We start from the raw sequence: 54,531 nt of genomic DNA on the forward strand, positions 1-54,531 counted from the left end.
CCAAGCGCTTGCGTCAGCTACCGCGGCCCGTGCTGGGCCGCATTGCCGATGACGCGCTATGGCTGGACCTGCGCTGCCTGGAACCGGCCGACGAAGCCGACTTCCTCGCCCAATGGAGCGCGCTGCAGGCATGATCGTCGGCACCGCCGGGCATATCGACCATGGCAAAACCAGCCTGGTGCGCGCGCTGACCGGCATCGAAACCGATCGCCTGCAGGAAGAGCGAACGCGCGGTATATCGATCGAACTGGGCTACGCCTATGTCCCGGTGGAACGCAGGGACGTCGAAGGCCCCGCCGCGACGCTGGGCTTCGTCGACGTGCCAGGCCATGAGCGCTTCGTGCACACGATGGTGGCCGGCGCCACGGGTATCGATGTCGCCCTGCTGGTGATCGCTGCCGACGACGGCGTGATGCCACAGACCCGCGAGCATCTGGCCATCCTGCAGCTGCTGGGCGTGGATCGCGGCGCGGTGGCGCTGACCAAGATCGACCGTGTGGATGCGGCACGCCTCGCCCGGGTCGAGATCGAGATTGCCGCGCTACTGGCCGCGACACCGCTGCAGGATTCTCCTCTGTTCGCCTGCAACAGCACCGCACCCGACGATGCCGGCATCAGCGCACTGCGTACCCAGCTGCACGCATGGGCGGCGGACGATGCCAGCACACGCCAGGCCGAACTGCGCAGCGAACTGTTCCGCATGCCGGTGGATCGCGTGTTCTCGCTGGCCGGCCACGGCACACTGGTAACCGGCGCGGTGCATGGCGGCATCGCCGCGGTGGGTGAGCATCTGCAGCTGATGCCAGCCGCCACCGACGTGCGCGTACGCAGCATCCATGCGCAGAACCAGGCCAGCGAGCACGCGATGGCTGGGCAACGCTGCGCACTGAACCTGGCCGCCATCGCCCGCGACGACATCCGCCGTGGCGACTGGATTGCCGATCCACGCGCGCTGCTGGCCACTACCCGCGTCGACGTGCGCCTGCGACTTTCCGCACTGGCGCCGCCACTGCGCGACTGGTCACCGCTGCACATCCACTGGGGCACGATGCACCGGCAGGCCCATGTAGTGCTGCTGGAAGACCACGACCACGGCGATGGTCAGTTGGTGCAGCTGGTGTTCGATGCAGAGGTCTGCGCGATGTGTGGCGATCGCTTCATCGCCCGCGATTCCGCCGCGACCCACACGCTGGGCGGTGGCGTCGTGCTCGATCCGGATCCTCCGCAGCGGCGTCGGCGCAGTCCTGCGCGGCTGGCCTGGCTGGGGGCACTGGAGCAGCTGGCGGCCGGTGCCGGTGTTGTCCCGCTGCTGCAGCAGGCACCTGCCGGCATTCCCCTCACCGCGTTGCAACGCTATTGCCGACGCGCCGCCGACCGCATCGACCTGCCCGAGGACGCGCGACGCATCGCTACCCGCGATGACACGGTGATCATCCTCGCACCGCACTGGCAGGCGCTGCGCGAGCAGGTAATCACCTCACTGCGTGGATGGCATGAGCGACGCCCCGACGAACCCGGCGTCGACAGCGGGCGCCTGCAGCGCAGTACCCTGCCCTCGCTTGCAGCGAGCCTCTGGAATGCGCTGCTGCAGGATCTGCTGGCCGATGGCACGCTGCAGCGCGTGGGCGCGTGGTGGCGCCTGCCCGGCCATGACCATGCGCCGCCGGAACGCGAACGCCTTCTGCTGGAACGCGTGCTGCCGCAACTGCATGCCGGTGGCTTCGATCCACCGTGGGTGCGCACCCTGGCCGCCGACGCCGGACTGGCCGAAGACGAGGTCCGCGCCGTCCTGCGCCGCGCCGCCGCACGTGGTGAACTGTTCCAGGTGGTACCGGACTTGTTCTATTCACCCGCGCGCATTGCGGAACTCGCTGCTATCGTCGCGCAGCTGTCACAGGCCAGCGGCACGGTGGATGCGGCAGCGTTCCGCGATGCCATCGGCCTGGGCCGCAAACGCAGCATCCAGATCTTGGAGTTCTTCAATCGCGTTGGCTACACTCGACGCGTCGGTGACCAGCATCGGCCGCGCGGCGACCTGCAGTGGAACGCGGCCCGCGACTGAGCCCACCGGTACCGCCGTACTTTCGGAAGGCATGCGCATCCGGGCATGCGGCTGGGCTTCAAACCCAGTAGGGGGCGTCGATCGTTCCCTGGTAGGTTCGACTCCTGCTGCCTTCCGCCATTCGTGTTTCCGCAGGAGATGTCGGCATGGCCACGCACGCGCAGTCCCCCGCTCCTTCAACGGCCGATGCCCCGCAACGACTGACGTCTCTCGCGCATGGCGGTGGCTGCGGCTGCAAGATCGCGCCCGGCGTGCTGACCGAACTGCTGCGTGGCGTTCCAGCGCTTCCGGCACCGGCCGAGCTGCTGGTCGGCCGCGAGACCAGCGACGACGCGGCGGTGTACCGCCTCGATGACCATCAGGCGATCGTCGCCACCACCGACTTCTTCATGCCGATTGTCGACGACCCGTTCGACTTCGGCCGCATCGCCGCCACCAATGCGCTGTCGGACCTGTACGCGATGGGCGCGCGGCCACTGTTCGCGCTGGCCATCGTCGGCATGCCGATCAACAGCCTGCCGCAGGACACCATCCGTGGCATCCTGCAGGGTGGCGAACGCGCCTGCGCTGATGCCGGCATCGTGGTGGCTGGTGGCCACAGCATCGATTCGGTGGAACCCATCTACGGCCTGGCCGCGATCGGCGTGCTCGATCCGCAACGGCTCAAGCGCAATGCCGATGCACGCGCCGGTGACGTACTGGTGCTGGGCAAACCATTGGGGGTGGGCGTGTATTCGTCGGCACTGAAGAAAGAAGTGCTGGATGTCGAGGGCTACCGTCAGATGATCGAGTCGACCACCCGCCTGAACGCCGTGGGCGTACCGCTGGCCGCGCTGGACGGTGTGCATGCCATGACCGACGTCACCGGCTTCGGCCTGCTCGGCCACCTGCTGGAAGTGTGCCGCGCCAGTGGCGTGGCCGCCGAGGTGGATAGTGCACAGGTGCCGCTGCTGCCGCAGACCCTGGACCTGCTGCAACGTGGCTGCGTAACCGGCGCCTCCAACCGCAACTGGGCCTCGTACGGCGCCGAGGTGCGCTTCGCCGAGGGCTTGGCCGCCCACTGGCAGCCACTGCTGACCGACCCGCAGACCAGCGGCGGTCTGCTGGTGTCCTGCGCCCCGGAGGCAGTGGATGCGGTGCTGGCCAGCTTCCACGACGCGGGATTCGGCCAGGCGTCCGTGGTGGGGCGTTTGAGCGAGGGAGCGCCGGGCGTCAGGGTGGTTTGAGATGTTCTTGCCTCGGGCGCGCATCCCCCGTCGTTGAGATCCGCAGCCATGGCGGCGGCACCACTTCATCGGTTTGCTCGGATAACGTGCCACTGGGAGCAACCTCAGCACTATTAAAGAATGCTTTAATAGCGGCCGGGATTCTTAAAGATCCCTTTAACAACGCCTCGCCAGGAGCGCAAATGCCCAGGACCACCGGCACTTACACCACCACCGATTCGGGCGGCGAGCTTGTCAAGGCCTTCGTGCCCCATCCATTGCCGCCCACGATGCCGCCCCTTGATCCTGCTTGCTACATGGCCAATGCGGCAGCCGAGGCGGCGCTGGGACGGCTCTCCGCCATGTCGGGTTTGGTCGCTTCTGCTGAATGGCTGATCTACAGCTCCATCCGCAAGGAGGCCTTGTTGACCTCCCAGATGGAGGGCACTCAGGCGACACTGACGGATCTGCTGGATCAAGAATCCGGAATCGACGTGGCCAGTACCACGGACGTCAGCGACGTGACGAATTACCTGCAAGCGTTCGCGTATGTGCGAGACCAGCTGAAACACGATTGGGGCCTGCCGATCTCAACGCGCCTGTTGTGCGAAGCACATAGCATCCTTTTGAACAGTGCGCGCGGCGAGCAGAAGTTACCTGGTGAAGTGCGCCGCTCCCAGAACTGGATCGCAGGTACCCGGCCAGGCAATGCTCTTTACGTCCCCCCTCCTCACATGGAAGTCGGACGGTTGCTGGGTGAGATGGAGCGCTATATCCACGAGCCTACGACAGACCTTCCTCCTCTGGTCCGCATTGCCTTGATCCATGCACAGTTCGAAACGATCCACCCGTTCCTTGATGGCAATGGGCGCATAGGCCGCTTGCTGATTGCAGCATTGCTGGAAGACTGGAAGCTGCTGCCGGAGCCACTGCTCTATGTCTCTGGCGAACTCAAGAAACATCAAGACGAGTACTACCGGCTTCTGTCGGCCATCCGCGCCGATGGCGACTGGGAGAGTTGGATCCGCTTCTTCCTCGACTGCACGACCGAAGCCGCCGAGAACGCCCAAAGAAACATCATCGACATCGCCTCACTCATCGCAGCCGACCGGAGAAAGGTCATGGCTGCGAAAGACGGCACGGTGCAGGCGATCCGCTTGTTCGAAATGCTGCCTACGATGCCGCGCTTCACCATTACATTTGCAGCTGAAAGGCTGGGGGTGACATTTCCCACCGCCAGCGCGGCTGTCAAAGTCCTGCAAAGCGTTGACGTCCTTGTCGGTACCGGGAATCAGAAACGGAACCAGCAGTTCAGCTACAAGCAATACACCGAACTGCTGCAGCGCTAGGGAGGTAGGCGCAGCCCGCGCATTGAAGGGGAGACGTTGAATATCCCCCAAATGCGTACCCAGGCGGATCAATGATCACCCATCACACGCTCGTCCCAACCGCCAGGGCACGCATCTTCGATGACCTGACGGCACGCCCGGCCACGCCCTATCACTCGATGTTCTGCACCTGTTCGCGGATCTGGTCGATCAGCACCTTCAGCTCCACCGCGGCATTGGACGTGCGGCTGTCCACCGACTTCGAGCCCAGCGTGTTGGCTTCGCGGTTGAACTCCTGCAGCAGGAAGTCCAGGCGGCGGCCGACCGGCTCGCGCTGCTTGAGCACGCGGCGGATCTCGACGATGTGGCTGCCGAGGCGGTCCAGCTCTTCATCCACGTCCAGCTTCTGCAGCCACAGCACCAGTTCCTGCTCGGCGCGACCGGGGTCGACCGGGTGCGGCAGGTCAGCCAGGCGGGCGGCCAGCTTGGCGCGCTGGCCGTCGCGAATGGCCGGAATCAAGGTGCGCACTTCGGTAGCGATGCGTTCGATGCCGTCCACGCGCTCGCTGATGGCCGCGGACAACTTGCCGCCTTCGCGCTCACGGGCCTCGACGAAGCCATCCAGCACCTGGTCCAGCAGGGCCAGTGCCTCGACCTGCAGGGCGGCGGCATCGGTGGCCTCGCCACGGGTGACGCCCGGCAGCTGCAGCAGATCGGTGAAGCTGACCTGCAGATTGGGGAAATCGGAGGTCAGGCGGTGCGCCAGGCGGCCCAGCTGGCCCAGCAGGGCCTCGTCCACCTGCAGGTTGGCGGCCGCTTCCGGCGCGCGCAGGCGCATCACCAGATCCAGCTTGCTGCGGCTCAGGCGCGCGGCGATACGCTCGCGCAGCTGCGGCTCGAGCGCCCGCAGTTCCTCGGGCAGGCGGGTGCCGACCTCCAGGAAGCGGTGGTTGACCGAGCGCAGCTCGCAGCCCAGCGTGCCCCACGGGGTGACCCGCTCGCCGCCGGCGTAGGCGGTCATGCTTCGAATCATGGATTGTGTCCGGTGCGTGCAAAGGGGGAATGGTACCCTAGCGCCCTCACCAGAGCCCCCTTGCCCGCCCCGTGAAGGCCGCGGGCGTGGCGGCGTACTCCCTCGCCATTACGGAACCCGCACCATGTCCGATTCCCGCCCCAGCGGCCGCCAGCCCGACCAGCTCCGCCCGGTCGTCATCCAACGCGGCTTCACCCGCCACGCCGAAGGTTCGGTGCTGGTGTGCTTCGGTGAAACCCGTGTGCTGTGCACCGCCAGCGTCGAGAACCGCGTGCCGGGCTTCCTGCGCGGCAAGGGCGAAGGCTGGGTGACCGCCGAATACGGCATGCTGCCGCGCGCTACCCACACCCGCAGCGACCGCGAAGCGGCCCGTGGCAAGCAGGGCGGCCGCACCCTGGAGATCCAGCGCCTGATCGGCCGCAGCCTGCGCGCGTGCGTGGACCGCAACGCGCTGGGCGAGCGCACCATCACCCTCGACTGCGACGTGCTGCAGGCCGACGGCGGCACCCGCACCGCTGCCATCACCGGCGCCTACGTGGCCCTGGTCGATGCGGTGAACGTGCTGATGAAGCGTGGCGACATCAAGCGCAACCCGATCCTGGGCGCAGTGGCCGCGGTGTCGGTGGGCGTGTACCGCGGCACCCCGGTGCTGGACCTGGACTACGCCGAAGACAGCGACTGCGACACCGACATGAACGTGGTGATGAACGACGGTGGCGGCTTCATCGAGCTGCAGGGCACCGCCGAAGGGCATGCCTTCCGTCGCGACGAGCTGGACGCGCTGCTGGGCCTGGCCGAGAAGGGCGTGCGCGAGCTGCTGGACGCACAGCAGGCGGCGCTGTCGGCATGAACCGGCGCATCGCCCTGACCACCCTGGTGGTGGCCGACTATGACGAAGCCATTGCCTGGTACACCGGCAAGCTCGGCTTCGCACTGCTGGAGGACATCGACCAGGGCCACAAGCGCTGGGTGGTGGTGGGGCCGACCGACGGCAGCGCTGCCGCCCTGCTGCTGGCCCGTGCCAGCGACGAGGAACAGCGCAGCCGCATCGGCAACCAGACCGGTGGCCGCGTCGCCTTCTTCCTCAACACCAACGACTTCCACCGCGACCACACGGCGATGCTGGCCGCCGGGGTCGAATTCCTGGAAGCGCCGCGCGAAGAACCCTATGCAACGGTCGCGGTGTTCCGCGATCTGTATGGCAACACCTGGGACCTGCTGGAGCCCCGTCAATGAAGAAACTGGTACTGGCCAGCCACAACGCCGGCAAGCTGGTGGAGATGCAGGAGATCCTCGCCGACCTGCCGCTGCAGATCACCTCGGCCGCCGAGCTGGGCCTGGGCGACGTGGAAGAAACCGGCCTGACCTTCGTCGAGAACGCGCTACTGAAGGCGCGCGCGGCCTGCGAAGCGACCGGCCTGCCCGCGCTGGCCGATGATTCCGGCCTGATCGTCGATGCCCTCGGCGGTGCGCCGGGCCTGTACAGCGCGCGCTATGCCGGCCACCCGACCAATGCCGCGGCCAACAACGCCAAGCTGCTGGAGGCGATGGCCGACGTTCCCGATGGCCAGCGCGGCGCCCGCTTCTATGCGGTGATCGTGCTGCTGCGCCACGCCACCGATCCGCAGCCGCTGATCTGCGAAGGTCGCTGGGAGGGCCAGATCATCCGTGAACTGCGCGGCACGAATGGTTTCGGCTACAACCCGGTGTTCCTGGACACCACCCACGGCCTGACCGCCGCGGAGATGGAGCCGGCCCTGAAGAACGCCATCAGCCACCGTGCCATTGCCCTGCAGCAGCTCAAGCAGCAGCTGGCGACGCTGTACTGACGCCACCCGATCGAACCAGGGAAGCCGGCCAGCGGCCGGCACTACCGAAGATGCCCATGCCGCACGCCCACGACCACTGCAACCACCTGCCCGGCGAAGCCTGTTCGGCGGACCACGACACTTCGGTACGACTGGTGCCGCCGCCGCTGTCGCTGTACGTGCACCTGCCGTGGTGCGTGCGCAAATGCCCGTACTGCGATTTCAATTCGCACCAGGCCAAGGGCGAGCTGCCGTTCGATGCCTACATCGATGCGCTGCTGCGCGACCTCGACCAGGACCTGCCGCTGGTCTGGGGCCGGGTGGTGCACAGCGTGTTCTTCGGTGGCGGCACGCCCAGCCTGTTCCCGCCGGAAGCCATCGACCGTTTCCTGCAACAGGCCAGCGCACGCCTGCGTTTCGCGCCCAATGCCGAAATCACCCTGGAAACCAACCCGGGCACCGCCGAGCATGGCCGCTTCGACCGCTACCGCGCAGCCGGCGTGAACCGCCTCAGCTTCGGCATCCAGAGTTTCGACGACGCCATGCTCAAGCGCCTGGGCCGCATCCACGACAGTGGCGAAGCCGAGCGCGCGGTGAAGATGGCGCAGGACGCGGGTTACGACAACTTCAACATCGACCTGATGTACGCGCTGCCGGAACAGACCCTGGCCGGTGCCGAGGCTGATCTGGAACGCGCGTTCGCGCTGCAGCCGGCACACATCTCGCACTACCAGCTGACCCTGGAACCGAACACGGTGTTCTTCGCGCGGCCGCCGCAGGGCATTCCCGATGAAGACAACGCCTGGGACATGCAGGAACACTGCCAGGCGCTGCTGGCGCAGGCCGGTTTCGGCCAGTACGAGGTGAGCGCCTACGCACGCCCTGGCCGGCAGAGCGCGCACAACCTGAACTACTGGCGCTTCGGCGATTACCTGGGCATCGGTGCCGGCGCGCACGGCAAGATCAGCTCGGGCGCCGAGGAACACGTGCTGCGACGCTGGAAGCTGAAGCATCCGCAGGCTTATCTGGACAGCGCGGGCACCCCGGCCTCGTTCGGGGGTGACGATGTGATCGCGCCTGAGCGCCTGCCCTTCGAGTACATGCTGAATCTGCTGCGCCTGCACGAAGGCTTCGGCCTGCGCGATTTCGAGTCGCGTACCGGGCTGTCGCGCAGCGTGCTGGATGCACCGCTGGCCGAGGCCGTGCAGCGTGGCTGGCTGGACGTGACCGATGGCCATGTGCAGCCGACCGAACTGGGCCGCCGTTTCACCAACGATGTGGTGAGCCTGTTCCTGGAGGAGTGATCCTCGCCTGACAGGGGGTAGTGCCGGCCGCTGGCCGGCAGCTCGATCGGCGGGGATTGCCGGCCAGCGGCCGGCACTACCGTTCATCGGTCGGGCCATGCCTGGCGAATGGGATGCACATTCGCCCTAAAGTAGCGCCGACAGCGGCCGACACGGTAGATTCACCAGATCGATCCGCGGGAATCCGGATACCGCCTGCCGATGTCAGCTGTCTTTTCCATCACTCCTGCCGACAAGAACCGCCTGGCCGCCAGCGACCTGCCACCGCGGGTACGTGAGCTGCTGGGCGCGCTGATCGGCCTGTGCCGGCAGACGCTGGCCGCGCCCCTGATCCTGACTGTCGAAGCGCTGGAGCAGACCCTGCTGCACGACGCCGATCGCGCACGCAATCCGCAGCAGCAGGCCGAACTGATGGCCCAGCGTGGACAGCTGCACGCCTTCGCTGGCCACTTCGCCGACCGCATGCTCGATGCCGTTGCCGACGCCCTCGCACGGTTGCGCGAACCGGCCAACGGTGTCAGCACCAGTGCTACGCCGCCAGCGCTGCCGGGCATGCTCGGGCTGTCGCTGGTTGATGAGCACGAAGTGGATCGCGACCTGCTGCTGACCGAGATGGTGCGGCGCGAAACCCTGCGTTCAACCAACACACTGAACCTGCTCGGCCAACGCCTGGGGGTACTGGCGGCGGCGCCGGCCTTCGAGGCCGACACCCTGCCGCTGGCGCCGCAGGCACTGTGCGCGATGGTGCGCCGGATTGCCGAACAGGACGCGCTGAGCGTCGACGTACAGCTGGCGCTGTATCGCAGTTTCGAACGACAGGTACTGGAACGGCTGGGCGATATCCTTGACCGTGCCAATGCGCTGCTGGCCCAGTCCGGCGTACTGCCGGGGCTGGTCTACACCCCCTACCTGGCACGCTCGTCGAGCACGCGTCGGATCATCACCCAGTCGGTGGGTGGCGGCCGCACCACGCAGCCGGCCAAGCGCAGCGCGGCCCCCCTGACCGGCTGGAACGGTTCGGCACCGGCCGGCTCCTGGTCCAGCCTGGTACAGGACGCCTTCCACGAGGGTGGTGCAGCCGGCCCCGCCACGCCGGGCGTGACCACATCCACCGGCAGTGCTTTGCATGAGCTGCTGCAGCAGGCCCGGCACGCCAGCCCTGCCCCGGCGGACAGCGGCGCAGTGCCCAGTGCGGCAGTCGACGCGGTACTCGCGCGTCTGCAGGCTCAGTCCAGCGCGGCAACCAGCGTGGCCGACCTGCAGGCGGCCGTGGTCGCGCAGCTGCGCAGCGAGCATGGTGCGCAGGCCCAGCTGGGCAGTCACGACCGGGACAACCTGGACCTGCTGCGCATGCTGATGCAGCAGGTGCAACAGCAGCAGCGTCCCGATCCGGTGCCGGCCGCCCTGCTGGCCCGCCTGCAGGTGCCCCTGGCACGTGCGGCCATGGCCGACCCGGGCTTCTTCGTACGCGACGAACATCCCGCGCGCGAGCTGCTCAACCAGATTGCCGAAGTCGGCGCCAACTGGCTGGGCGACGATGACGTCGACCCACAGCTGCTGCAGCGCATGGCGCAGAGCGTGCAGGGCCTGCTCGGCCAGGATGCACGCGCGCCGGAAGCCTTCGCCGCTGCCAACGAAGACGTGCAGCAGCACCAGCGCGCGGCGGCCCATCGTGCCGAACTGGCCGAGCGCCGCCACGTGGAAGCCGCGCGCGGCAAGGAACGATTGGAACTGGCCCGTCGCCAGGCCACCGCACAGATCGACCAGTGCTGCGACACGCAGTCGCCACCGCGCTTCGTGCAGACCCTGTTGCGCCAGGCCTGGGCCGATGCACTGACCCTCACCCGCCTGCGCCATGGCGATGATTCGCCACAGTGGCAGGAACGCCTGCAACAGACCGAGCGCATCGCTGCCATCACCGCACAGGCCATCGACGCCCCCGGCGGCACCGATACCGCGTTGGCAGCGGACGTGGAGGCCGCACTGCTGCAGGTCGGCTACCACGCCGAGGAAGCCGCCGCCGTCGCGCGCAGGCTGGCCACGCCCGGTGGCGAGGATGAAAGCACCTCGCGTACCGAACTCAGTGCCCGCCTGAAGGCACGTGCGCGCCTGGGCGAACACGCCGGCGCGCCCACCGGCACGGCGCCTGCAACGCCCCGCAGCAGTGCCGAAGAAGCCGCCTACCAGCAGCTGTCCACGCTGCCGTTCGGCAGCTGGTTCGACATCGATACCGGTGATGGCACGCTGCGCCGCCAGCGCCTGTCCTGGTACAGCCTGCTGACCGGCCACGCCCTGTTCGTCAATCCACGCGGGCAGAAGATCACCGATACCGACCTGGATACGCTGGCACGGCAGATCAGTGCCGGGCGCGCGCAACTGGTCACCGAAGACAAGGGCCGGCTGGTCGACCGTGCCTGGGAAGCCAGCCTCGGTGCGCTGCGCGCACTGGCCACGGGCCGCGCACAGGAGACCCCCGCATGAAAGCCGTACCGCCGCAGGACACCCGCCGCGCGCCGCGCCGCCAGGTCTCGGACCTGGTGCCGGTCACCGACCAGATGCGCGAGTGCGTGGTCGGACGCCTCGGCAATGTCTCCGAAACCGGCATGCTGATGCTGGCCAGCGTGCCGCTGCGCGAGGATGCGTTGTACCAGCTGCGCTTCCCGTTGCCACTGGGTGATGGCCGCCAGCAGGCCATCGACGTGGGCGTGCACCTGCTGTGGAGCGAGCCCGCACACGTTCCCGGCCAGAGCTGGACCGGCTTCCGCTTCCTGACCCTGTCACGCGAACATCGGCAGCTGCTGCGCCAGTGGGTGGGCGAGGACAGCGACGAGGGACCGGTTTCGACGGTCTGAGTGCCGGTTCCGGCACAGCGGTTTTTCGCGGTATGCGGCAGAATCTAGGGCCGTTTTCCGTGTCGAGCCACCGCAATGATCCAGCAAGACCCCGGCGCCCTGTATCCCGACCACCTGGCCGTGCTGTGCCGACGCGCCGAACAGGCGCTGGCCCGCGGCGGCTTCGATCACCTGGTGGTGCCCAGCGGCACCCTGCACTACCAGGTGTTCGACGACCGCGACTACCCGTATGCGGTGAATCCGCAGTTCAAGGCCTGGCTGCCGCTGACCCGCGTGCCCAACAGCTGGATCGTGTTCACCCCCGGCAAGCGTCCGGCGGTGATCTTCCACCAGCCGTTCGATTACTGGCACGTGGTACCGGACGCCCCCAGCGGCTGGTGGGTGGAGCACTTCGACATCCACATCATCCGCAAGCCCGAAGAGGCGCTGGCCCTGCTGCCGGCCGACCCGTCGCGCTGCGCGATCCTCGGCGAGCCGCAGAGCACGCTGGGCAACTACGTGCCGAACAACCCGGCGCCGGTGGTGAACTACCTGGAATGGCACCGCGGCAGCAAGACGCCGTATGAAATCGCGCTGATGCGCCAGGCGCAGGTGCTGGGCGTGCGCGGCCACCGTGCCGCCGAAGCCGCGTTCCGCAACGGCGCCGACGAGTTCAGCATCCACATGGCGTACTGCCAGGCCGTCGGCCAGGACGCCAACGAGCTGCCCTACGGCAACATCGTGGCGTTGAACGAACATGCCGCCGTGCTGCATTACACCGAGCTGGGCCGCAAGGCGCCGCAGCCGCTGCGCAGCTTCCTGATCGATGCTGGTGCCAGCGCGCACGGCTACGCCAGCGACATCACCCGCACCTACGCCGCGCAGGGCCACGACGAGTTCGCCGCGATGATCGCCGCCGTCGACGGTGCCCAGCAGCAGATGTGCGCAGCGGTGCGCCCGGGCTTCGACTACAAGCAGCTGCACGTGGACGCACATCTTTCGCTGATGGGCGTGCTGAAGGACTTCGGCGTGATCAAGGTCTCGCCGCAGACCGCAGTGGAAACCGGCGTCAGCGCCGCGTTCTTCCCGCATGGCATCGGTCACCTGATCGGCCTGCAGGTGCACGACGTGGCCGGTTTCGCGGCCAGCGACGAGGGTGGCCGCATCGAGCGCCCGGCCGGCCACCCGTACCTGCGCCTGACCCGCGTGCTGGAACCGGGCATGGTGGTGACCATCGAACCGGGCCTGTACTTCATCGACATGCTGTTGAATGAAGTGAAGGATGCCGGCCATGGCGATGCGATCAACTGGGACCGCGTGGATTTCTTCCGTCCGTATGGCGGCATCCGCATTGAAGACGAAGTGCTGTGCACTGAAGGCGAGGCGGACAACCTGACGCGGCCGGAGTTTGCGGCGGCCAACGGCTGAGCCCCTCGTGGTTGGTCGCAGAAGTCAAAAGCCCTGCCTCTGACAGTTTCCTGCCGCGTTCAACCACGGAAAAGAGAAAAGAAAAGCAGAAGCGGGTCGCTCGCTGCACTCGCTCTGTGTCGACCAAGGTCGACACCTACCAACAGCCGCGCGTTCCAACGGCCGCAGTGGCCAGTAGATCCACGCCATGCGTGGATGATTCATTCGATATCTGACAGATGTGCCGACCAACGGTCGGCACCCACCAACAGCCGCGTGAACCTGTCGAAGGCGGGGCACGGTGGGTTTGCGGGGTGTGAGCCGCATGGATGCGGCGACCAAGCCTCCAGGGATGGATTCACGGCGTCCCCGCAAACCCACCGTGCCCCGCCATCCCACGGATAGCCCGCTTTGGCCTTGGCTTTGGCTGTTGCCTCTGCAGGTGCAGGGCTGCAAGCCCTGCCGAAACCCCTTACCCCGCCATCACCGCTTCAATCTCGTCGGCGCTGCGCGCCAGGCCTTCGGTCAGCACGCGATGCCCGTCATCGGTGATCAGCACGTCATCCTCGGTACGGATCCCGATACCGCGCCAGCGCGGTTCCACCGTCGTATCGTCCACGCCGATATACAGCCCCGGCTCGATGGTGAATGCCATGCCCGGCTCCAGCAGGCGCGAATCGCCGGCCAGGCGATAGTCACCCACGTCGTGCACGTCCATGCCGATCCAGTGCCCGGTCTTGTGCCGGTAGAAACGCTGGTACAGGCCCTCGGACAGGTTCTTTTCCAGCGTGCCCTTCAGCAGGCCCAGCCGCAGCAGGCCTTCGGTCAGGGTCTGCACCGCCGCCAGGTGACCCATCTCGTAGGCCACGCCCGGCTTGGCCTGGGCCAGTGCCGCGGCCTGCGCGTCACCGACCAGGTCGTGCAGCGCGCGCTGCTCGGCGCTGAAGCGGCCGTTCACCGGGAACGTGCGGGTGATGTCGCTGGCATAGCCGCGGTATTCGGCACCGGCGTCGATCAGCACCAGCTCACCATCGCGCGAACGTGCGTTGTTGTCGCGGTAGTGCAGGATGCAGCCGTTGCGACCTGCACCGACGATGCTGCAATAGGCCGGCACCGCGTCGTTGGCGCGGAACACGCGTTCCAGTTCGGCCTGCAGTTCGTATTCGTGGATGCCGGCCTTCGCCGCTTTCATCGCCGCCAGATGTGCACGCACGCTGATCTGCGCGGCGTGGTGCATCAGCGCCACTTCAGCACCGGACTTGAACAGGCGCTGCTCATGCAGCAGGTGGCCCAGCTCCAGGAACTCATGCGGCGGCTGCGCGCCGTGGCGCACCTGCGAACGCACGCGGTTGACCCAGCCGATCAGCTTCAGGTCGAAATCGGCGTCGCGGCCGAAGTGGTAATAGACGCGCGAACGCCCTTCCAGCAGGCCCGGCAGGATGTCGTCCAGATCGTCGATCGGGTACGCATCGTCCATGCCGTACTGCGCCACCGCGCCTTCCTGGCCGGCGCGGCTGCCGTCCCAGGCCTCGCGCTCGGCGTCGCGCTCACGGCAGAACAGGATGGCCTCGCCGTGGCGGCGGCCCGGGATCAACACCAGCACCGCTTCCGGCTCCGGGAAGCCGCTCAGGTACTGGAAGTCCGAATCCTGCCGGAACGGGTAATGGGTATCGAGGCTGCGCACCTTCTCGGCCGCGGCGGGAAGCACCAGGATCGCATCCTCGCCGGCCATGTCCATCAGCTGGCGGCGGCGACGCTTGTATTCGCCGGCCGCGATGCCGGTGCGCTGCTTGATGTCCATCAGTTCAGGCGCTGCCGATGGCGCGAGGCCAGCACCACGTCACCGTGCAGCAGCAGTACCGCCACGCGGATGAATTCCTCGATCTCGGACAGGGCTTCGTCATCGTCATCGCCACCGGCCTCGAAATCCTCGCTGGAGGCACGGGCCAGGCTGGCCATGTCGGTCAGCGCTTCTTCGCCCTCTTCGGACAGGGTCGGGCGGCGGCCGCCGCTGCCCAGGCCGAAGCCGCCCAGGAAGGAACGGGTCCAGCTGAACATGGCATCAGCCTGCGCGGACACGTCGTCGCCATCGGTCAGCAGCAGTTCGAAGGCGAAATCGCGGTCTTCCAGTTGCTTGATGGTGACCTGCAGCAGCTGCCCCAGCACGCTGTCGGCGGCCACCGGCGGCAGGTTGTCGTCGGCCAGCACACGCGCCGGCCAATCATTGCCGGGGGCACCACCGGCGGCCAGCCAGCCGCACAGTGCGCCGTGCAGCTCGGCAGCGGTGGCGCCCAGGCCCAGTTCCTGGCTGGCGCGGGTAACGTCGTCGACGGAGGGAAGTTCGGTCATCGTGCGGCTCGTTCGGAAAGGAAACCCGGGGCGCGCACGCGCGCGCCCGTGAGACCCCGTAGTGTAGCAACCCGACGGCATCCTCTCTGCGACCGTCAGGCCTTGCTGCGACAACGCTTGACCGCCCTTACCCGGCTTGCCTATCGTGCCCGTATGGAACCCGCCGATCCCCTTGCCCAGCTGCAGGACTTCGCTGCCCGCGTGGAAGCGTTGCTTGAACGCAACCAGCGCCTGGCCGAGGAGAACCGCAGCCTGCGCCACCAGCAGGAACAGCTGGTGGCCGAGCGTTCCACGCTGCTGGCCAAGAACGAGCAGGCACGCTCGCGGGTGGAAGCAATGATCAGCCGGCTCAAATCCCTGGAGCAGCACACATGAGCGCCGAACCGGTCAGTGTCCGCATCCTCGATCGTGAATACACCGTGGGTGTCGGCGGCGATGAACGCGACAGCCTGATGGCGGCCGCGCGCCTGCTCGATGCGCGCATGCGCGAAATCCGCGGCAGCAACCGCATGGCCGCGGTCGACCGCGTCGCCGTGCTGGCGGCGTTGAACCTGGCCCATGAACTGCAACTGCTGCGCGACGAGAACGCCCGCCAGGCAGTCGCCCTGCAGCAGACGCTGGCCGACCTGAACCGGCGCCTGGACCGCGCGATCGACGGCACCCCGTAGAAGAGGGGACGGAGGGAATCAAGGCGCATTCGCCCCTTCCGTGCCGGAAACGTCTTAATCCCCTCCGTCCCCTTTTCTCATATCTGAATTGGCACGGACTGTTGCCGACGAACGGCCTATCCAGATCCTGCGTGCTGGCTATAATGGCCACGCGTTCTCTGCGGTACTCGACGGCATGTGCAAACATTCGCCTTGTCCCTTAAGAACGACACCGGGAGCGCGACAGCGCCGGGAGTGCAGGTCCGCCTTGTAGCGGGAAGCCCGATGGTTCTCCAGCGTTCCCACTTGAGCCCCCGGGTTCAAGGTCGTTTCGCATGCATCGACATTGCGGAGAATGCAATATTCCAGCAAGGGCGGCGTCTTCGGGCGTCGCCCTTGTTCTTTCCGGCACAATGACGGCTGATCCTTGCCGCACGCTGCCATGACCGACCCGCGCCAGGCCCTGCGCCACGACCTGCGGCAACGCCGCCGCGACCTTTCCGCCGCTGAGCGCATTGCCGCCGCCGAATCCCTCGCCGATGCCCTGCTGGCCCTGCCGTTCGCCCCGCGCGAAGGCGCCGTGGCCGGCTACTGGGCGCTGGATGGCGAAATCGCCTTGCACCGGTGGCAGGTGCAGTTACCCGACACACTGACCTACTGCCTGCCGGTACTGGCGGGTGACGTGCTGCGCTTCGCACCGTGGCGCCCCGGGCAAGCATTGACCAGCAACCGTTACGGCATCCCCGAGCCGGACGTGGCGGTGGAAGACACCCTGGAACCGGCGCAGATGGCGCTGGTAGTGACCCCGCTGGTGGGCTTCGACACACAGTGCCGGCGGCTGGGCATGGGGGGCGGCTGGTATGATCGCAGCTTCGCCTTCCGCCACGACCGGCCGGCGCCGCCCTGGCTGGTCGGCGCTGCATTCGCGGTGCAGCAGGTCGAGTCCTTGCCGGTGGCGTCGTGGGACGTGCCGGTGGATGCGATCTGCACCGAAGACGGCCCCCTGTTCCCCTCCGCTGCCCCCGTGAACGCATGACCGCCCGCAAGCGCTACTGGCTGATGAAATCCGAACCGGACGCCTTCTCCATCGATGACCTGGCCAAGGTCAAGGTCGAACCCTGGAACGGGGTGCGCAACTACCAGGCGCGCAATTTCATGCGCGATGGCATGCAGGTGGGTGACGGCATCCTGTTCTACCACTCCAATACCAAGGTGCCGGGCATCGTTGGCCTGGCCACCGTGGCCAGCCCGGCCTACCCGGACGACACCCAGTTCGACCCGACATCCGACTACCACGATCCCAAGAGCACGCGCGAGAACCCGCGCTGGATGCTGGTGGACGTTGCCTTCGACCGCAAGCTCAAGCAGGTGATCGCGCTGGACGAGATCAAGCTGCACGCCGAAGAACTCGGCGAGGGCTTCCCGCTGGTTGCCAAGGGCAACCGCCTGTCGGTGTTCCCGGTGACCGCCGCGCAGTGGAAGCTGCTGCTGTCGCTGGAAAAGAAATCCTGATTCCCTGCCTGAGAGTTCTCCCATGTCCGAAGCCAAGCGCCTGGCCGCCGAGAAAGCCATCGAGTACGTTGAAGACGGCATGATCGTCGGTGTCGGCACCGGTTCCACCGTGGCCTATTTCATCGATGCCCTGGCCCGCATCCAGCACCGCATCAAGGGTGCCGTGTCCAGCTCCGAACAGAGCACCGCGCGCCTGAAGCAGCACGGCATCGAGGTGATCGAGCTGAACCACAGCGGCAACCTGTCGCTGTACGTGGACGGCGCCGATGAGTGCGATGCCAACAAGTGCCTGATCAAGGGCGGCGGCGCCGCGCTGACCCGCGAGAAGATCATCGCCGAGGCCAGCGAGCGCTTCATCTGCATCGTCGACCCGAGCAAGCAGGTGCCGGTGCTGGGCAAGTTCCCGCTGCCGGTGGAAGTGATCCCGATGGCGCGCAGCCTGGTCGCCCGCCAGATCCGCGACATGACCGGCGGCCAGCCGACCTGGCGCGAAGGCGTGGTCACCGACAACGGCAACCAGATCCTGGACATCCACAACCTGCAGATCACCGATCCGGAAAAGCTGGAGCGCGAGCTCAACCAGCTGCCCGGCGTGGTCTGCGTGGGCCTGTTCGCGCGCCGTCGCGCCGATGTGGTGATCGTCGGTGGTGAGCCGCCGGTCGTGCTCTGACCCTTTCGAAGGATCCTGACGATGTCGCTGTTGCGTTCGCTGCTGATGCTTCCGCTGCTGGCCCTGGCCGGCTGTGCTACCGACGCGGCCCGCCATTGGGTCGAGCTGGATGGCGCCCGCTACCAGGTGGAGCTGGCCACCAACGATGAAACCCGCGCGCGCGGGTTGATGTTCCGCGACCAGATGGCCGCCGATCACGGCATGCTGTTCATCCACGACCGCGAGGAAATGCAGGCGTACTGGATGAAGAACACCAAGCTTGCGCTGGACATCCTGTACTTCGACAGCCAGCGCAAGCTGGTCAGCCAGCAGCGCGACGTGCCGCCGTGCTCGGCCGGCGACATGTGCCCGCCCTACCCCAGCGGTGGCCCGGCGCGCTATGTGCTGGAGCTCAACGCCGGTCAGGCCGAGAAGCTCAAGCTGAAGGACGGCACCCAGCTGACCTTCGGCCCGGGCATCGAAAAGTAAACGATGCGGCCGGCCAGCGGCCGGCACCCGCCGAATCAACATCAAAGGCAAAAGCTGGGTTACCGAGGGATGGCGGGGCGGTGTGGACTTGCAGGACACGCCGTAAACCCGTCCCTGGGGGCTCGTAGGCGCCATCCATGGCGCCTGCGGTCCTGCAAGGCCACACCGCCCCACCTCTGACAGTTGGCCGGCGGCTGTTGGCAGGTGTCGACCTTGGTCGACACGACATTTCCAAGGCGATGTTCTTTTCACGCGGCACCGCTTGAAACCGCCTGCGAATGACGCCAGTCTGTGGTCATGCAGGACCGGATCTCACTCCCCGACTGGGATGCACTGGCCGACCTCGAAGACGAGGCGCTGCCACTGTTGCCGACCGCGCTGCTGATCGCGCGCGATGAATACCCCGATCTGCAGCCGTCCACCTACGACGCGCTGATCCAGAGCCATGTCGACCACCTCCGTTCGGAAGTGGACAGCATCGACAACAGCCCATTGAAGATGGCAGCGATCAATCGCCATCTGTTCGACGAGCTGGGCTACAGCGGCGACCACGACGAGTACTACGACCCGCGCAACAGCTACCTCAACCAGGTATTCGAGCGCCGCCTGGGAAACCCGATCTCGCTGGCGCTGGTGCAGATGGAAGTCGCGCGCCGACTGGGAATCCCGCTCGACGGCGTGTCCTTCCCCGGCCACTTCCTGGTGCGCCTGCCGGTGGGCGACGGCGTGCTGGTGATGGACCCGTTCAATGGCGGCCGCCCGCTGGACGTGGACGAACTGCGCGAGCGGGCCAAGTCACACCTGGGCGGGCAGATGCCCGACGACCAGGTGCTGGCGCAGATCCTCGACCCGGCGCCGGCGCGCGCGATCCTGATGCGCATGCTGCGTAACCTGCACGGCGTGTATGCCGAAGCCGGCGAATGGGACCGCGCCGCGCGCAGTGCCGACCGCCTGCTGAAGCTGGCCCCGGAGCAGGACGACGCGCTGCGTGATCGCGGCCTGGCCTACCTGCAGCTGGAGTACCTGGCCGGTGCCCGGCATGACCTGGGGCAGTATCTGAAGCGCAACCCGGAAGCCAGCGATGCGCAGTGGCTGCGCGAGAAGCTGATCGACCTCGGTGGGCCGGTGCCACGGCTGCATTGAGGGTGTCCGGTGTGCGGACCAACGGTCCGCACCCACAGAAGGGCCTGCAGGCCCCGCCATCAATCGACCTCGACCATCTCGAAATCGGCCTTGGTCACGCCGCAATCCGGGCAGGTCCAGGTCTCGGGAATGTCTTCCCAGCGCGTCCCCGGCGCGATGCCTTCTTCCGGCAAGCCTTCCGCTTCGCTGTAAAGAAAGCCGCAGACCACGCACATCCAGGTACGCAAGGTGGTGGGGGTGGCATCGCTCATCGGATAATCAGGGCTGGATTCACGGGCCGCCATTGTCCCATCGCGGTCCACTCACCGGTAGCCATCGATGACTTCTGCTTCCCCGGCGCCCCGCGGCGTCTACCTGATCACCCCGGACGAGCCCGATACCGCACGCCTGCTGGCCCGCACCGCGCCGCTGCTGGCCGCCGGCGCCACCTGGCTGCAGTACCGCAACAAGACCGCCAGCGACGCGCTGCGGCGGGAGCAGGCCACCGCCCTGCAGGCGCTGTGCGCGGAACACGGCGTGCCGCTGATCGTCAACGACGACCCGGCGCTGGCCAAGGCGGTCGGCGCCGCCGGCGTGCACCTGGGCGGCACCGATGGCGATATCCCCAGCGCGCGTGCCCTGCTCGGCGCGGACGCCATCATCGGCGCCTCCTGCTACGACCAGCTCGCCAACGCCGAGCAGGCCGTGGCGGCCGGCGCCAGCTACGTGGCCTTCGGCGCGTTCTTCCCGACCACCACCAAGATCACCAGCAGCCGCGCCCATACCGACCTGCTGCGGCAAAGCGCCGCACTGGGCGTGCCGCGGGTGGCGATCGGCGGCCTGACGCCGGACAATGTCGGTCCCATCATCGACGCCGGCGCCGATCTGGTCGCCGTGGTCAGCAGCGTGTTCGCCGCCGAAGACCCGGTTGTGGTCCAGCGCGCCTACCTCGCCCAGTTCGCGTAATGCCCAGGAAATCCGCATGAACCACGACCAGTCCCACGCCCTGTTCTCCCGCGCCCAGCAGCTGCTGCCGGGCGGCGTCAATTCGCCGGTGCGCGCGTTCAAATCGGTCGGCGGCGAACCGTTCTTCGTCGAGCGCGCCGATGGCGCCTACCTGTACGACGTCGACGGCAACCGCTACATCGACTATGTCGGTTCCTGGGGCCCGATGATCGTCGGCCACAACCATCCGGCCGTCCGCCAGGCGGTGAAGAAGGCGATCGACAATGGCCTGTCCTTCGGCGCGCCCTGCGCGGCCGAAGTGACCATGGCCGAGACCATCACCCGACTGGTGCCGTCGTGCGAGATGGTGCGCATGGTCAACTCCGGCACTGAAGCCACGCTGTCGGCGATCCGGCTGGCGCGCGGCGCCACCGGCCGCAACCGCATCGTCAAGTTCGAAGGCTGCTACCACGGCCATGGCGACTCGTTCCTGGTGAAGGCCGGCAGCGGCATGCTGACGCTGGGCGTGCCGACCTCGCCGGGCGTGCCGGCCGGCCTGAGCGAACTGACCCTGACCCTGCCCTACAACGACTTCGAAGCGGCCACTGCCCTGTTCGAACAGCAGGGTGACGACATCGCCGGCCTGATCATCGAACCGGTGGTCGGCAACGCCAACTGCATTCCGCCACGCGAAGGCTACCTGCAGCACCTGCGCGACCTGTGCACGAAGCATGGCGCGCTGCTGATCTTCGACGAAGTGATGACCGGTTTCCGCGTTGCCCTTGGCGGTGCACAGGCGCACTACGGCATCACCCCGGACCTGACCACCTTCGGCAAGATCATCGGCGGCGGCATGCCGGTGGGTGCCTACGGCGGCCGCCGCGAACTGATGCAGCAGATCGCCCCGGCCGGCCCGATCTACCAGGCCGGCACGCTGAGCGGCAATCCGGTGGCGATGGCCGCCGGCCTGGCGATGCTGGAACTGATCCAGCAGCCGGGTTTCCACGCCGACCTGGCCGAGCGCACCGCGCGCCTGTGTGCCGGCCTGGAAGCGGCCGCCGCCGACGCCGGCGTGGTCGTGACCACCACCTGCGTGGGCGCGATGTTCGGGCTGTTCTTCACCAGCGAGAAGGTGGAGACCTATGCGCAGGCCACCGCCTGTGACATCCCGGCGTTCAACCGCTTCTTCCACGCGATGCTGGACCAGGGCGTGTTCCTGGCACCGTCGGCGTACGAGGCCGGCTTCCTGTCCAGCGCCCACGACGATGCGGTGATCGAGGCCACCCTCGCCGCCGCACGCGTGGCGTTCAAGGCCGCCAAGGGCTGAGCCCGCTCTGCACGAAAAAGGGGACGGAGGGGATTAAGTCGTTTGTGCACAAACGACTTAATCCCCTCCGTCCCCTTTTTTTCCTGGTAGAGCCACGCCATGCGTGGCTGCTCAACCGAAGACGAACTTGCCCTTCATCATCGCGAAGTGGCCGGGGAACGAGCAGAAGAAGGTGTAGTCACCGCCCTTCTGCAGGCCCTGGGTAGAGAAGCGCACGCGCGCGGTTTCACCACCGCCGATCACCTTGGTGTGCGCCAGCACGCGCTTGTCGGCCTTCGGCAGGTAGCTGTCGGCCAGGGTCATACGCATGCCAGCCATCGCCACCGGCTGGTAATCCGCGCTGCGGGTCAGCACCCAGTTGTGGCCCATCGCGGTAGCGGCCAGCTTGCCGGTGTGGCGCAGGGTCAGGTCCACGGCGGTGCAATCAGCGGCCACCTTGATCTCGCGGCTGCTGAAGCTCATCTGGTCGGTGCTGTCGATGCTCACCGCACACACCCGCGCCATCGCCGACGGCGCCAGCATCAGCGCGCCCAGTCCCACTGCCACCATCCAAGCCTTCATCGTTGCATCTCCTGCGGATTCAAGCGCCATTCTAGGCAGGCCCCTGCGGCCGCGTCTGCGACCGTCTGTCGCATGGCTGCTCCAGGGTTTCCCGCGTGTTCACTGCAATGGCATGCTCGACCAATGCGGATCGACCTGTTGCTGCTGGATGTGGATGGCGTGCTGGTGCACTACCAGCGCGCGCAGCGCGTGCTGTACCTTGCGCAGGCGCTGGATGTCGTGCCGGAAACCGTGCAGGCCGCGCTGTACGACAGCGGGCTGGAAGCGGCACATGACAATGGCACGCTGGATGGCCCGGCCTATCTGGCGCAGCTGGGAGAGCTTCTAGGCACGACGGTCGATGTGACTGCTTGGACCGCGGCGCGGCGGGCCGCCAGCCATCCGCAGGCTGCCGTGTTGCAGCGGCTGCAGGCCCTGCAGTTGCCGATGGCAGTGCTGACCAACAACGGCGCGCTGATGCAACAGGCCTTGCCCACCCTGCTACCGGAACTGTTCCCTGCCCTGCAGGACCGCGTGTTCTGCAGCGCCGATTTCGGCCTGCGCAAACCGGCGCCGGAAGTCTTCCTGCGCACGCTTGAGGTACTCGGCGTGGCGCCTGCGCGCACGCTGTTCGTCGATGACCTGTTCGCCAACGTGCGCGGCGCACGCGCCGCCGGCCTGCACGCGGAAACCGTGCGCGATGGCCGGGGATTGGGCAAGGTGTTGAAGCGTTACGCGGTGAGCTGATCGGGGTCAGAGCCCTCTCCGCAGGAGAGGGATCCGACCCCAGCGCCGCGGCGTCAGCGCGCGGCGATGAAAGCAGCAATCGCTGCGCGCAGGCGCTTCAGGCCTTCGGCCACTTCTTCGTCGGTGATGTTCAGCGACGGCACGAAGCGCAGCACGTCCGGGCCGGCCTGCAGGGTCAGCAGGCCCTGCTCGGCGGCGTGGTCGAGGATCGCACCGGCCTGGCCGGCGAAGTCCTTGCTCAGCACCGCGCCCAGCATCAGGCCACGGCCACGCACGTCGCTGAACACACCGAACTCGTCGTTGATGCGGGCGAAGCCATCGCGCAGCGCCTTCGACTGGCGGCTGACGTTGGCGGCGATCTCCGCCGAGGCCAGCTTGCGCAGCGCCACGCGCGCGACTGCGGCCGCCAGCGGGTTGCCGCCGAAGGTAGTGCCGTGTGCGCCGAACTGCATGGTTTCGGCCACCTTCGGGCCGGCCAGCATCGCACCGATCGGGAAGCCACCACCCAGCGCTTTGGCCAGGGTGACCATGTCCGGTACCACATCGTCCTGCCAGTGCGCGAACAGCGTGCCGGTGCGGCCCATGCCGGCCTGGATTTCATCCAGCACCAGCAGTGCGTTGTGCTGGTCGCACAGTTCGCGCACGCGCTTGAGGAAACCGGACTTGGCCGGCATCACGCCGCCCTCGCCCTGGATCGGCTCCAGCATCACTGCGGCCACGTCGCCGGCGGCCATCGCGGTTTCCAGCTGCACCTCATCGTTGAAATCGATGTAGCGGAAGCCACCGGGCAGCGGCTCGTAGCCTTCCTGGTACTTCGGCTGAGCGGTGGCGGTCACCGCGCCCATGGTGCGGCCGTGGAAGCTGCCGCGGAAGGTGATGATGACGCGCTTGTCGGCCGGGCGGCCCTGGCTGGAGGCCCACTTGCGGACCATCTTGATCGCCACTTCGTTGGCTTCGGCGCCGGAATTGCACAGGAACACGCGCTCGGCGAAGCGGCTGGCCTTCACCAGCTCCTCGGCCAGGTGCAACGGCGGCGCGCTGTAGAACACGTTGCTGGTGTGCCAGAGCTTGCCGGCCTGCTCGACCAGCGCGGCGACCAGGTCCGGGTCGTTGTGGCCCAGGCCACACACGGCGATGCCGGCGGCCAGGTCGATGAACTCACGGCCCTGGCTGTCCCACACGCGGGCGCCCTGGCCGCGCTCCAGTACCACCTGGCGGGGCTTGTAGACCGGCAGGTAATAGTGCGAAAGGGAGATCAGCGGATCGGTAGCGGCGGTCATGGCAGTCGGCAGGGTTCAGGAATCCCCATTCTCGCGCCGGAACCCCTGCGGCACAATGCGCCCATGCGACCGTTTTCCGCCCCCCAGCTGAACCCCGCCACCGAGACCGGCTGGCGCCGTCGGTGGTTCGACATCATCTACCGCCACGACACCCGGCCTTCGCGCAATTTCGACCTGATCCTGGTGGTGGCGATCATCGCCAGCATCCTGGTAGTGATGATCGACAGCGTGCAGCACCTGCATGCCGAATGGTCCACCGGCCTGTACATCCTGGAATGGGGCTTCACGATCATCTTCACCGCCGAGTACCTGCTGCGGCTGGCGGTGGTCAAGCGCCCGCTGCGCTACGCGGTGAGTATCTGGGGCATCATCGACCTGCTGTCGATCCTGCCCGCCTACCTGTCGATGTTCATCCCCGGCGCGCAGAGCCTGCTGGTGGTGCGTGCGCTGCGCATCCTGCGCGTGTTCCGCATCCTCAAGCTGACCCGCTACATCGAGGAAAGCGGCGTATTGATGACGTCACTGTGGCGCAGCCGGCGCAAGGTGTTGGTGTTCCTGTTCACGGTGATCACCATCACCATCATCGCCGGTGCTCTGATGTACGTGATCGAGGGCCCCGAACACGGCTTCACCAACATCCCGGCCAGCATGTACTGGGCGGTGGTGACCATGGCCACGGTCGGTTTCGGCGACATCGTGCCGCAGACCGTGCTCGGCCGCTTCGTCACCTCGGTGCTGATCCTGATCGGCTACAGCATCATCGCCGTGCCCACCGGCATCTATACCGCCGAACTGGCCAGCACCATGCGTGAAGCCGAGCAGGCCGCGCGCCGCGATGCGCGCGGCTGCCCGGACTGTGGGCTGGAAGGCCATGAACCGGATGCACTGCACTGCCGCAAGTGCGGCGGCAAGCTGCCGGATGCGTTCAACCATTGAGGCACATGCCGGCCAGTGGCCGGCACTACCTCTCGGCGGTTACGCATGGATGCGTGTGCCGTTGCTCACCGCATGCGGTTGCTGGTGGTCACCAGATCATTGTATGCGGCGAGGATCGTTGACTGCGCTCCTTCCGGGTCGGTGGTGAGCCAACTGCCCGACGCCTTCCGCTCTGCCGCCAGTGCTTCGGCGGTGATCGGCTTGTGCTGCTCCAGGCGCTCGACGCCACGTCCCGCAGTACGCACCAGCTTGTCCGCCGAACGCTGCACGTGGCCCCACATCGGGTCGTCCTTGCCGACGCCGCCGTTCTGGATTTCCGTCACCAGTGCCTGATAGTCAGCCAGCTGCACGCGCAGCGCCGCAACATCCGGTGCGTCGTCCTGGAACGCCGTGGCCAGTAGCTTGCCGTCGCCCAGCAGGCGAAGGTGATAGTAGGCCAGCGAGCGCCCTTCGCTCTCCTCGATCTGCTTCAGCTGCGCGGCACGGCGATCGTTCTCGTTCTTTTCCAGCGCCACATCCATCGCTTCGCTGGCCTTGAAGAAATCAGCATAGGCCTGCATCAGCGGGGCATGCTGGCTGCGCATCCCTTCACCGCCATCACGACGATAATCCTCGCGGGTGAAGTATCCATCGGCGCGCTCGACCAGGGTGTTCAATGCCTGGAAGGCCTGCTGATAGTCACGCGCGGGGCCATCCATCGGCAAGGCCGGGGTCTTCGCCAGCGCGTCGGTCAGTGGCTGGCCGCAGTACTCGACGCGGTGCGACAGCACCTTCCCGGGCGAACGCGGTTGCGCTTCCTTGCCGGTCGGGCCGGCTTCAGGGTCCTTCATCCAGCTGGTGTAGGTCTGGAAACCCTCGTGAATGGGTTGTTCAACGCCGTTGTAGCACTCGATGTAGGCGTTCACCTTCTCCAGGCTGGGGTCGGCCAGCGACAACCCTGCCGATTTGTTGCAGCCGCTCAGGCCAGCCACAGCGCCGATCAGCAGCAGCGGCACGATACGCAGACAGGAAGTCATCATGGTCTCTCGCATGGGTGCTGGCGCGCCAGTCACTGGCGGTTGCTCTGGAAAACGAGCGTGTTGTACTCCTGCATCAGCTTGTTGGCAGAGCCACGCGGCGCCATCGACGGCGAATCAAGCATGCGTCGTTCGAAATCGGTGTAAGGCTTCTTCTCGCTGACGCGCTGCAGCCGCTCCTTGCCTTCGCGCCGGAAATTCTCGGCCCCACGCTCGAAGCCTTCCCAGTCCGACTTGCCCGGTTCCTGGTCGGCAACCTTGGCGTGCGCTTCATCGGAAATGCGGTTGAAGGCATCCAGGCGTTCGCGGGCCTTGGCCTGATCGAAATCATCCTCGCTCATCAGATCCATGATCGCCTTGGCTTCCAGCATCATCGCCAGACGGTAGTACTCGCGCGTGCGCCCCTCGGCCTGTTCCAGCGCCTTGAGCTGCTCGCGCTGGGCGGCGTCGTTCTGGCGCTCCAGCTCGGCATTGAACGTTTCGCTGGCTGCCACGAAATCCTTGAAGGCAGCCATCAAGGGCGCGTGCAGCTGCTTGCCCTTGGCGAACTGGTCGTCTTCGTAGTCCTGGCGATCGTAGTAGTCATGCGCGTCCTTGCTGACCGGCACCAGCGCCTTCAGCGCCTGCTGGTAGTGACCTGCAGCCGCATCGAGTTCGGCCAGCGCCGGCTTGGCAGCAATCGCCTCGGTCACCGGAGCGTCGCACTGCTTCATGTCGTAGTCGCTGATCTCGAACGGGCCGTACACGTGCGTCTCGCGTCCGGTCGGGCCAGCGTCGACATCCTTGATCCAGCGCGTGTAGGACTGGATGCTGCCGTGGGTTTTCGAATCCAGCGCGTTGAAGCAGCCGATGTAGGCGTTGAGCTTGGCGGTCAACTGCTGCTGTGTATCGGACGGGGCCGTGTTGGCGTCCAGCGTGCCGGAGGCAGCGGCGGCGCCCGCAGCTGCGGGTGCCTTGCCACCGCAGGCGGTCAGGATCAACGACAGCGAAGCGGCCAGCGCCGCCACGGAAAGAGTGCGTGACATGTGCTCACATCCTTGTTGAAAACGATTACAGCCACGCATTCTAGCGCAGCAGGCCGAGGGTCGCAGCCCTCGGCCTCTTCCAGCGACGCGCGGTCAATCCAGGAACAGATCCGGCAACAACGGCCGCGACGGATCCACCGCGTATCCGGAAAGATCGGTGATACCGGCCTGTGCCAGCACTTCATCGTCGATCAGGAACTGGCCGTGGAAGCCGGCCGCTTCACGCACCAGCACCGCATGTGCGGCATCAGCCATGATCTGCGGCGTACGGCAGCCAGCCGCATCCACGCCCGGAATCATGTTGATCGCATCGGTGGCGATCACCGTGCGCGGCCATAGCGCATTCACCGCCACGCCCTGCGGACCGAATTCGGCGGCCAGGCCCAGGGTGACGAAGCTCATGCCCATCTTCGCCAGCGTGTAGCCGGTGTGCGGTGCCCACCACTTCGGCTCCAGGCTGGGCGGCGGCGCCAGAGTCAGGATGTGCGGGTTCGGCGCCTGCTGCAGGTACGGCAGGCAGGCCTGCGCGCACAGGAAGCTGCCGCGCGAATTGACCTGCTGCATCAGGTCGAAACGCTTCATCGGCGTATCCAGCGTGCCGCGCAACCAGATCGCGCTGGCGTTGTTGATCAGGATGTCGATGCCACCGAAGGTATCGACCGTGGCCGCCACCGCCGCCTGCACCTGCTCTTCCTCGCGGATGTCGCACTTCAGGGCCAGGCCCTGGCCGCCGGCTGCCGTTACCGCTTCGGCCGCGCTATGGATCGTGCCCGGCAGCTTCGGATTCGGCACCGACGACTTGGCCGCGATGGCCACGTTGGCGCCGTCGCGCGCAGCGCGCAGTGCGATGGCCAGGCCGATGCCACGCGAGGCACCGGTGATGAAAAGGGTTTTGCCCTGCAGACTGCCCACGTTCCACACTCCAGCGTATGCAATGAGCCGCTAGTATGCCGCGCCGACGCGGAGTTCACCCGCCCTTGACGATACTTGGGCCTCCAGACAACGCACGAGGTCCACGCCATGCGCCGTTCCCGCCTGTTGCTGCCTGCCCTGGGGCTTGCCCTGCTGACTGCCTGCCAGGGCCGTTCGCCGGAACCCGGCAAGGAGCCACCCGCCGGTGACGCGCCCAGCGCGGAGAAGGCTGCCGCTGACGGCAAGATGCGCTGGAGCGAGGCGGTGGTCTGGGATGGCGACCTCAACGCCTGCCGCCAGGGCGAGAATGCTGCGACCCGTGATTGCCTGCGCGATGCGATGCGCGCCGGAGGCGCCAGCACCGATGCCATCACTGCCGCTGAGCAGTTGTCCAGCGGCGGTGAGCTGGCCTATGTGACCGCCTGGCACGAGAACGAAGGGCTGGGCATTGCCACGATTGAGTATCCCTTCCGCGCCAATACCAATGAGGGCACGCGACTGGTCGATGCCAGCGGCAAGCGCATCGACGTGGATGCCGTGCAGCTGGACGACACCCTGCGTGCCGACCCCACTGTGCAGGAGCTGCTGAAGGCCAACCCGCAGGCCACGCCGTTCGCGCCGGCACAGTCGGCAGGCGCTTCGCCATTGGACAACGGCGGCATCCGCCTGCTGTACCGCACGCCGCTGCGCGACTGCCACGCCTGCCCGGATGTGGGGCAGTTGCAGATCGCCTATGACTTCGATGCCAAGCGCAACTTCATTGGCCAGCAGGTGGTGCCGGCGACGCCGTAAAGCCACCGCCCCCTATAGAGCCGAGCATGGCTCGGCTCTACATTTCTATTCCTGGTACAGCACTGCCACGCCATCACCACGGGCAAGCCGCTTCACCTGGTCCAACGTATCCACCGCCATGACGGAGTACGTGACCTCCACACCCGAGTGCAGGCGTCCCTCGGCAGTGTCCTCATCACTCGCCACTGATATCAGCTTGCGAATTCCGGCGAATCGATAGAGGGAAGGCCTACCGTCTTCACCCACCAGGCGACCGGTCAGATCCTCATACCCGGAAGCAAGCGCTTCTGCATTCTCAAGAGCGTGTTCATCGTTGTCGGCACTGATCAGATACACGTTCTCATGCACCCGGAACGCCCCCTGTCCTGGACTCTCGTAGTAGAAAATGGCGTGTGCGCAATACCACATGCATCACCTCAATGATTCTTTTGCGGGTTGTCCCTGGTTTGGATGTCGCGAGCCTTCTGCTGCCAGCGGAATCCACATTTATGCGGCACTTGGCAATGAGCCGTTTAGCCGTTAAGCAGCCCACGGATCACAAACCACATCCACGCATGGCCTGGATCTACCGGTACAACTGCACCTGCTTTTTCAACAGATGCGGCACGATCAACCGATGCACCGGGGCGACCGGCAGCATGTACACACGCCCGAACGCGTTGTGCGTATGCACCACGGTCGCCACTTCCAGCACGTCGCCCTGCCACTGCAGCGCCAGCTGCACGCGCAGGTGGCGGTCGTCGTCTTCCAGCACGATGGCATCGTCGTCCAGCGACTGCAGGGTGAAGATGCCCAGCCGCTGGCCGGGTTGAGGATCCGCAACAACCTGCACCGCCCGCAACGAGCCCAGGTGCTTCATGCCGAGCAGGCGCATGCCGCGATTGCGCAGTGCCATCAGCCCATCGAACCAGCCGGGAATGGTCGCCGCCATATCGCGATAGGCCTGCAGGGCCGAGCGCCCATCGCGACGGGTCGTCGCCTGGCAGGCGTGCACGAAGTCGGCACCGGGCAACTGCGCACGCAGCACGCTGCAGGCAGTTGGCGGCCTGCTCACGACGGACGCACTGCTCACGGCTTCGGCCCCTGCCCTTCGTTGTCTTCCCAATGCAGGATGCGGCGGGTCACGAAGCGATAGACCGGCTTGCCGGTAGCGAACCACAGTTCGCGCACCCACGAGGTGCGCTTGAGCACGCGCTTCTCCACCGGGGTGAGCGACTCGCGGCAATACATGCGCTTGTGCTTGAGCAGGTGGCGCAGGTCCTCGCGGGCCAGCAGCCGCATCCAGCGCGAGCGCGGGTTGCCTATCACCGCCAGCTGGAAGTCGATCAGCGCTGGACGACCGTCTTCGGTGACCAGCCAGTTGGCTTCCTTGGCCAGATCGTTGTGGGCCACGCCATTGCGGTGCAGCTGCTGCAGCAGCCGACGCGCCGAGCGGAACCAGGCCAGGTCACCGCGTGGTGGACGCTGGTACATGGCATCGCCGGCCATGAAGCTGCGGTCGAGGTGACGGCCATCCCACGCCAGCAGCTGCGGCACATCGGCCATGCCGTGGATGTGGCGCAGCGCGCGTGCTTCGCGGCGGGCCAGCCACCAGGCCGGCAGCCGCAGCCACAGCGGCGTGGCGCCCAGATCACGGCGCACGAAGGGGCCATCGGGCCCTTTCACAAGAAGGATCTGGCCGAAGCTGTCGGCCTTCAAAGCGTGCGATGGAGCGTCTGGCGTATGCGGCATGGGGCCATTCTAGGCGAAGGCGCCGGTTGCAAACGGTCACGAAGCGGCTGGGAACCAGTCACCTTCACGCCCCTATAATCGGGCAATGGACTCTTCATGGATCGACGCCACGCTCGCGTGGATTGCCGCTCACCCCGTGCTGGCGGGTGCCGTTATCTTCCTCATCGCCTTCTGCGATGCGGTGATCATTCTTGGCGCCATCGTGCCGGCGCTGCCGTTGCTGTTCGCGGTGGGCGTGTTCATCGGCCTGGGCCAGATCTCCGGGCCATACGCGGTGGCGGCAGCCGCCCTGGGCGCGTTCGCTGGTGACGGCATCAGTTACTGGATCGGCCGACGCTGGGGCGACCGCCTGCGCGGCATCTGGCCGTTCAGCCGCTACCCGCAGCTGCTCGACCGCGGCGAGAACCTGTTCCGCCGCAATGCCTTCAAGAGCATCCTGATCGCACGCTACGTCGGCGCGATCCGACCGTTCGTGCCGGCCATCGCCGGCATGATGAAGATGCCCGCCAGCCGTTACGTGCAGGCCAGCGGCATCGCCAGCATCTCCTGGGCGGTGCTGTTCCTGGCGCCGGGCTGGATTCTTGGCGAGGCGTATGACGCCGTGGCCGCCGTGGCCGGACGACTGGTGGTGGTGGTCGGCCTGCTGGCGGTGATCCTCGGCCTGGTCTGGGCCATCGTTCTGTACGGCTACCGCTGGTCGGCCGCGCGCATGGACAACTGGCTGGCGCGCCTGCTGGATTGGTCCAACCGTCACCCGACGCTGGGCCGCTACACCGTTGGCGTGCTGGACCCGAAGCGGCGTGAGTCCGTGCCGCTGGCGATGCTGGCGCTGATGCTGCTGGTGCTGGGCTGGGGCTGGTTCGCGCTGCTGACTGTGGTGGTCGCCCATGGCGAACCGTTGGCGATCGACCTGCTGGTGCACCAGGCCATGCTGGCGCTGCGCAATCCGCTGGCCGACTACCCGATGGCCGCGCTGGCATCGCTGGGCGCCTGGCAGGTACTGCTGCCGGCCACCGCGGCGGCGATGGGCTATCTGATCTGGCGCCGGCGCTGGATGGCCGCCGCGCACTGGCTGGCCGCGCTTGCCTTCGGCCTGGCCCTGACCATGCTGCTCGGCGCCACCGTGGATGTGGTGCGCCCGGTCGATGCCAGCAGCGGCTTTGGCTTCCCGTCGGTGTCGGTGACCATGGCCACCATCACCTTCGGTTTCTTCGCGGTGCTGATCGCCCGCGAGATGCCCGGTCGCACCCGCGTCTGGCCGTACCTGGTGTCGGGCATCGTGGTCAGCCTGATCGGCTTCTCGCGCCTGTACCTGGGCGCGCATTGGCTGAGCGATGTGATCGGCGGCATGCTGTTCGGCACGTTCTGGCTGCTGGTGCTGGGCATCGCCTATCGCCGCCGCTTCAACCGCTCGTTCTGGGTGAAGCCGGTGGCCTGGCTGTTCTACGGCGTCTTCGCCGTGGCGGCGATGTGGTACGCACCGCGCCACATTCCGGTGAAGCTGGAGCGGTTCGAGCCGACCCTGCCGGCACCGCAGGCGATGGATGCGCAAGCCTGGTGGCAGCACGACTGGGCCACGCTGCCGGCGCGCCGCAACGAGTTCGACGACGACCAGCGCTGGCCGCTGGACGTGCAGGTGGCGGGCCCGCTGGCGCCGCTGCAGACGCAGCTGGAAGCCCGCGGCTGGAAGCGGCAGGAGCAGGCCGGCTGGCAGCAGGCGCTGCTGATGCTGGACAAGAACACCGGCGCCGACGAGCTGCCGGTATTGCCGGCCACGCTGGACACCCGCGTGGAAGCACTGCTGATGGTGCGCCAGGGTGCGAAGCCGGATGAGCGCTATGTGCTGCGCTTGTGGCCGGCACCCGCGCAGCTGCAGCCGGGCAACACGCCGCTGTGGCTGGGCAGTGCACAGACTCTGCGTTACGAGCGCCACTTCGAATGGATCGGCATGTGGCACCCGCTGCGTGGTGTCGACCCGGCGTTGAACGCGGTGAAGGACGCCGTGCAGGACCTGCCGCAGCGCGAAGACGTGCACAGCGAAACCGGGCTGCCGGTGTTGCGGTTGAAGACCATGCCGTGATGGCGCCGCCGGGCACGGCCCGGCGCTACCGCCCGCTCTGGTAGATGCCAACCTTGGTTGGCTCTTCGGGAAAAGGCCGCCAACCAAGGTTGGCATCTACCGGTTCCGGCGCGCTCTGGCCGTCGCCAACCCTGGTTGGCGTTTCCCGGTTCCGGCGCGCTCTGGCTGTCGCCAACCCTGGTTGGCGTTTCCCGGTTCCGCCGCGCTCTGGCCGTCGCCAACCCTGGTTGGCGTTTCCCGGTTCCGCCGCGCTCTGGCCGTCGCCAACCCTGGTTGGCGTTTCCCGGTTCCGCTGCGCTCTGGTAGTGGCCAACCTTGGTTGGCGGTTATCGGCTACGGCATCCAGCCCAGCAATTGCTGCAACCGCTGGTGCGGGTCATCCATCTGCAGCAGCTGCAGGCGCTGCTGCTCGCTCAGCGGCAGCAGTTCGGCCAGCCGCCAGCCAACCCAGCTGGCCTGGTCCAGCAACGCCGGATTGGCCGGCGCATAGGCCTCACCGGCCTGCTCGATGATGTGCCCCAGCACCGTGGCCAGCAGCGCATGCTGCGGCCGCAGCTCATCGTCGGGGTCTTCGTCGCACCAGCGCACGTCGGCCACCACCAGTCCGTTGTCGCGTACGCGGGTGCGCTCGACATGGAAGCGGCGGGTGCCACGCAGGCGCAACTGCAGCACGCCGTCTGCGCCGACATCGAAGTCTTCGATGCGTACCTGCACGCCATACGCTGCCGGTGTCGCCGGGGCTCCCACTTCCTGGCCGTCGAGGATCAGGCAGACACCAAAGCCTTCGCCACTGCGGCCGCTGTCGCGGACCAGGTCCAGGTAGCGCCGCTCGAATACACGCAGGCCCACCGCTGCACCCGGCACCAGCGTGGTGTGCAGCGGAAACAGCGGCAGCGAACCGTCGACGCTCATCGGGCCTGCAGCGCGGCCAGGAAACGGCGCGGTGCACCGTCGAAGCCACCGTTGGACATGAACACCACGTGGTCACCACTGCACGCGCTGGCCTGCAATTGCGCCAGCAACGCGTCGGTATCGGGCACCGCGTGCGCTTCGCCACGCACCGCGGCGATCACCGCAGCGGCATCCCAGGCCAGTTCCGGGCGATGCAGGAACACCACTTCATCGGCCAGCGCCAGCGACGGAGCGAGCGCCTGAGCGTGTGCGCCCAGTCGCATCGAATTGCTGCGCGGCTCCATCGCGACCACGATGCGCGCATCACCCACCTTGGCACGCAGGCCTTCCAATGTGGTAGCGATCGCGGTCGGGTGATGGGCGAAATCGTCGTAAATGGTGATGCCGTCATGCTGGCCGATCACTTCCATGCGGCGCTTGACGCTGCGGAAGCGTGACAACGCAGGAATCACGTCGGCCGGTGCCACGCCCACCGCATGCGCGGCGGCCAGTGCGGCCAGGCCGTTGAGCACGTTGTGGCGGCCCAGCAATGACCACTGCACATCACCCAGTGCCTGCCCACGGTGGTGCACGCGGAACGCGCTGCCATCGGCGGCCAGCAGTTCGGCATGCCATTCCAGCGAGGGATCGAAACCAAAACGCTCCACCGGGGTCCAGCAGCCCATGGCCAGTACTTCGGCCAGGTGCTGGTCCTCGCCGTTGACGATCAAGCGGCCGCGAGCCGGCACCGTGCGCACCAGATGGTGGAACTGGCGCTGGATCGCGGCCACGTCGGGGAAGATATCGGCGTGGTCGTATTCAAGGTTGTTGAGGATGGCCACCAGCGGCCGGTAGTGCACGAACTTGCTGCGCTTGTCGAAGAAGGCGGTGTCGTACTCGTCGGCCTCGACCACGAACTCGCGGCCCTGGCCCAGGCGGGCGGAGACGCCGAAATCCTCGGCGACGCCGCCGATCAGGAAACCGGGTGAACGACCGGCGCTTTCCAGCAGCCAGGTGAGGATGGTGGTGGTGGTGGTCTTGCCGTGGGTACCGGCCACGGCCAGGGTGTCGCGGCCCGGCAGCACCTGTTCGGACAGCCACTGGGCGCCGGAGATGTAGCGCTGGCCGGCGTCGAGCACGGCCTCCACGGCCGGGTTGCCGCGCGAGAGCGCGTTGCCGATCACCACCTCATTGGTGCCGGCCGGCACGCTGTCGGCGCGGTAACCCTGGTCCAGGGTGATGCCCAGCTGTTCGAGCTGGGTCGACATCGGCGGATAGATGGCTTGGTCGCTGCCGCTGACCGTATGGCCCAGTTCCCGCGCCAGGGCGGCCACGCCGCCCATGAACGTGCCGGCGATTGCAAGGATATGTACGCTGCTCATGACCGAGGATTGTGACCGATGACGGCTGTATAGGGCCAATGTCCGATCCGGGGTAAGACAAGTCCTACACAGGATGTGAGAAAACTCCAATCATCTGTCAGGGAAATCCCGATAGCGATGTTCTGTGAACCCGGACACAATTCGAACTGCCAGCCGCAGTACCCGAACCGGTCCTACTCCCCAAGAGGCCATCCCCAAGGGAGCTCATGCTGCGGGGCCCTGAGCAAGCCCTCTGCTGGCGCCTATCAAACGACACAGGCCTGGTCCTCGCGGACCAGGCCTGTGCTTTTTGCGCCCGAAGGACCGGCAGTGCACCGGCCCTGCAGGATCAACCCTTGATCGCCGCCAGGATGCGGGCTTCGATCTCGTCCAGCTCACCGACGCCGTCGACGCGGGCCAGGGTGCCACGGCCGGCGTAGAAGTCGACCACCGGGGCGGTCTGGTCGTTGTAGACCTGCAGGCGCTGGCGCACCGCTTCCGGCGTGTCATCGGCGCGGCCCTGTTCCTTGGCACGACCGGCGATGCGCTCGACCAGCAGCTCGGTGGCCACGTCCAGCTGCACCACGGCATCCAGCGGCTGGCCGATCTTGGCCAGCAGGCCGTCCATCGCATTGGCCTGGGCCACATTGCGCGGGTAGCCATCGAGGATGAAGCCCTTGGCGACATCGGCCTGGGTCAGGCGCGACTCCAGCATGCCCAGCAGGATGTCGTCCGACACCAGGTTGCCGGCATCCATCACCGTCTTGGCCTGCTTGCCCAGCTCCGTGCCCGCGGCGATTTCCGCGCGCAGCATGTCACCGGTCGAAATGTGGGCGATCCCCAGCTTTTCCTTCAGGCGCGTCGCCTGTGTCCCCTTGCCCGAACCGGGCGGTCCCAACAGAACCAATCGCATTGACCTGACTCCAACGTGTTGAAAACAAAGAAGGTTCGCGTCCCGGACGGACCGGTATCGCTGCACCGCAATAGCGCCACTTTACCGCATCCGGGTAATGTCCCTGCAATGTCCCCTCCCCCGAGCAGGTAGAAGCATGCGCAACGGTACTCTCCTCTACGCCCAGTCCGGCGGTGTCACCGCGGTCATCAACGCCACGGCGGCGGCGGTGATCGAGCAGGCCCGGGCCAAGGGCATCAAGGTTCTGGCCGCCCGCAACGGCATCCTCGGCGCCCTGCGCGAGGAGCTGATCGACACCAGCAAAGAGAGTGCCGCCGCGATCCGCGCGCTGGCCCATACCCCGGGCGGCGCCTTCGGTTCGTGCCGGGTCAAGCTGAAATCGCTGGATGCCGACCGCGCCCGCTACGACCGCCTGCTGCAGGTGCTGCAGGCCCACGATGTGCGCTGGTTCCTCTACAACGGCGGCAACGACTCGGCCGACACCGCGCTGAAGGTCTCGCAGCTGGCCAAGGCCTCCGGCTATGACCTGACCTGCATCGGTGTACCCAAGACCATCGACAACGACCTGGCGGTGACCGACACCTGCCCCGGCTTCGGCTCGGCGGCCAAGTACACCGCCGTGTCGGTGCGCGAGGCGGCGCTGGACGTGGCGGCAATGGCAGAGACCTCCACCCGCGTCTTCATCTACGAGGCGATGGGTCGCCATGCCGGTTGGCTGGCGGCGGCCGCCGGCCTGGCCGGCAATGGCGATGACGAGGCCCCGCACATCATCCTGCTGCCCGAACGCGCCTATGACGAAGCGGCGTTCCTGGCCAAGGTCAAGGCGGTGGTCGAGCGCGTCGGCTACTGCGTGGTGGTGGCGTCGGAAGGCATCGCCACCGCCGATGGCCGCTTCGTCGCCGACGCGGGCGGCGGCAAGGACTCGTTCGGTCACTCGCAGCTGGGCGGCGTGGCGGCACACCTGGCCGGCCGGGTCAAGGACCAGCTGGGCCTGAAGGTGCATTGGGCGCTGCCCGACTACCTGCAGCGCTCGGCCCGCCACCTGGCCAGCAAGACCGACTGGGAGCAGGCGCAGGCGGTCGGCAAGGCCGCCGTGCAGCTGGCGCTGAAGGGCCAGAACGGTGTGATGCCGGTGATCGTGCGCAGCAGCGATGCGCCCTATCGCTGGAAGATCGAAGCGGCGCCGCTGTCGAAGATCGCCAACCACGAGAAGAAGATGCCGGCCGGCTTCATCCGCCGCGACGGCTTCGGCATCACCGCCAAGGCACGCGCCTACCTGTCGCCGCTGATCAAGGGCGAAGCACCGCTGCCGTACGGCACCGACGGCCTGCCGAAGTACGTGACGCTGAAGAACGTGGCCGTGAAGCAGAAGCTGCCGGCCTTCGAGGGCTGAGCCGAAAAAGGGGACGGAGGGGATTAAGTCGTATACGCCCCTTTGTGTTGAGCCCTGTGCGGAGCGCAGGGCACATTGCGGCGGCCGCCGAAGCACCCCACAATCGGGCTCCGGCCCGGGGCAAAGGGGCCGCCGCAAGCCAGATTCGACGCTGCCCGGCCTTCAAGGCCCGGGCCTGTGCTGCCATTTCACAAGGACTGTAACCATGAAGCACCCGATCCTGATCGCCGCGCTGCTGTCCGGTGCCGCCGCGCCGGCCTTCGCTGCGACCTGCGAAAGCAACTTCCAGAAGAAGGGCAATCCCTTCGTCGGCACGACCTTCACCTCATCGGTCACCCATCCAGACCTGACCGTGGCCAGTGCCATCGGCCAGATGCGGGTGATCGCCAAGAACGCCAACATGGACGTCCTCAGCGAGGACGTGGAAGGCGGCTCGATGCTGATCGAAGAGCCGGAATCCATGGCCCACAAACCGATTCCGATGATCATCAGTGCCACCTCCGAAGGCGGCCAGGGCACCGTCGGCATGGTGGTGAAGGTCAACAAGGGCGCCATTGCCTCGGCCGATGGCGTGCGCGAAGAAATGTGCAAGCTGCTCAACCAGATCAAGCCGGGCAAGGCTGGCGAACAGGCAGCCAAGGCCACTCCGCAGGCGTCGGTGGTAACGATTGCCGCCGACCGCTTCGGCTTCCAGCTGCGCAACCAGAACAAGGACAACCCGGCCGCGGTCGAGCCGCGCTACAAGGGCAAGACCTACGCCATCACCGGTCGCATCACCTCCGTGCTGCGCAGTGGCGGCACCTACAACACCAGCTTCGACCTGCCCAGCGATGGCAGCATCGACTTTGAGCGCGTGGCCATTTCCTGCTCGTTTGCAGCCAATCAGGCCGCGTATGCGCTGGCCCTGCGCCCGCGCGAGAAGGTGACGCTGACCGGCGTGGTCGACAGCTACGACCAGATTGGTCGTGTGTTGTGGTTGAAGGACTGCCGCGGCAACTGATCGCTGCCAGCATGGGAAAAGGCCCGGGTGCGCAGGCGCCCGGGCCTTTTCGTTTCCACAGCGGTTCACACCTGGCGCACGTGCATCGCAGGATGATGGATACCCCGTCCGGAGGTCATCATGGCACTGCGTGTTGTTCGACTGGGTACGCCGCGCCACCCCGGCGAAGGGCTGCGCATCGGTACCGTGCGGCGGCCGCCACGCGGCGTGCCGCGCAGTGAGTTCGCGGAACAGGACTGGTACGACGTCTGGTTCCCGACCCTGTCACCCAGCGCGGAACTGGTAAAGCGGGCGCACGAAGCGAAAACCGCGGCCGACTGGAATGCGTTCTTCCGCCACTACAAGGCCGAGATGAAGGCGCCGGACGCGGCCCACGCGCTGGATCTTCTGGCCGCGATGTCACAGCACAGCGACATCAGCGTGGGGTGCTACTGCGAGGATGAAGCGCATTGCCATCGCAGGGCCCTGCGAGAGCTGCTGGTGGCGCGCGGGGCGACGCTGGCGGAGTGATGATTGCAGGGTTGCCGGCCAGCGGCCGGCACTACCAGGTTGCCCGCCGGGCATGGCCCGGCACTACCGGTGCGCAGCGAAGTAGATCCACGCCGTGCGTGGATGCGCGCTGCTGGACGGCCTCAGTTGCAGGCCTTGCCTTCCATCTGCAGCTGCGCGGCGAACATCGTCACCTGCGGGATCTGGCCGGCGGCGGCCTGCTTCTTGGCCTCTTCCAGATAGATGCGCGACTGGCCCTGCCCGTCCAGCTCGACCTTGTTGCTCGACGGCAGGCGCCACACGCGCACCACGGCCTGCTGTGCCGGGCAGGCGGCGCTGGGAACGCGGATCACATCATTGAGCTTCCAGCCCTTGTCGGCGCTTGGCTGCGCCTTGGCGTAGTCGACGAAGCGCGCGCGCGGCTGGCACTGCTCGCTGGTCCGCACCGGTGCGAAGCGATACGGCTCGGCCGCCTGACCGGTGAAGGCACCTTCCAGGCGCGCGCAGGCCTCGGGAATCTGCCGCAGGGTGTGCACCGCGCCCACGGCCTGGGGGGCACCCACGGCACGCTGCAGCTCCGGGGTTTCCGCGGCGAGTGCCGGTACGGCCGGGACCAGGGCGGCAAGCATCAACAGGGACAGGCGCATGGGGAATCTCCTACGGGACTGAGCGCAGGCTTGCAGAGGCTGGCTTAACGGGGTGCAAAGGCCTGTGGATCTCGAAGCATGCTCATGGACTGGCGGCGGGTTCCGCGCGCATGGCGATGCGTTCAGCGGGAGGACGCCCACGGGTGATGCGGCGCGGCTCGCAAAAGCCAGTCGAGCAAGCTCGACTCTACAGGTGGCGGCACGCATACTGCGGGCACCAGGGAATGCTGAACACCGCCATACGTCGGACGACCACCAAGGTCGGTACGGGTTGGTTCCAGGCTGCAGCCCGTCGTCCCCCTCGTGGTGCCGTTCATCGCCACTGGATGCCTACATCCATTCTGCGGAGGGGTCTAATGCTGGAACGTCACGGGCTGTCACTGGCGCTGGGCTGCGCCATTCTCGCGATCCTGTTCGGAATCGTCTCGGCGCGCTGGATCCTGCGCCAACCCACCGGCAATGAACGCATGATCGCGATCGCCACCGCGATCCAGGAAGGTGCGCGTGCCTACCTCAACCGCCAGTACCTGACCATCGGCGTGGCCGGTGTGGTGCTGTTCGTGCTGGTCGGTGTGTTCCTCAGCTGGTACACCGCGATCGGCTTCGCGGTCGGCGCGGTACTGTCCGGCGCGGCCGGCTACATCGGCATGAACGTGTCGGTACGCGCCAACGTGCGCACTGCCGAAGCTGCACGCCACGGCATCAGCGCCGCAATGGACGTCGCCTTCCGCGGCGGTGCCATCACCGGCATGCTGGTGGTCGGCCTCGGCCTGCTGGGCGTGGCCGGCTACTACGCGCTGCTGCTGCGCATGGGCCTGCCGATGGAACAGGCGCTGCATGCACTGGTCGGGCTGGCGTTCGGCTCGTCGCTGATCTCGATCTTCGCGCGCCTGGGCGGCGGCATCTTCACCAAGGGCGCGGACGTCGGTGCCGACCTGGTCGGCAAGGTCGAAGCCGGGATTCCCGAGGATGACCCGCGCAACCCGGCGGTGATCGCCGACAACGTCGGTGACAACGTCGGCGACTGCGCCGGCATGGCCGCCGACCTGTTCGAGACCTACGCGGTGACCGTGATCGCCACCATGCTGCTGGGCAGCCTGATGCTGGCCGAGGCAGGCGCCAATGCGGTGCTGTATCCGCTGGTGCTGGGCGGCGTGTCGATCATCGCCTCGATCATCGGCGCGCTGTTCGTCAAGGTGGGCGAACCGGGTAGTGGCCGGGGCAGCTCGATCATGGGGGCGCTGTACAAGGGCGTGATCGTGTCCGGCGTGCTGGCCGCGATTGCGTTCTACCCGATCACCACCGGGTTGATGAGTGACAACGTGCATGGGCCGATGGCGCTGTATGGCTGCGCATTGATCGGGCTGGTGCTGACCGGCCTGATCGTGTGGATCACCGAGTACTACACCGGCACCCAGTACAAGCCGGTGCAGCACGTGGCACAGGCCTCGACCACTGGGCATGGCACCAACATCATCGCCGGCCTTGGCATTTCGATGAAGTCCACCGCGCTGCCGGTGGTGGCGGTGTGTGCGGCAATCTGGGGCGCGTTCGCGCTTGGGGGCCTGTACGGCATCGCCATCGCCGCCACCGCGATGCTGTCGATGGCCGGCATGATCGTCGCCCTCGATGCCTATGGACCGATCACCGACAACGCCGGTGGCATCGCCGAGATGGCTGAACTGCCCTCGGAAATCCGCGACATCACCGATCCGCTGGATGCGGTGGGCAACACCACCAAGGCGGTGACCAAGGGTTATGCGATCGGCTCTGCGGCACTGGCGGCACTGGTGCTGTTCGCCGACTACACCCATAACCTGCAGGCAGCACATCCGGGGCAGGAATTCCGCTTCGACCTCAGCGACCACACGGTGATCATCGGCCTGCTGATCGGCGGCCTGATTCCCTACCTGTTCGGTGCGATGGCGATGGAAGCGGTCGGCCGCGCCGCCGGTGCGGTGGTGGAGGAAGTGCGCCGCCAGTTCCGCGAGATCCCCGGCATCATGCAGGGCACCGGCAAGCCGCAGTACGACAAGGCGGTGGACATGCTGACCCGCTCGGCGATCCGCGAAATGATCGTGCCGTCGCTGCTGCCGGTGGCGGTGCCGGTGGTGGTCGGCCTGCTGCTGGGGCCGCGCGCACTGGGCGGCCTGCTGATCGGCACGATCGTGACCGGCCTGTTCGTGGCCATTTCGATGACCACCGGCGGCGGCGCCTGGGACAACGCCAAGAAGTACATCGAAGACGGCCACTTCGGCGGCAAGGGCAGCGAGGCGCACAAGGCGGCAGTGACCGGCGATACCGTTGGCGATCCCTACAAGGACACCGCCGGTCCGGCGATCAATCCGCTGATCAAGATCATCAACATCGTGGCGCTGCTGCTGGTGCCGCTGCTGTAGATCCACACCATGCGCAAACCCGTAGAGTCGAGCTTGCTCGACTGCTTCTGGCCCGCACCGCAGGAGCAGTCGAGCAAGCTCGACTCTACAAGGGCAGCAAGAGCAGAGCAGTCGAGCATGGGGCCGGGTCTACCAAAGCGGTCAGCGCCCGCGCAGGAAGAACGACACCGGCACCATCACGTCCACCGGGTCGCCGGCCACTTCGGCCGGCGGCGCCGGTACCGGGCTGGCCCGCTGCACGGTGTCCAGCGTCTCCTGGTCGAGCAGCGCGAAGCCACTGCTGCGGCCCAGTTTCAACCCCGAGACCGCGCCATCGCGGGCAACCGCAAAGCGCACGTAGACCACACCCTGCTGGCGCAGCCGCTCGGCCTGGCGCGGATAGCGGCGGTGTTTCTGCAGGTGCCCGAGCAGGCGTCCTTCCCAGGTCGCCTCGGCACGACTGCGCTCACCCGCCGTGGTCTGCGGTGCGGTGTAGCGTGTGGCCGCATCAGCCGCCACCTGCGGCGGTGCACTGGTCTGCGCGACATTGGCGTCAGCGGTGTCCGGCGACGGCGTCGGCTCCGGTGTACGCGGCGGCGGCAGGTCACCCTGCGGCTGCGCCGGCGCCTTGGGTTGTTCACGCACGGCCGGCGTCGGCGCCTGCCGCTGTTGTTGCTGCTGCAGCGGCCCGGTCGCGACCTCGCGCGGCGGCACCGGCGGTGCCTGCGCCATCGGCGCCAGTTCCAGCATCAGTGCCGCGGGCGGCGCCGTTGCAGCCAGTGCTGGCGCACGGGCCGCCCACCAGCAGGCCGCGCCGATCAACAGCGCATGCACCAGCAGCACGATCGCCAGGCTGGTCACCCAGCGCCGCAGTCCACTCATCGTGCGCCCTGCTCCAGGCCGACCAGCGCCACCTTCAGGTAGCCGGCCGCGCGCAGCGCATCCAGCGTGGCCATCAGTTCGCCATAGGGCACACGGGTATCGGCACGCAGGAAGATGCGCTGCGTGGTGTCACTGTGAGTGGCCGCCTGCAATGCAGCCGCCAGGCTGTCGCGCGCCACGGCCTGTTCACCAACGCGCAGCGACAGATCGGCCTGGACGGTCACGTACACCGGTGCCTGTTCCGGCGGCGTGGCACTGGCATTGCTGGCCGGCAGCTGCACCGGCACCGACACGGTGGCCAGCGGTGCGGCCACCATGAAGATGATCAGCAGCACCAGCATCACGTCGATGAAGGGCGTGACATTGATCTCATGCGCTTCTTCCGGCGCATCGTCACGGTCGGACGCGGTCCTGATCGCCATCGTCGTGCCTCAGTGCACCGCACGCAGCGGTGCCGCTGCGGTACGCAGCACGGCACGATCGAGATCGCGCGAGACCAGCTGCTGCACGGCCGCCGACAGATCACCGAGCAGGCCCCGCAGGCCGGCCAGTACACGGCTGAAGTGGTTGTAGACCAGCACGGCGGGAATCGCTGCGACCAGACCCAGCGCGGTCGCCAGCAGAGCCTCGGCGATGCCGGGCGCGACCACCGCCAGGTTGGTGGTGTTGCTGTGGGCGATGCCGATGAAACTGTTCATGATGCCCCACACCGTGCCGAACAGGCCGACGAACGGCGCCACCGCGCCGATGCTGGCGAGCACGCCGATACCACGTCGCTGCACGCGCGCAGTTTCCAGTTCAATGCGGTCCAAGCGCGAGGCCACGCGCTCCTTGATGCCGTCGCGGCTATCCAGTTCCTGCGACAGGCGCAGTTCGGTACGCGCTGCGTCCAGCATGGCGAGTGCGGTGCCCTGCTGCAGGCTGGCCTCCACGCTCCCGCCGGGCAGGCTCGGCGCCTGCAGCAGCAGCGCGCGCGCTGCACGCAGCTGCCGGCCCTGCCGGGCCAGCTCCCAGCCCTTGGCCAGCAGCACGGTCCAGGTGGCCAGCGACGCCAGTGCCAGCGCGATCATCACCGTTTTCACCACCACATCGGCGGCCAGGTACATGCCCCACGGGGTCAGTGCAGGAGCAGCCACGGGGGCCAGGTCAGCAGGCAGCATCGTCTCGTTTTCCATCAGCATCAGGGGTCGCTGCACGGCGGCGTGCCGAGCGCGGATCATTGGCGTCGTCCACTTCCACGACCGGGTTGGGCTCCAGCCGCGGTGCGGGCCGACTGAGCACGTAGCCGGCGCTGACCGCGAAGAACAGGCCCACGCCCAGCAGCAGCCGCCAGGACGGATGTGCGCCCCAGCAGAACAGCGCGAAGCCCACCGCCATGCCGGCGCTGGCAAACGCCTTGCCCTTGCGCGACACCGCGCCCTGCTCGCGCCACAGCCGCAGTGACGGGCCGTAGCGCGGGTGCGCCAGCAGGCGTTGCTCGAACTTCGGCGAACTGCGCGCGAAGCAGCCCACGGCCAGGATCAGGAAGATGGTGGTCGGCATCACCGGCAGCAGCGCGCCGATCACCCCGAGGCCGACCATCAGCCAGCCCAGCGCGAACCAGAGCCAGCGCATCAGCGTTGCGCCGATAGGCGGGAGGCGTGCATCAGGCGAATTCCACTTCGACGTGGCCGTGCACGCTGCGGAAGGCGGCGTCCGCCGCATCGATCACCTGCTGCTCCTGCTCGGCGCTCAGCGGCACCGCATCCAGCGCAGCGGTGAATTCACGCCAGTGGCGCGCCGCGCCATCCGGGTGTGCGGCCAGGTGGCGGGCGCCGAAATCACGATCCAGGCCGAGCTTGGCAGCCATCTTGTACAGAATGGTGCCGCCGAGATTGGAGCCTTCGGCCACATACAGCCACCCCAATGCGGCGGGTAGCTCCAGATCGGATGGCAACGCCGCGATGTCGGCCCCCGGCAGGGTCTGCTCCAGATCCTGCAGGTCGCGCGCCACCTGGGTCAGGCGGCGGCGTTCGCCCAGATCGGGCAGCAGTGCGTCCAGCGCAGGGTTGGCATACAGCGCATCGATGCTGCGATGAAAGCGGTACTGCACGCGCAGGAAACGGGCGAAGTTGCTGCGGTCGGCGAAGATGTCGCCGGCCATGATGCGCTTGTCCAGCGCGCCATGGCTGTCGCGGGTGGCGGCCTTGAGCCGCAGGCTGCGGCTGTCTTCAGGGGCGATGTGTGCGTTCATGGGGGATGCCAAGGGGGTCGTCCTGCTGTAGACGTTCGCCACGGGGCTTTCCCCAAGGCCATGTGCACCGATAATGGCGTATCCCTTCTTCCCGCAGGAACCGACGATGATCACCACCGAACCGCGCATGACCAACCTGTTCCTGCAGCTGGGCCTGGATGCCAGCGCCGAGGGCATCGCCCGCTTCATCCGCGAACACCAGCTGGCCACCGATGTGGAAGTGGTCGAAGCGCCGTACTGGAACGATGCCCAGCGCCAGTTCCTGTCCGAATCACTGCAGGCCGATGCGGCATGGACCACGGTGGTGGATGAGCTGAACGAGTCGCTGCACGAAGATGCCGTGAAGGCGGCGACCGGGCTGTAACTGGCTGGAGGAAGGCGCCGGGCATGGCCCGGCGCTACCCGCAGATCCACACCATGTGCGGATGAATTCCCTTGCCGGGAGAATTCTGAACCTGAGTCGCAATTGGCCCTCGATGAAGCGCGCCATTTCCATCACGATGAGCGCAGTAGCAAGGCTGATCCACTCATGGCGAAAGCAGCGAACATCAACTATATCCATTACCTCTACTACCCGCTGTTGTCCATGTCGGACGATGAACTGGCGGCGTTCAGGATAAACGATGCGCAGGACAGAGCTTGGCTGTTCGGTGAGATGGGCAAAGTCCTGGAGACATTCGGTCCTGCTGCCCGTGCCCATGTCTGCAACACTCTAGGCTTTTTTGCAGGGATGAATGGCGCCGAAGATCACTGGCGAAACCTGATTCCACACGAACTTCCGCTTGGCGAAGTCGAGAACAGGGCTGGCTACGTGAGCGAACTATTTCTCAGCCTTTTCCATCGCATCCCGGTTGAAGAAGACTGGACGGATGTCGAGCTCTCACTGGACCTTCCAGCCGACGGACTGAGAACCAATATATAGAGCGGTAGTTACGGGCAAGCGGACTCTTCCGCATTTCAAAGGCGGTGCGGACCAAGGTCCGCACCCACCGAAGGCGCACTGCACAGCCGATCAATGCTTCCAGGTCAACGCCAGCCGCGCGGTGCGGCCCGGGGCCGGCATCACGCCCAGCGCCAGCGGATCCAGGTAGTAGCGGTCGGTGACGTTGTCCACGCCCGCCTCCACCGACAGCTGGTCGTTGAAGCTCCAGCTGGCGAACAGGTCGACCAGGGTGGTCGGCCGGTACAGCTGCTGGATCGCCGACAGGCCCACGTTCCAGTCCTTGTCCAGCTTGCTGATCGGGCCGGCGTTGTGGACCACGCGGGTACCGAAGGTCAGGCGCTCGTCGAACAGGCGCGAGCCCAGGGTCAGGTTGACCATGTAGCGCGGCGGGTTCTGGGTATTGGTGTACGAGCCCTCGAAGCCGCCGTCCACGCAGTTCGGCGTGTTGGCCAGTTCATCGTTCCTGCGCTGTGCACCATAGGCACGGCGCTCGGCGGCGATGTCCGGTGCGCAGGTCTTGGCCTTGAAGTAATAGTGCGCGGACAGGTCGGCGAAAACCTTGCCGCTGTCATAGCTGGACTGGAACTCCATGCCCGAGACCTTGAACTGGTCGACGTTGCGGATCAGGCCGGCCGAGAGCGTGCGGTAGTCACGGGTGATCAGGTCGTCGATGCGGGTATCGAAATACGCCAGCTTCAGCGCCAGGCGGTCGCCGGCGGTGAACAGGTCATAGCGGATGGTGCTGGCACCGATCTCCCAGCTGCGCGCACGCTCCGGCTTCAGCTCGCCCACCGGCTTGGCGGCGGTGAACAGGCCCAGCGTGGTCTCGAACAGGCTCGGCAGCTTGGTGCCTTCGGCATACTTCACGTAGACCATGGTGTCTTCGCTGAAGCGGTAGGCCACGCTGGCGGTCGGCGAGAACGCGGTGTCGCGGCGACGGATCGGCTGCGACCAGGTCCAGCTGACCGGCACCTCCAGGTCCTGCGCCTTGCCGGCGTCGTAGAAGTTCCAGCCACCGATGTCGCCCACCGTACCCTTCTTGTACGGTGAAGCCAGCAGCGATTCCTGGGTGAAATTGCCGTTGGCGTCCGGATACCAGTTCAGCAGCGCGATGCGCTTGGCCCGCCACGACGGCAGCGCCGGGTTGCCATTGAGCAGCTCGGTGTAGCGGTACTGGCCCTGCACCTCGTAGGCATCGGGCGTGGCCAGGCGGTTGCGGTCATGCACATCCACGCGGTTCCAGCGGCCGCCGGCCAGCAGTTCCCAATGCTCATCGGGCTGCCACTTCAGCGAGGCCACGGCACTGTATTCCTTGCGCTCGGCGTTGCGCAGGAAGCGGTTGTTGATCAGGTCATCGTGCATGACCGGCCCCGAACTGCCCGGTGCAATGTCCTCATCGCTGTAGGACAGGCCGTAGTCGAGGGTGAATGCACCGGCGTGGGTATCGAACTTCGAGGTGTTGCTGGCATCCAGGCCGAAGCGCTTCTGCCGCAGCGGATTGCGGTAGGCATCCTTGTAACCGGGGTCGCCACTGAAGCTGGGCGCGTCGTACCACTCGGTGCGGCGATCGAAGTACCAGGGGGTGATGCCGGTCAGGCTGTTGTACATCACGCTGTCGGTATCGGTGTACGTGGCGTTGACGCGCAGGTCGACCAGCTCGCTGTCCGGGTTGAAGCGATAGCGCAGGGTGTAGCTGTCCATGTCGACGTGGCCCGGGTCCCATTGCGGAATGCGGTCACGATCCACACGGATGATCTGCGAGGCCATGATCTCGCCGGCGGTGCCCTCGTAGCGGCGGTAGCCCGCTTCCAGGGTCTGTGCATCGTCGATGCGCCAGGTGCCCTTGAGCAGCGCCGACTTCGAGCGCGCCGAGGTATTGAAGACCTCGGTACGCGGCGGATTCAGCGGCGCCAGCGTGCGCCGGGTCTGCGGGAAGTCATCGTAGCCATGCTTGCCGGAGAAGTAGTTGCCGTTGTCGCGGTAGGCGTAGGCGGCAACCAGATCGAAGCGATCCCAGTGTCCCGCAGCGGCCACGTTGAAGAACTGGCTACCGGTGGCGCTGCGGTCGGTGCGCGGCGCGGCGCTGTAGGACGGCAGGTTGTTGGCGCTGTTGTTGGCCAGGCCGCCACGCACGCGCACGCCGAAGTCCCGGCCTTCGCGCAGCACGTCACCGATCTTCAGCGTCTCCATCTCGACCACGCCGCCGATGCCACCGGAGGCGTTGGCCTGCAGGCTCGGGCCCTTGGTGATGGTCAGGCTGGAGATCAGGTCCGGGTCGAGGTAGGTGCGCTGCGACTGGCCGGCATAACCACGGTAGGTATCCATGCTGGACTGGCCACCGTCGATGATCACCGGCACGCGGCCCTGGCCCTGGATGCCACGGATGTTGACGTCAAAGCCGTTGCCCACGCGCGGATCACCGGCGGTGACGCCAGCCACGCCCTTGACGATGTCGCCGTTGGACGTACCGCGGAATCGCTCCAGGTGCGTGCGGTTGAGCGTGGTGGTGGAGCCGACGCTGCGATAGCCGTCGAGCAGGCGCGCCTCGTCGCTGGTTGCGCCGCTGTCGATACGGTCGCCGGCCACGCTCAGCGTATCGGTGACGATCACACCGCTGTCGGCCTGCGCCGACGCTGCCGCTTCCAGGGTCACCGCATCGGCACTGACCCGGCGCACCGCCAGGCCACTGCCCTGCAGCAGGTGCTGCAAAGCCTCGCTGGCCGACAGGCTGCCGCTGACCGCACGCGAGGTCACACCCCGGGCCAGGGTGGCCGGGTACACGACCTGCACGCCGGACTGGCGCATGTAGCTGCGCAGCGCCTCGTCCAGTGGCTGCGCGGGGATATCGAAGCGCTGCACGGCAGCGTGGTCACCGCTGGCATCCTGCGCGAGTACGGAGGGCGCGGCGCTGGCCAGGCCGGCCGCCAGCAGGGCGATGCACAGGCGGGACGGGCGCGGCATGCGGCCCGGACGATGGAGATCGAACATGGGGGAACCTGTCAGGTAATCGGTGCCGCGGGCGCGGCGACATCCGCAACACGGGCGGACACGGCGACGTACTGGCGGCGGCGGGTACGTTCGCGGAGTAAGACGGATGAAAGCGCGGCAACCCCAAGAGCGATTTGCGGCCGCGGCAGGTGCCGACCGTGGGTCGGCTGGTTGCCGCGGTGGGTGCCAACCGTTGGTCGGCTGCTTGCAGTGGTGGGTGCCGACCGTTGGTCGGCACAGAGGCACGGATCATCCACGCATGGCGTGGATCTACTGCACGATGGCGACGCCGAATGGAAGACGAGTAACCCGAAGACCTGCTGTTGCCGCCAACGCATCCAGCGCCTGCTCCGGGCGATCAATGCGCAACGCTGCACTGACGGCCGGCAGCTGCGACAGATCGCCACGCACGAAGGTCGGGCCAGCGCGATAGCGCCCGACCCATTGCACGGCCTCGGCGACGCTGGCCTGCTCCAGCAGCAGTTCACCCTGCCGCCACGCGCCCACACTGTCGGCCGCGACATCCTGCAGACGCGTCACGCCACTGCGCTCGCCATAGGCCGCACGCTGTCCCACCTGCAGGTAGGTCCAGCCACCGTCGGCCGGGCTGGCCACGCGCACCCTGCCCTGTCCGACCTGGGTTTCCACCTGATCGTTGTCGCGTGCGACGGAGAACGCGGTCGAGATGTCCTCGACCACACCATTGCCCGCGCGCACGCTGAAACGCCGCTGGGCATCCGGGCTGACCTCGAACCAGGCGCGCCCGCGCAGCAGCTCGATCCGGCGTGCATCGGCATCAAACCGCACGGCGATCGCGCTGTCCGCATCCAGCACGGCTCGACTGCCATCGGGCAGTTGCACGTTCTGCACGACATGCGTACTGCGATGGTCGGCCTGCAGCCGCAACCAGGCCTCCGGCCATGCCACCAGCATCGCCAGCGCAGCTGCAGCGGCCATTGCCCAGCGCAGCCGCCGCGGGCGCCGGCGTTCGACGGGCCGGGCCTGCGGGCGTGGTCCGACGCTGCGCCACAGCGCGCGCTCGTGCTCGAAGGCCCGACGGTGCCCCGGCTGTGCCAGCCAGCGTTCGAACTCATGCATGCGCCCCTCGCCGATGTCACCCGAGGCCAGCCACGCGATCCAGCCCCGGGCCTGTTCGGCCAGGGCATCGTCATTGGCGGCGGGCAGCGTGTTCGGCGGGCTCATCGGCTGGCGGACAGGCGCATTCAAGCGCGGGCGGAGGAACTAGACCGCATCCGCGGTCCAGTGATCAAGACGTTTCAGCGAGGGCCAACCCCAAGGCGGGGCGATCATCGGCCGCTGCGCGCCCAGGCCAGGCGTTGCAGCGCCGTGCGCACATGGTTCTCGACGGTAGTCACCGACACCCCCAGACGGCGTGCGATCTCGGCCTGGGTCAGGCCCTGCAGGCGGTTGAGCCGGAAGATGGTGCGGGTCGGCTCCGGCAGGTGCCCCGCCGCGTCAAGCACCCGCTGCAGCTCGTCCTGTGCCATCGCCTGCTCTTCGGTCGAGATCACCTCGTCCGGCCCCCACAGGTAGTGGTCGGCCAGCAGACGGTTGCGCCGGGTCGATTCGCGGCCATGGTCGGTGGCCAGGTTGGCGGCCAGCCGGTACAGATAGGCGCGCGGGTTGTCGATGGCCTGGCTGTCATCGACGCCACGTGCCTTGAACCACACCGCCTGGATCACGTCCTCGGCGCCGTTGTCGCCCCCCAGGATGCGTTGCACCCGGCGCAGCAACGCAGGCCGCTCGCGGATCAGCAGTTCGGTGAGGGAGGCGGCATTGGAGGACATGCGCGGAACCGGGACGACAGACGGAAGGCGCCGCGCATGCTACTCCGTTAATGAGAATCAGTCACGTTCTCATCAATGGATGCACCCGGTCAGCCCGTCATAGACGCTCTGCGAGGTCCCCGGCAGCGGGTCATGCAGTGGATTGCGCGCGGCGAGCGCGGCATGGAAGGCTTCCACCGGGGTTCCCGCCACCAGCGGCAGGCGGCACAGCCAGGTCGGTTGCCGGGCCACGATCGCGCCATCGTTGCGGGACACCTCCAGATCGCTGGCGGCGAATGCCCACAGGCACTCATGGATGGTTCCCCGCACCGCATCCACCGAACAGCGCAGGCGCAGCGCCCGGATGTCGCTGTATTCGCCCTCGCAGAAGGTGTCGCCACAGATCGCGTCGAAGCCATGCTGCAAACGGCCTTCCAGGGCAAAAAAGCGGTCCCAGTTGGCCTCCTGGTGCGGGTAGTCGATCAGGTCGACATAAGGGGACGCCTGGGCCAAAGGCGCAACCAGCAGCATGCAGGTCAGGCCAAACGGCAGGGCAGACACGTTCATGGGCAGACTCCTTGGGAAGGTTGGTCCAGCCTGCGCTCCCATGCCGGCCGCCCCCATCAGCCAATCCCGGCCTGCCCGGTAGGCCCCCGCCCCGCAGCGCCGTCGGCCCCTCCCTCTGCACAGCGCCCGGCAAAGGCATAAAATGGGGGGCTATCCGTCTACATCCCCCACCTGGAGCACGACCATGGGTCTGGAACTCGTCTCGCCCGGCAAGAACCCGCCGGAAGAAATCAACGTCATCATCGAGATCCCGAAGGACTCGGAGCCGGTGAAGTACGAAGTGGACAAGGAAACCGGCGCGATCTTCGTCGACCGTATCCTGTCCACCCCGATGCGCTACCCCTGCAACTACGGCTACGTGCCGAGCACCCTGTGCGGCGACGGCGATCCGGCCGACGTGCTGGTGGTGCTGCCGCTGCCGCTGGTGCCGGGCTCGGTCGTGCGCTGCCGTCCGGTGGGCGTGCTGAAGATGAGCGATGAGGCGGGCAGCGACGAGAAGATCCTGGCCGTGCCGGTGTCGAAGATCTTCAGTGGCTATGCCCACGTCGAAGACATCGCCCAGGTGTCCAGCCACTGGCTGGAGCGCATCGGCCACTTCTTCGAGCACTACAAGGACCTGGAGAAGGGCAAGTGGGTCAAGCTGGACGGTTGGGGCGGCGCCGCTGAGGCCAAGCAGATCCTGATCGAGGCGCACCAGCGCCATCTCGACAGCAAGGCCTGAGCCTGAACCGGATCGCTCCGGCGGCACCCCGCCGGAGCGATGCGGGTCACGTTTCATGACGACGGCACATCACACGTGCCGCCGTATTAGGTAAATTGCGTCACTTCACACGTCGTCGACATCCATCGTCGAGACAGCCAGGGGAATGTGTCGTGCGTATTCTGCTTGTTGGGGATGCAGCCAGCCTGCCGGCCGAGCTGACCGAATTCATTGCCGATCTTGGGGAAGACTGGCAGCCGCTGACCGCCACCGATGGCCAGACCGCGATGACTGCGGTGGCCACGCAGGGCGTGGATGCGGTGATCGTCTGCCCGCAGCTGCCGGATCTCAATGCCACCACGCTGCTGGGCCAGATCCGGACCTTGCGCCCGGAAACCATCCGCATCGCGCTGATCGATGCACAGCACGGCAACCGGCCTCCGCCGGCACGCCTGATCGGTGTCGCTCACCGTTTCCTGCCGTTGCCACTGGCACCGGAAGTGCTGCTGGAAGCGCTGACCAGCCTGGAAGAGCTGCGCGAAGTACTGGACAGCCCACGCCTGCGCGATGCCATCGGCCGTATCGAGAAGCTGCCCTCGCCGCCGCACCTGTACCTGAGCCTGACCCAGGCGCTGGAGCATGACGACGACGCCGACAGCGCCGACGTCGCCAAGCTGGTGGCGGCCGACCCGGCCATTGCCGCGAAGGTGCTGCAGCTGTCGAACTCGGCGTTCTTCAGCCAGGGACGCACCATCGCTGACCTGCGCACGGCCGTGACCCGCCTGGGCCTGTCGACGCTGCGCGACCTGGTTCTGGCCAGCGAGGTGTTTTCCGCACCCACGCTGTCCACCGCCGAACGCAATTCGCTGCAGCAGCGCGCCCTGCTCGCCTCGCGCCTGGCCGCGCGCCTGCTGCCCGAATCCAGTGCCGAACTGGGCGCGACCGCCGCCCTGCTGGCCGACATCGGCCTGCTGCTGCCCGGCGTACGCAACGAGCGCAGCGAACCGTCGCTGGCCGGTGACACCCGCCCCGGCCATGCCGAGGCCGGCGCCTACCTGCTGGGCCTGTGGGGCCTGCCGATGCCGATCATCGAAGCGGTTGCCTTCCACCTGCAGCCGCAGCGCGCCAATACGCGCAGCTTCTGGGTGACCGGTGCGGTGCATGTGGCGCTGGCGCTGGTCAACGGCGATCCGGTGGATGAGGACTACCTGCAGCGCGCAGGTGTACTCAACAGGCTGCCGCAGTGGCGCGAGCATGCCAATGCGTTGATGGGACTGGTGCCGAGCGAGGTCTGAGCTGTCAACGCAGGAACAACCTCGAAGGCGCGCCCAAAGGCGCGCCTTTTTTTGCATCAGCGCGCGCCGCAGGCGTCCTGCACGCAGTGGCGATACTGCAGATCGCACATGACCTTCGAATTGCCTGCAGCCAGGCATTGCTGGCGCAGCTCTTCGCAGTACAGCCCGCCCCCACAGACGCCACCGGTCTGGGCGAACACCGCACCCACCAATGTTGCATAGATCAGTGCAGCAGCAGACAGTTTGTGCAACAGCGTGCTCTTCATCGCTCTCTCCATGTGCAAGTGTCCGAAAGTGGACCCAGCAACTGTGTTGATTACGACACGACAGGAACGTGACTCTGCTCACCTTCCACGACATTTCGGAATTCCCCTACAAAAAAAGAGGGCGGACCTTGCGGTCCGCCCTCCCTGTATTGCTATCGCACTTCGAACGATCAGAAGCGCTGGGTGTACTTCATGTACAGGAAGCGACCGACGTCGAAGCCACCGTAGTAGGCGAAGCTCGAGTTCGGCGCCGAGTACTGCAGCGCACCGCGGTGATCGAACACGTTGTTCGCACCCAGGGCGATGGTGGCATCCCACGGAGCCTTCCAGCTGACCTGCACGTCGTGGAAGGTGTTGGAGCCGGTGTGGCGCAGCGGATCCGGCTCACCATTGGCATAGTGGTTCGGGGCGTCGCACCATGCGTCGTCGATGCAGCTTTCCTTCATGCCCGAGTAGTAACGAGCAGTCCAGTTGACACCGAAGTCACCCAGCTCCCAGTTCACGCCCAGGTTCGAACGGACGCGGAACAGGCCCGGCTCACCAACGCGACCGATGGTGATGTTCTCACCCTTCTTGTTCTGGCCGGCTTCGTCGTACTTGGCCAGGTAGCTGGTCTGCCAGTCGATGCTGAACTTGCCGATCGACAGTTCCGGCAGGCGGTACTTGACACCCAGGTCGTAGCCTTCGGTCTCCATCGAGCCGAGGTTGGCCAGGCCGTAGG

General features: G+C 66.8%; 59 protein-coding genes, 1 tRNA gene and 1 other RNA gene (2 of these 61 only partly in view). 34 read left to right on the top strand and 27 right to left on the bottom strand.

The annotated features are described in order from the left end of the window. The 5 genes from selA to ACZLIB_RS18700 form a co-directional block, all read left to right on the top strand. Positions 1-134, top strand: the 3' end of a protein-coding gene (gene selA / locus ACZLIB_RS18680; protein WP_478468389.1) for an L-seryl-tRNA(Sec) selenium transferase. 1,291 nt of this gene lie to the left of the window's left edge; the window shows 134 of its 1,425 coding nt (coding positions 1,292-1,425); its start codon lies off the left edge, out of view; it ends in the stop codon at positions 132-134. Next, entirely contained in the window at positions 131-2,062 is a 1,932-nt protein-coding gene (gene selB, locus ACZLIB_RS18685) for a selenocysteine-specific translation elongation factor (protein ID WP_478468390.1), read from the top strand. Before selA ends, selB begins: the two co-directional genes overlap by 4 nt. Before the next feature lie 24 nt (positions 2,063-2,086). Beyond that, positions 2,087-2,182, top strand: a tRNA-Sec gene (locus tag ACZLIB_RS18690). Positions 2,183-2,208: 26 nt separating this feature from the next. Continuing rightward, positions 2,209-3,288 (top strand): selenide, water dikinase SelD, encoded by a 1,080-nt coding sequence (gene selD / locus ACZLIB_RS18695; RefSeq protein ID WP_478468391.1) that lies wholly within the window; start codon positions 2,209-2,211, stop codon positions 3,286-3,288. A 182-nt stretch (positions 3,289-3,470) separates the two neighbouring features. Then, on the top strand, positions 3,471-4,616 hold the full coding sequence (locus ACZLIB_RS18700; protein WP_071228189.1) for a Fic family protein: 1,146 nt from the start codon (positions 3,471-3,473) through the stop codon (positions 4,614-4,616). Between the two features lie 151 nt (positions 4,617-4,767). Here the strand turns inward: ACZLIB_RS18700 and ACZLIB_RS18705 are convergent, their stop codons facing one another. Beyond that, positions 4,768-5,628 carry a YicC/YloC family endoribonuclease gene (locus tag ACZLIB_RS18705; RefSeq protein WP_478468393.1) on the bottom strand — a complete coding sequence of 287 codons (861 nt, stop codon included), beginning with the start codon at positions 5,626-5,628 and terminating at the stop codon, positions 4,768-4,770. A 124-nt stretch (positions 5,629-5,752) separates the two neighbouring features. Between ACZLIB_RS18705 and rph the strand changes: the two genes are divergently transcribed. From rph to pepQ, 7 genes are all read left to right on the top strand, one after another. After that, positions 5,753-6,478 carry a ribonuclease PH gene (gene rph / locus ACZLIB_RS18710; RefSeq protein ID WP_012512000.1) on the top strand — a complete coding sequence of 242 codons (726 nt, stop codon included), beginning with the start codon at positions 5,753-5,755 and terminating at the stop codon, positions 6,476-6,478. Next, positions 6,475-6,864, top strand: coding sequence for a VOC family protein (locus ACZLIB_RS18715; RefSeq protein WP_164081171.1), 390 nt, complete (start codon positions 6,475-6,477; stop codon positions 6,862-6,864). Before rph ends, ACZLIB_RS18715 begins: the two co-directional genes overlap by 4 nt. Then, positions 6,861-7,457: an RdgB/HAM1 family non-canonical purine NTP pyrophosphatase gene (gene rdgB, locus ACZLIB_RS18720; protein WP_014038346.1), complete on the top strand. Its 597-nt coding sequence runs from the start codon at positions 6,861-6,863 to the stop codon at positions 7,455-7,457. Before ACZLIB_RS18715 ends, rdgB begins: the two co-directional genes overlap by 4 nt. Positions 7,458-7,513: 56 nt before the next feature. Beyond that, a complete protein-coding gene (gene hemW, locus ACZLIB_RS18725) occupies positions 7,514-8,740 on the top strand; it encodes a radical SAM family heme chaperone HemW (RefSeq protein WP_049461727.1) in 1,227 nt (408 codons plus the stop codon). A 201-nt stretch (positions 8,741-8,941) separates the two neighbouring features. Next, positions 8,942-11,221: a DUF1631 family protein gene (locus ACZLIB_RS18730; protein ID WP_478468394.1), complete on the top strand. Its 2,280-nt coding sequence runs from the start codon at positions 8,942-8,944 to the stop codon at positions 11,219-11,221. After that, entirely contained in the window at positions 11,218-11,592 is a 375-nt protein-coding gene (locus tag ACZLIB_RS18735; RefSeq protein ID WP_180838787.1) for a PilZ domain-containing protein, read from the top strand. The genes ACZLIB_RS18730 and ACZLIB_RS18735 overlap by 4 nt, the downstream gene beginning before the upstream one ends. Positions 11,593-11,667: 75 nt before the next feature. Continuing rightward, positions 11,668-12,999 carry a Xaa-Pro dipeptidase gene (gene pepQ / locus ACZLIB_RS18740; RefSeq protein ID WP_478468395.1) on the top strand — a complete coding sequence of 444 codons (1,332 nt, stop codon included), beginning with the start codon at positions 11,668-11,670 and terminating at the stop codon, positions 12,997-12,999. Positions 13,000-13,450: 451 nt separating this feature from the next. On the opposite strand, the gene ACZLIB_RS18745 is transcribed toward pepQ, so the two are convergent. Continuing rightward, positions 13,451-14,773 carry an aminopeptidase P N-terminal domain-containing protein gene (locus tag ACZLIB_RS18745; protein ID WP_100437673.1) on the bottom strand — a complete coding sequence of 441 codons (1,323 nt, stop codon included), beginning with the start codon at positions 14,771-14,773 and terminating at the stop codon, positions 13,451-13,453. A gap of 5 nt (positions 14,774-14,778) precedes the next feature. Beyond that, positions 14,779-15,327 carry a YecA/YgfB family protein gene (locus ACZLIB_RS18750; RefSeq protein ID WP_032128368.1) on the bottom strand — a complete coding sequence of 183 codons (549 nt, stop codon included), beginning with the start codon at positions 15,325-15,327 and terminating at the stop codon, positions 14,779-14,781. A gap of 153 nt (positions 15,328-15,480) precedes the next feature. Here ACZLIB_RS18750 and ACZLIB_RS18755 point away from each other — a divergent pair, with 153 nt between their 5' ends. The 8 genes from ACZLIB_RS18755 (at position 15,481) to ACZLIB_RS18790 (ending at position 19,767) form a co-directional block, all read left to right on the top strand. After that, positions 15,481-15,702, top strand: coding sequence for a TIGR02449 family protein (locus tag ACZLIB_RS18755; RefSeq protein ID WP_005410898.1), 222 nt, complete (start codon positions 15,481-15,483; stop codon positions 15,700-15,702). After that, entirely contained in the window at positions 15,699-15,995 is a 297-nt protein-coding gene (locus tag ACZLIB_RS18760) for a cell division protein ZapA (RefSeq protein WP_005410899.1), read from the top strand. The genes ACZLIB_RS18755 and ACZLIB_RS18760 overlap by 4 nt, the downstream gene beginning before the upstream one ends. 152 nt (positions 15,996-16,147) lie before the next feature. After that, positions 16,148-16,333, top strand: a non-coding RNA gene (gene ssrS, locus ACZLIB_RS18765) — 6S RNA. 83 nt (positions 16,334-16,416) lie between these two features. Further along, complete coding sequence (locus tag ACZLIB_RS18770) at positions 16,417-17,010, top strand: 5-formyltetrahydrofolate cyclo-ligase (protein WP_478468396.1); 594 nt, start codon at positions 16,417-16,419, stop codon at positions 17,008-17,010. Beyond that, positions 17,007-17,486, top strand: coding sequence for an EVE domain-containing protein (locus ACZLIB_RS18775; RefSeq protein WP_227854037.1), 480 nt, complete (start codon positions 17,007-17,009; stop codon positions 17,484-17,486). Before ACZLIB_RS18770 ends, ACZLIB_RS18775 begins: the two co-directional genes overlap by 4 nt. A 22-nt stretch (positions 17,487-17,508) precedes the next feature. Further along, the gene (gene rpiA, locus ACZLIB_RS18780; protein ID WP_006389802.1) at positions 17,509-18,156 is read left to right on the top strand and encodes a ribose-5-phosphate isomerase RpiA; all 648 of its coding nucleotides are present in this window, start codon (positions 17,509-17,511) and stop codon (positions 18,154-18,156) included. A 21-nt stretch (positions 18,157-18,177) separates the two neighbouring features. Then, the gene (locus ACZLIB_RS18785) at positions 18,178-18,624 is read left to right on the top strand and encodes a DUF192 domain-containing protein (protein WP_032128371.1); all 447 of its coding nucleotides are present in this window, start codon (positions 18,178-18,180) and stop codon (positions 18,622-18,624) included. Between the two features lie 297 nt (positions 18,625-18,921). Then, on the top strand, positions 18,922-19,767 hold the full coding sequence (locus ACZLIB_RS18790) for a SirB1 family protein (protein ID WP_478468397.1): 846 nt from the start codon (positions 18,922-18,924) through the stop codon (positions 19,765-19,767). Between the two features lie 59 nt (positions 19,768-19,826). Here the strand turns inward: ACZLIB_RS18790 and ACZLIB_RS18795 are convergent, their stop codons facing one another. Continuing rightward, on the bottom strand, positions 19,827-20,051 hold the full coding sequence (locus ACZLIB_RS18795; protein ID WP_014038358.1) for a rubredoxin: 225 nt from the start codon (positions 20,049-20,051) through the stop codon (positions 19,827-19,829). A 34-nt stretch (positions 20,052-20,085) separates the two neighbouring features. On the opposite strand from ACZLIB_RS18795, the gene thiE reads away from it, so the two are divergent. Next, positions 20,086-20,712 (top strand): thiamine phosphate synthase, encoded by a 627-nt coding sequence (thiE, locus tag ACZLIB_RS18800; RefSeq protein ID WP_478468398.1) that lies wholly within the window; start codon positions 20,086-20,088, stop codon positions 20,710-20,712. Between the two features lie 16 nt (positions 20,713-20,728). Further along, a complete protein-coding gene (gene hemL / locus ACZLIB_RS18805; RefSeq protein ID WP_478468400.1) occupies positions 20,729-22,018 on the top strand; it encodes a glutamate-1-semialdehyde 2,1-aminomutase in 1,290 nt (429 codons plus the stop codon). A 111-nt stretch (positions 22,019-22,129) separates the two neighbouring features. On the opposite strand, the gene azu is transcribed toward hemL, so the two are convergent. After that, positions 22,130-22,579: an azurin gene (gene azu / locus ACZLIB_RS18810; RefSeq protein ID WP_049460658.1), complete on the bottom strand. Its 450-nt coding sequence runs from the start codon at positions 22,577-22,579 to the stop codon at positions 22,130-22,132. Between the two features lie 123 nt (positions 22,580-22,702). On the opposite strand from azu, the gene ACZLIB_RS18815 reads away from it, so the two are divergent. Next, the gene (locus tag ACZLIB_RS18815; RefSeq protein ID WP_149908744.1) at positions 22,703-23,305 is read left to right on the top strand and encodes an HAD-IA family hydrolase; all 603 of its coding nucleotides are present in this window, start codon (positions 22,703-22,705) and stop codon (positions 23,303-23,305) included. A 53-nt stretch (positions 23,306-23,358) separates the two neighbouring features. Here the strand turns inward: ACZLIB_RS18815 and ACZLIB_RS18820 are convergent, their stop codons facing one another. Beyond that, a complete protein-coding gene (locus tag ACZLIB_RS18820; RefSeq protein ID WP_006467246.1) occupies positions 23,359-24,585 on the bottom strand; it encodes an acetylornithine transaminase in 1,227 nt (408 codons plus the stop codon). Positions 24,586-24,648: 63 nt separating this feature from the next. Here ACZLIB_RS18820 and ACZLIB_RS18825 point away from each other — a divergent pair, with 63 nt between their 5' ends. Continuing rightward, positions 24,649-25,521: an ion transporter gene (locus tag ACZLIB_RS18825; protein WP_032128376.1), complete on the top strand. Its 873-nt coding sequence runs from the start codon at positions 24,649-24,651 to the stop codon at positions 25,519-25,521. Between the two features lie 65 nt (positions 25,522-25,586). On the opposite strand, the gene ACZLIB_RS18830 is transcribed toward ACZLIB_RS18825, so the two are convergent. The 3 genes from ACZLIB_RS18830 to ACZLIB_RS18840 all read right to left on the bottom strand — a co-directional run bounded on the left by ACZLIB_RS18830 (position 25,587) and on the right by ACZLIB_RS18840 (position 28,474). Continuing rightward, entirely contained in the window at positions 25,587-26,537 is a 951-nt protein-coding gene (locus tag ACZLIB_RS18830; RefSeq protein ID WP_049460660.1) for a YiiG family protein, read from the bottom strand. 32 nt (positions 26,538-26,569) lie between these two features. Continuing rightward, on the bottom strand, positions 26,570-27,562 hold the full coding sequence (locus ACZLIB_RS18835; RefSeq protein ID WP_049400711.1) for a YiiG family protein: 993 nt from the start codon (positions 27,560-27,562) through the stop codon (positions 26,570-26,572). A 93-nt stretch (positions 27,563-27,655) separates the two neighbouring features. Next, on the bottom strand, positions 27,656-28,474 hold the full coding sequence (locus tag ACZLIB_RS18840) for an SDR family oxidoreductase (protein ID WP_049400710.1): 819 nt from the start codon (positions 28,472-28,474) through the stop codon (positions 27,656-27,658). 108 nt (positions 28,475-28,582) lie between these two features. Between ACZLIB_RS18840 and ACZLIB_RS18845 the strand changes: the two genes are divergently transcribed. Then, positions 28,583-29,266: a hypothetical protein gene (locus ACZLIB_RS18845; RefSeq protein ID WP_478468402.1), complete on the top strand. Its 684-nt coding sequence runs from the start codon at positions 28,583-28,585 to the stop codon at positions 29,264-29,266. A 45-nt stretch (positions 29,267-29,311) separates the two neighbouring features. On the opposite strand, the gene ACZLIB_RS18850 is transcribed toward ACZLIB_RS18845, so the two are convergent. The 3 genes from ACZLIB_RS18850 to ACZLIB_RS18860 all read right to left on the bottom strand — a co-directional run bounded on the left by ACZLIB_RS18850 (position 29,312) and on the right by ACZLIB_RS18860 (position 30,997). Next, complete coding sequence (locus tag ACZLIB_RS18850) at positions 29,312-29,674, bottom strand: DUF4288 domain-containing protein (RefSeq protein ID WP_071228176.1); 363 nt, start codon at positions 29,672-29,674, stop codon at positions 29,312-29,314. A 157-nt stretch (positions 29,675-29,831) separates the two neighbouring features. Then, positions 29,832-30,320 carry a DUF2867 domain-containing protein gene (locus ACZLIB_RS18855; RefSeq protein ID WP_478468404.1) on the bottom strand — a complete coding sequence of 163 codons (489 nt, stop codon included), beginning with the start codon at positions 30,318-30,320 and terminating at the stop codon, positions 29,832-29,834. A gap of 14 nt (positions 30,321-30,334) precedes the next feature. Continuing rightward, the gene (locus ACZLIB_RS18860; protein ID WP_478057755.1) at positions 30,335-30,997 is read right to left on the bottom strand and encodes a serine/threonine-protein kinase; all 663 of its coding nucleotides are present in this window, start codon (positions 30,995-30,997) and stop codon (positions 30,335-30,337) included. An 85-nt stretch (positions 30,998-31,082) separates the two neighbouring features. Between ACZLIB_RS18860 and ACZLIB_RS18865 the strand changes: the two genes are divergently transcribed. Then, positions 31,083-33,077 carry a bifunctional DedA family/phosphatase PAP2 family protein gene (locus ACZLIB_RS18865; RefSeq protein WP_478468405.1) on the top strand — a complete coding sequence of 665 codons (1,995 nt, stop codon included), beginning with the start codon at positions 31,083-31,085 and terminating at the stop codon, positions 33,075-33,077. Positions 33,078-33,410: 333 nt separating this feature from the next. Here the strand turns inward: ACZLIB_RS18865 and ACZLIB_RS18870 are convergent, their stop codons facing one another. The 3 genes from ACZLIB_RS18870 to ACZLIB_RS18880 all read right to left on the bottom strand — a co-directional run bounded on the left by ACZLIB_RS18870 (position 33,411) and on the right by ACZLIB_RS18880 (position 36,242). Then, positions 33,411-33,989, bottom strand: coding sequence for an LON peptidase substrate-binding domain-containing protein (locus tag ACZLIB_RS18870; protein WP_010484006.1), 579 nt, complete (start codon positions 33,987-33,989; stop codon positions 33,411-33,413). After that, on the bottom strand, positions 33,986-35,350 hold the full coding sequence (gene mpl / locus ACZLIB_RS18875) for a UDP-N-acetylmuramate:L-alanyl-gamma-D-glutamyl-meso-diaminopimelate ligase (protein ID WP_478468407.1): 1,365 nt from the start codon (positions 35,348-35,350) through the stop codon (positions 33,986-33,988). Before mpl ends, ACZLIB_RS18870 begins: the two co-directional genes overlap by 4 nt. 328 nt (positions 35,351-35,678) lie before the next feature. Further along, positions 35,679-36,242 carry an adenylate kinase gene (locus tag ACZLIB_RS18880; protein ID WP_032128385.1) on the bottom strand — a complete coding sequence of 188 codons (564 nt, stop codon included), beginning with the start codon at positions 36,240-36,242 and terminating at the stop codon, positions 35,679-35,681. A 136-nt stretch (positions 36,243-36,378) separates the two neighbouring features. Between ACZLIB_RS18880 and ACZLIB_RS18885 the strand changes: the two genes are divergently transcribed. The 3 genes from ACZLIB_RS18885 to ACZLIB_RS18895 all read left to right on the top strand — a co-directional run bounded on the left by ACZLIB_RS18885 (position 36,379) and on the right by ACZLIB_RS18895 (position 39,145). Continuing rightward, entirely contained in the window at positions 36,379-37,635 is a 1,257-nt protein-coding gene (locus ACZLIB_RS18885) for a 6-phosphofructokinase (protein ID WP_107431531.1), read from the top strand. Between the two features lie 205 nt (positions 37,636-37,840). After that, positions 37,841-38,635 (top strand): hypothetical protein, encoded by a 795-nt coding sequence (locus tag ACZLIB_RS18890; RefSeq protein WP_032128387.1) that lies wholly within the window; start codon positions 37,841-37,843, stop codon positions 38,633-38,635. Positions 38,636-38,755: 120 nt separating this feature from the next. Beyond that, positions 38,756-39,145, top strand: coding sequence for a DUF488 domain-containing protein (locus ACZLIB_RS18895; protein ID WP_032128407.1), 390 nt, complete (start codon positions 38,756-38,758; stop codon positions 39,143-39,145). Between the two features lie 122 nt (positions 39,146-39,267). On the opposite strand, the gene ACZLIB_RS18900 is transcribed toward ACZLIB_RS18895, so the two are convergent. After that, positions 39,268-39,771 carry a hypothetical protein gene (locus ACZLIB_RS18900; RefSeq protein WP_010484000.1) on the bottom strand — a complete coding sequence of 168 codons (504 nt, stop codon included), beginning with the start codon at positions 39,769-39,771 and terminating at the stop codon, positions 39,268-39,270. Positions 39,772-40,127: 356 nt separating this feature from the next. Here ACZLIB_RS18900 and ACZLIB_RS18905 point away from each other — a divergent pair, with 356 nt between their 5' ends. After that, positions 40,128-42,170, top strand: coding sequence for a sodium-translocating pyrophosphatase (locus tag ACZLIB_RS18905; RefSeq protein ID WP_478468408.1), 2,043 nt, complete (start codon positions 40,128-40,130; stop codon positions 42,168-42,170). A 141-nt stretch (positions 42,171-42,311) separates the two neighbouring features. On the opposite strand, the gene ACZLIB_RS18910 is transcribed toward ACZLIB_RS18905, so the two are convergent. Genes ACZLIB_RS18910 through ACZLIB_RS18930 form a run of 5 tightly spaced genes read right to left on the bottom strand, consistent with a single transcriptional unit; the run spans position 42,312 to position 45,264 of the window. After that, positions 42,312-43,031, bottom strand: a complete 720-nt coding sequence (locus ACZLIB_RS18910) for an energy transducer TonB (RefSeq protein ID WP_478468409.1) — start codon at positions 43,029-43,031, stop codon at positions 42,312-42,314. Beyond that, the gene (gene exbD, locus ACZLIB_RS18915) at positions 43,028-43,453 is read right to left on the bottom strand and encodes a TonB system transport protein ExbD (RefSeq protein ID WP_032128391.1); all 426 of its coding nucleotides are present in this window, start codon (positions 43,451-43,453) and stop codon (positions 43,028-43,030) included. Before exbD ends, ACZLIB_RS18910 begins: the two co-directional genes overlap by 4 nt. A gap of 9 nt (positions 43,454-43,462) precedes the next feature. Continuing rightward, positions 43,463-44,191, bottom strand: a complete 729-nt coding sequence (gene exbB / locus ACZLIB_RS18920) for a tonB-system energizer ExbB (RefSeq protein ID WP_478468411.1) — start codon at positions 44,189-44,191, stop codon at positions 43,463-43,465. Beyond that, positions 44,178-44,645, bottom strand: coding sequence for a YbaN family protein (locus ACZLIB_RS18925; RefSeq protein ID WP_049400695.1), 468 nt, complete (start codon positions 44,643-44,645; stop codon positions 44,178-44,180). Before ACZLIB_RS18925 ends, exbB begins: the two co-directional genes overlap by 14 nt. A gap of 31 nt (positions 44,646-44,676) precedes the next feature. Further along, positions 44,677-45,264: a biliverdin-producing heme oxygenase gene (locus tag ACZLIB_RS18930; protein ID WP_049400694.1), complete on the bottom strand. Its 588-nt coding sequence runs from the start codon at positions 45,262-45,264 to the stop codon at positions 44,677-44,679. A 106-nt stretch (positions 45,265-45,370) separates the two neighbouring features. On the opposite strand from ACZLIB_RS18930, the gene ACZLIB_RS18935 reads away from it, so the two are divergent. Then, complete coding sequence (locus tag ACZLIB_RS18935) at positions 45,371-45,628, top strand: DUF2789 domain-containing protein (RefSeq protein WP_006390068.1); 258 nt, start codon at positions 45,371-45,373, stop codon at positions 45,626-45,628. Between the two features lie 102 nt (positions 45,629-45,730). After that, the gene (locus ACZLIB_RS18940) at positions 45,731-46,186 is read left to right on the top strand and encodes a hypothetical protein (protein WP_478468412.1); all 456 of its coding nucleotides are present in this window, start codon (positions 45,731-45,733) and stop codon (positions 46,184-46,186) included. A gap of 90 nt (positions 46,187-46,276) precedes the next feature. Here ACZLIB_RS18940 and ACZLIB_RS18945 read toward each other — a convergent pair whose 3' ends face one another. The 4 genes from ACZLIB_RS18945 to ACZLIB_RS18960 form a co-directional block, all read right to left on the bottom strand. Continuing rightward, positions 46,277-49,195 carry a TonB-dependent receptor gene (locus tag ACZLIB_RS18945; protein ID WP_478468413.1) on the bottom strand — a complete coding sequence of 973 codons (2,919 nt, stop codon included), beginning with the start codon at positions 49,193-49,195 and terminating at the stop codon, positions 46,277-46,279. Between the two features lie 270 nt (positions 49,196-49,465). Next, entirely contained in the window at positions 49,466-50,398 is a 933-nt protein-coding gene (locus ACZLIB_RS18950) for a FecR family protein (RefSeq protein WP_071228162.1), read from the bottom strand. Positions 50,399-50,502: 104 nt separating this feature from the next. After that, entirely contained in the window at positions 50,503-51,003 is a 501-nt protein-coding gene (locus ACZLIB_RS18955) for an RNA polymerase sigma factor (RefSeq protein WP_014038389.1), read from the bottom strand. A gap of 72 nt (positions 51,004-51,075) precedes the next feature. Further along, positions 51,076-51,549, bottom strand: coding sequence for a hypothetical protein (locus ACZLIB_RS18960; protein WP_478468414.1), 474 nt, complete (start codon positions 51,547-51,549; stop codon positions 51,076-51,078). Between the two features lie 184 nt (positions 51,550-51,733). Here ACZLIB_RS18960 and ppa point away from each other — a divergent pair, with 184 nt between their 5' ends. Together ppa and ACZLIB_RS18970 are read left to right on the top strand one after the other, a co-directional pair. Then, a complete protein-coding gene (gene ppa / locus ACZLIB_RS18965; RefSeq protein WP_005410935.1) occupies positions 51,734-52,270 on the top strand; it encodes an inorganic diphosphatase in 537 nt (178 codons plus the stop codon). A gap of 152 nt (positions 52,271-52,422) precedes the next feature. Beyond that, positions 52,423-53,544, top strand: coding sequence for an HDOD domain-containing protein (locus ACZLIB_RS18970; protein ID WP_478057763.1), 1,122 nt, complete (start codon positions 52,423-52,425; stop codon positions 53,542-53,544). Between the two features lie 56 nt (positions 53,545-53,600). Here the strand turns inward: ACZLIB_RS18970 and ACZLIB_RS18975 are convergent, their stop codons facing one another. After that, positions 53,601-53,810 (bottom strand): hypothetical protein, encoded by a 210-nt coding sequence (locus tag ACZLIB_RS18975; protein WP_032128398.1) that lies wholly within the window; start codon positions 53,808-53,810, stop codon positions 53,601-53,603. Between the two features lie 170 nt (positions 53,811-53,980). Continuing rightward, positions 53,981-54,531 carry the 3' portion of a TonB-dependent receptor gene (locus ACZLIB_RS18980; protein ID WP_478468416.1) on the bottom strand. The gene runs 2,308 nt beyond the window's last position, so the window shows 551 of its 2,859 coding nt (coding positions 2,309-2,859); its start codon lies beyond the right edge, outside the window; the stop codon is at positions 53,981-53,983.

Source organism: Stenotrophomonas sp. 220_Sma (assembly GCF_056487375.1).

Coding starts and splice junctions, on each gene's coding strand:
- selB (WP_478468390.1), top strand. CDS start 131: ATGATCGTCGGCACCGCCGGGCATATCGACCATGGCAAAACCAGCCTG.
- selD (WP_478468391.1), top strand. CDS start 2,209: ATGGCCACGCACGCGCAGTCCCCCGCTCCTTCAACGGCCGATGCCCCG.
- ACZLIB_RS18700 (WP_071228189.1), top strand. CDS start 3,471: ATGCCCAGGACCACCGGCACTTACACCACCACCGATTCGGGCGGCGAG.
- ACZLIB_RS18705 (WP_478468393.1), bottom strand. CDS start 5,628: ATGATTCGAAGCATGACCGCCTACGCCGGCGGCGAGCGGGTCACCCCG.
- rph (WP_012512000.1), top strand. CDS start 5,753: ATGTCCGATTCCCGCCCCAGCGGCCGCCAGCCCGACCAGCTCCGCCCG.
- ACZLIB_RS18715 (WP_164081171.1), top strand. CDS start 6,475: ATGAACCGGCGCATCGCCCTGACCACCCTGGTGGTGGCCGACTATGAC.
- rdgB (WP_014038346.1), top strand. CDS start 6,861: ATGAAGAAACTGGTACTGGCCAGCCACAACGCCGGCAAGCTGGTGGAG.
- hemW (WP_049461727.1), top strand. CDS start 7,514: ATGCCGCACGCCCACGACCACTGCAACCACCTGCCCGGCGAAGCCTGT.
- ACZLIB_RS18730 (WP_478468394.1), top strand. CDS start 8,942: ATGTCAGCTGTCTTTTCCATCACTCCTGCCGACAAGAACCGCCTGGCC.
- ACZLIB_RS18735 (WP_180838787.1), top strand. CDS start 11,218: ATGAAAGCCGTACCGCCGCAGGACACCCGCCGCGCGCCGCGCCGCCAG.
- pepQ (WP_478468395.1), top strand. CDS start 11,668: ATGATCCAGCAAGACCCCGGCGCCCTGTATCCCGACCACCTGGCCGTG.
- ACZLIB_RS18750 (WP_032128368.1), bottom strand. CDS start 15,327: ATGACCGAACTTCCCTCCGTCGACGACGTTACCCGCGCCAGCCAGGAA.
- ACZLIB_RS18755 (WP_005410898.1), top strand. CDS start 15,481: ATGGAACCCGCCGATCCCCTTGCCCAGCTGCAGGACTTCGCTGCCCGC.
- ACZLIB_RS18760 (WP_005410899.1), top strand. CDS start 15,699: ATGAGCGCCGAACCGGTCAGTGTCCGCATCCTCGATCGTGAATACACC.
- ACZLIB_RS18770 (WP_478468396.1), top strand. CDS start 16,417: ATGACCGACCCGCGCCAGGCCCTGCGCCACGACCTGCGGCAACGCCGC.
- ACZLIB_RS18775 (WP_227854037.1), top strand. CDS start 17,007: ATGACCGCCCGCAAGCGCTACTGGCTGATGAAATCCGAACCGGACGCC.
- rpiA (WP_006389802.1), top strand. CDS start 17,509: ATGTCCGAAGCCAAGCGCCTGGCCGCCGAGAAAGCCATCGAGTACGTT.
- ACZLIB_RS18785 (WP_032128371.1), top strand. CDS start 18,178: ATGTCGCTGTTGCGTTCGCTGCTGATGCTTCCGCTGCTGGCCCTGGCC.
- ACZLIB_RS18790 (WP_478468397.1), top strand. CDS start 18,922: ATGCAGGACCGGATCTCACTCCCCGACTGGGATGCACTGGCCGACCTC.
- ACZLIB_RS18795 (WP_014038358.1), bottom strand. CDS start 20,051: ATGGCGGCCCGTGAATCCAGCCCTGATTATCCGATGAGCGATGCCACC.
- thiE (WP_478468398.1), top strand. CDS start 20,086: ATGACTTCTGCTTCCCCGGCGCCCCGCGGCGTCTACCTGATCACCCCG.
- hemL (WP_478468400.1), top strand. CDS start 20,729: ATGAACCACGACCAGTCCCACGCCCTGTTCTCCCGCGCCCAGCAGCTG.
- azu (WP_049460658.1), bottom strand. CDS start 22,579: ATGAAGGCTTGGATGGTGGCAGTGGGACTGGGCGCGCTGATGCTGGCG.
- ACZLIB_RS18815 (WP_149908744.1), top strand. CDS start 22,703: ATGCGGATCGACCTGTTGCTGCTGGATGTGGATGGCGTGCTGGTGCAC.
- ACZLIB_RS18820 (WP_006467246.1), bottom strand. CDS start 24,585: ATGACCGCCGCTACCGATCCGCTGATCTCCCTTTCGCACTATTACCTG.
- ACZLIB_RS18825 (WP_032128376.1), top strand. CDS start 24,649: ATGCGACCGTTTTCCGCCCCCCAGCTGAACCCCGCCACCGAGACCGGC.
- ACZLIB_RS18830 (WP_049460660.1), bottom strand. CDS start 26,537: ATGACTTCCTGTCTGCGTATCGTGCCGCTGCTGCTGATCGGCGCTGTG.
- ACZLIB_RS18835 (WP_049400711.1), bottom strand. CDS start 27,562: ATGTCACGCACTCTTTCCGTGGCGGCGCTGGCCGCTTCGCTGTCGTTG.
- ACZLIB_RS18845 (WP_478468402.1), top strand. CDS start 28,583: ATGCGCCGTTCCCGCCTGTTGCTGCCTGCCCTGGGGCTTGCCCTGCTG.
- ACZLIB_RS18850 (WP_071228176.1), bottom strand. CDS start 29,674: ATGTGGTATTGCGCACACGCCATTTTCTACTACGAGAGTCCAGGACAG.
- ACZLIB_RS18860 (WP_478057755.1), bottom strand. CDS start 30,997: ATGCCGCATACGCCAGACGCTCCATCGCACGCTTTGAAGGCCGACAGC.
- ACZLIB_RS18865 (WP_478468405.1), top strand. CDS start 31,083: ATGGACTCTTCATGGATCGACGCCACGCTCGCGTGGATTGCCGCTCAC.
- ACZLIB_RS18870 (WP_010484006.1), bottom strand. CDS start 33,989: ATGAGCGTCGACGGTTCGCTGCCGCTGTTTCCGCTGCACACCACGCTG.
- mpl (WP_478468407.1), bottom strand. CDS start 35,350: ATGAGCAGCGTACATATCCTTGCAATCGCCGGCACGTTCATGGGCGGC.
- ACZLIB_RS18880 (WP_032128385.1), bottom strand. CDS start 36,242: ATGCGATTGGTTCTGTTGGGACCGCCCGGTTCGGGCAAGGGGACACAG.
- ACZLIB_RS18885 (WP_107431531.1), top strand. CDS start 36,379: ATGCGCAACGGTACTCTCCTCTACGCCCAGTCCGGCGGTGTCACCGCG.
- ACZLIB_RS18890 (WP_032128387.1), top strand. CDS start 37,841: ATGAAGCACCCGATCCTGATCGCCGCGCTGCTGTCCGGTGCCGCCGCG.
- ACZLIB_RS18895 (WP_032128407.1), top strand. CDS start 38,756: ATGGCACTGCGTGTTGTTCGACTGGGTACGCCGCGCCACCCCGGCGAA.
- ACZLIB_RS18900 (WP_010484000.1), bottom strand. CDS start 39,771: ATGCGCCTGTCCCTGTTGATGCTTGCCGCCCTGGTCCCGGCCGTACCG.
- ACZLIB_RS18905 (WP_478468408.1), top strand. CDS start 40,128: ATGCTGGAACGTCACGGGCTGTCACTGGCGCTGGGCTGCGCCATTCTC.
- ACZLIB_RS18910 (WP_478468409.1), bottom strand. CDS start 43,031: ATGAGTGGACTGCGGCGCTGGGTGACCAGCCTGGCGATCGTGCTGCTG.
- exbD (WP_032128391.1), bottom strand. CDS start 43,453: ATGGCGATCAGGACCGCGTCCGACCGTGACGATGCGCCGGAAGAAGCG.
- exbB (WP_478468411.1), bottom strand. CDS start 44,191: ATGCTGCCTGCTGACCTGGCCCCCGTGGCTGCTCCTGCACTGACCCCG.
- ACZLIB_RS18925 (WP_049400695.1), bottom strand. CDS start 44,645: ATGCGCTGGCTCTGGTTCGCGCTGGGCTGGCTGATGGTCGGCCTCGGG.
- ACZLIB_RS18930 (WP_049400694.1), bottom strand. CDS start 45,264: ATGAACGCACACATCGCCCCTGAAGACAGCCGCAGCCTGCGGCTCAAG.
- ACZLIB_RS18935 (WP_006390068.1), top strand. CDS start 45,371: ATGATCACCACCGAACCGCGCATGACCAACCTGTTCCTGCAGCTGGGC.
- ACZLIB_RS18945 (WP_478468413.1), bottom strand. CDS start 49,195: ATGTTCGATCTCCATCGTCCGGGCCGCATGCCGCGCCCGTCCCGCCTG.
- ACZLIB_RS18950 (WP_071228162.1), bottom strand. CDS start 50,398: ATGAGCCCGCCGAACACGCTGCCCGCCGCCAATGACGATGCCCTGGCC.
- ACZLIB_RS18955 (WP_014038389.1), bottom strand. CDS start 51,003: ATGTCCTCCAATGCCGCCTCCCTCACCGAACTGCTGATCCGCGAGCGG.
- ACZLIB_RS18960 (WP_478468414.1), bottom strand. CDS start 51,549: ATGAACGTGTCTGCCCTGCCGTTTGGCCTGACCTGCATGCTGCTGGTT.
- ppa (WP_005410935.1), top strand. CDS start 51,734: ATGGGTCTGGAACTCGTCTCGCCCGGCAAGAACCCGCCGGAAGAAATC.
- ACZLIB_RS18975 (WP_032128398.1), bottom strand. CDS start 53,810: ATGAAGAGCACGCTGTTGCACAAACTGTCTGCTGCTGCACTGATCTAT.